This window comes from Actinacidiphila acididurans (assembly GCF_016918855.1).
Classification (GTDB): Bacteria; Actinomycetota; Actinomycetes; order Streptomycetales; family Streptomycetaceae; genus Actinacidiphila; species Actinacidiphila acididurans.
The window spans coordinates 394496-451588 of sequence record NZ_JADKYB010000004.1; the positions used below are offsets into that span (position 1 = coordinate 394496).

A 57093-nucleotide genomic window follows, 5' to 3' on the forward strand; every position below is an offset into this window, starting at 1 on the left:
GTGGATACGGTCGACACATCCGCGTTACCCCGGCACCCGGCTGGTGTTCGCGCCCGCGCCGGCCGACCCGACAGCCACCGCCAAGTCCCGCACCCGGCCCCGTACGACCGCGCCCGCTCCCCGTACCGCCTTCGAGGTGCTCGGCACCCGGGCCATGCGGCACACCGAGACCGCCAAGGGGTTGTGGGGGCCGCCGGAGGACCTGGGCGGCGGGCCGCTGGCGCCCGTGCTCTCCTGCGAGCGGGCCGCCGACGGCACCATCCTGCTGTTCGCGCTGCGGTTCGCCTCGCTCGACGGACAGGGCGGGCGCAACGCGCGGGACATCGTGGTGTGGCGGGAGAACGGGGGCTGGCAGTCGCTGGGCAACCCCGAGCCGGACGACGACCGCGGGCGGCGTATCGGCTCCCCGGTCACCGTCCGCACCCCGGACGGCCGCGTCCATCTCTTCGTACGGAACGCCGCGCGAGGCGTTTCCACCCGGGTGCTCGGTGCCGGCGGCGCCTGGAGCGCGTGGCAGGACCTCGGCGGCGGTGAGGTTCAGGAGGGGCTTGCCGTCGCCACGGACAAGGCCGGCCTCATCCATGTCTTCGGGTCCGGCCATGCGAGCCTTCACCACTGGGTTCAGCGCGGAAGTGGTGGGGCTGTCGCCCCACGCCCCGTGAAAGGGCTCCCTCTTCCGGGGGACTTTCCCTCGGCGAGGCGTACGAAGGAGGGTGCGGTGGAGGTGGCGTACCCCTTGCCCGCGAGTGCCCGTACTTTCCGGACGACGGTTCGCTGAAAGGGGCCGCACAGCACAAAGGAGCCCCGCGTCCAATCGGACGCGGGGCTCCTTTTCGGCTGAAGGCCGAGCGCTAGCTGAAGGTCACTTGTTGATCTTGGTGACCTGGCCGGCGCCGACGGTCCGGCCACCCTCGCGGATGGCGAACTTCAGGCCCTCTTCCATGGCGATCGGCTGGATCAGCTGAACGGACATGGAGGTGTTGTCGCCCGGCATGACCATCTCGGTGCCCTCGGGGAGGGTCACCACGCCGGTCACGTCCGTGGTACGGAAGTAGAACTGCGGGCGGTAGTTGTTGAAGAACGGCGTGTGACGGCCACCCTCGTCCTTGGACAGGATGTACGCCTGCGCCTCGAACTCGGTGTGCGGGGTGACCGAGCCGGGCTTGATGATGACCTGGCCGCGCTCGACGTCCTCGCGCTTGATACCGCGGAGCAGCAGACCGACGTTCTCACCGGCCTGGCCCTCGTCGAGCAGCTTGCGGAACATCTCGATGCCGGTGACGGTCGTCGACGTCTTGTCCTGCTTGATGCCGATGATGTCGACCTGCTCGTTGACCTTCAGGATACCGCGCTCGATACGGCCGGTGACGACCGTACCACGACCGGTGATCGTGAAGACGTCCTCGATCGGCATCAGGAACGGCTTGTCGACGTCGCGCTCGGGGGTGGGGATCGACTCGTCCACGGCCGCCATGAGGCCGAGGAGCTTCTCCGCCCACTCCGGGTCGCCCTCGAGGGCCTTGAGCGCGGACACACGCACGACCGGCAGGTCGTCGCCCGGGAACTCGTACTCGGAGAGCAGCTCGCGGACCTCGAGCTCGACGAGCTCCAGGATCTCCTCGTCGTCCACCATGTCCGCCTTGTTCAGGGCGACCACGATGTACGGCACGCCGACCTGGCGGGCCAGGAGCACGTGCTCCTTGGTCTGCGGCATCGGGCCGTCGGTGGCGGCGACCACCAGGATCGCGCCGTCCATCTGCGCGGCACCGGTGATCATGTTCTTGATGTAGTCCGCGTGACCGGGGCAGTCGACGTGCGCGTAGTGGCGCGACTCGGTCTGGTACTCGACGTGCGCGATGGAGATGGTGATACCGCGCTGACGCTCCTCAGGAGCCTTGTCGATCTGGTCGAAGGCCGACGCCTCGTTCAGCTCCGGGTACTTGTCGTGCAGCACCTTGGTGATCGCCGCGGTAAGAGTGGTCTTACCGTGGTCGATGTGACCGATGGTGCCGATGTTGACGTGCGGCTTAGTCCGCTCGAACTTCGCCTTCGCCACTGGGGTCCTCCTGGGAGTGGATCTGTACGCCTTGCTTCATCGGCGCCAGGGTGATCTTTGCTGTGAATTCAAGCCTACGGCGGAGTTACTCGCCCTTGGCCTTCGCGATGATCTCCTCGGCGACGTTCCGCGGAACCTCGGCGTAGGAGTCGAACTGCATGGAGTAGCTGGCCCGGCCCGAGGTCTTCGACCGCAGGTCACCGACGTAGCCGAACATCTCCGAAAGCGGGACCAGGCCCTTGACGACCCGGGCGCCGCTACGCTCCTCCATGGCCTGGATCTGGCCACGGCGGGAGTTCAGGTCACCGATGACGTCGCCCATGTAGTCCTCGGGGGTGGTGACCTCAACGGCCATCATCGGCTCGAGGAGCACGGGGCTCGCCTTGCGGGCCGCCTCCTTGAACGCCTGCGAACCGGCGATCTTGAAGGCGAGTTCGGAGGAGTCGACCTCGTGGTAGGCACCGTCGAGCAGGATGACGCGCACGCCCACCATCTCGTAGCCGGCCAGGATGCCGAACTTCATGGCTTCCTGGGCGCCCGCGTCCACCGACGGGATGTACTCGCGGGGGATGCGGCCACCGGTGACCTGGTTGACGAACTCGTACGCCGCGTCCCCGCCCTCGAGAGGCTCGACGGAGATCTGGACGCGGGCGAACTGGCCCGTACCACCGGTCTGCTTCTTGTGGGTGTACTCGACCTTGTCGACGGTCTTGCGGATCGTCTCGCGGTACGCGACCTGCGGCTTGCCGACGTTGGCCTCGACCTTGAATTCCCGGCGCATGCGGTCGACCAGCACCTCGAGGTGCAGTTCGCCCATGCCGCCGATGATGGTCTGGCCGGTCTCCTCGTCGGAGTGGACCTGGAAGGACGGGTCCTCCTCCGCGAGGCGCTGGATCGCCACGCCGAGCTTCTCCTGGTCGCCCTTGGACTTGGGCTCGATGGCGACCTGGATGACCGGGGCCGGGAAGTCCATGGACTCCAGGATCACCGGGTTCTTGTCGTCCGACAGCGTCTCGCCGGTGGTGGTCTGCTTCAGACCCATCACCGCCACGATGTCGCCGGCGCCCACCGACTCGATCTCCTCACGCTTGTTGGCGTGCATGCGGTAGATCTTGCCGATGCGCTCCTTCTTGCCCTTCACCGAGTTCAGCACGGCCGAACCGGATTCCAGGCGACCGGAGTAGATCCGGACGAAGGTGAGCTTGCCCAGGTGGGGGTCGCTCATGATCTTGAACGCAAGGGCCGACAGCGGCTCGTCGTCGGACGGCTTGCGCTTGATGATCTCCTCGGGGTTGCCGACCGCGTGGCCTTCGATGGCCTCGATGTCGACCGGGGAGGGCAGGTAGCGCACGACCGCGTCGAGCAGCGGCTGGACACCCTTGTTCTTGAAGGCGCTGCCGCAGAACACGGGGGTGACGGTGACGCCGCCGCCCTTGCCGGAGTTGATCGTGATCCGGCGGATCGCGGCGTAGAGCTGCTCCTCGGTGGGCTCGGTGCCCTCCAGGTACAGCTCCATCATCTCGTCGTCGTTCTCGGCGACGCCTTCCAGCAGCTTGCCGCGCCACTCGTCGGCGGCCTCGGTGTGGGTGGCCGGGATGTCGACGACGTCGTACATCTCGCCCTTGGTCGCCTCCGGCGACCAGACCAGGGCCTTCATCCGGACGAGGTCCACCACGCCCTTGAAGTCGGCCTCGGCACCGATCGGGAGCTGCATCACCAGCGGGGTCGCGCCCAGGCGGTCGACGATCATGTCGACGCAGCGGTGGAACTCCGCGCCCGTGCGGTCCAGCTTGTTGACGAAGCAGATGCGGGGCACGCCGTAACGGTCGGCCTGCCGCCACACGGTCTCGGACTGCGGCTCCACACCGGCGACACCGTCGAACACGGTCACGGCACCGTCCAGGACGCGCAGCGAGCGCTCCACCTCGACGGTGAAGTCGACGTGCCCGGGGGTGTCGATGATGTTGATCGTGTTGTCCACGTTGTCCAGCGGCCAGTGACAGGTCGTCGCGGCGGACGTGATCGTGATGCCGCGCTCCTGCTCCTGCTCCATCCAGTCCATCGTGGCAGCGCCGTCGTGGACCTCACCGATCTTGTAGGAAACACCGGTGTAGAACAGGATCCGCTCGGTGGTCGTCGTCTTGCCCGCGTCGATGTGGGCCATGATCCCGATGTTGCGGACCGTGGCCAGGTCAAGCGAAGTGGTGGCCATGTGGCTCAGTCTTCTCTCGGTTCTCGATGGGGTTGCTGACTACCAGCGGTAGTGCGCGAACGCCTTGTTGGACTCGGCCATCTTGTGGGTGTCCTCGCGACGCTTCACGGAGGCGCCCAGACCATTGCTGGCGTCCAGGATCTCGTTCATCAGGCGCTCGGTCATGGTCTTCTCGCGGCGGGCGCGGGAGTAGCCGACCAGCCAGCGCAGCGCCAGGGTGTTCTGGCGGCCCGGGCGGACCTCGACGGGGACCTGGTAGGTCGCGCCACCGACGCGGCGGGACTTGACCTCCAGGGTCGGCTTGATGTTCTCCAGCGCGCGCTTGAGCGTGATGACCGGGTCGGTGCCGGACTTGTCCCGCAGACCCTCCATGGCGCCGTACACGATGCGCTCGGCGGTGGAGCGCTTGCCGTGCAGGAGGATCTTGTTGACCAGGGAGGTCACCAAGGGGGAGCCGTAAACCGGGTCGATGATGACCGGGCGCTTCGGGGCGGGGCCCTTACGAGGCATTCTTACTTCTCCTTCTTGGCGCCGTAGCGGCTGCGGGCCTGCTTGCGGTTCTTCACGCCCTGCGTGTCGAGCGAACCGCGGATGATCTTGTAGCGAACACCCGGCAGGTCCTTCACACGGCCGCCACGCACGAGCACGATGGAGTGCTCCTGCAGGTTGTGCCCCTCGCCCGGGATGTAAGCGGTCACCTCGATCCCGCTGGTCAGACGCACACGCGCGACCTTACGGAGCGCCGAGTTCGGCTTCTTCGGGGTGGTCGTGTACACACGCGTGCACACGCCGCGACGCTGCGGGGACCCCTTCAGCGCGGGCGTCTTGTTCTTCTCGACCTTGTCCTGCCGGCCCTTGCGGACCAGCTGCTGGATCGTAGGCACCGTTTCTCCGGTTTCTTTGTGCCGACTCGATACTTCTAACCTGGGTCCGACCCACGCGGTCGGGTGTGTCGCGGACCCCGCACCGTCTCCGCGTACGGAAAAGTGCGTGTGGCGGGTGCCGCTGGCCTCGGTGTTCCCGCACGGTCGTATGGCACGCGCAAGAACCCGGGCACACCCCAGGCACAAGATGAGAGGGTACCTACCGCATTGGTCGCGGTCAAAACAGATGCGTACGGGGGCGACACGCCCGCGTCCCTCTCCGCGGACGCCAGGCGCTGCGCGGAGGTCTCGCTCGGCGGCACGGCCGAGGACGGTCACCGGTGACGGCACAGGGACCCGGCGACATGGTACCCAAGATCGTACTCACCACCGGCCCATTCCGCGGACCGGGGGCCGAGGCCGCGGCGGGACGTGTGCGTCCCGTCCGCCTGGAGGCCCTCCTCACGGCCGAACGCGCCGCCCGCCGCCCGGCACCTCCCCGCGCCGGGTTCGGGCCCCTGGCCGCCCTGTGCGGGCCGGTGACGGCCCGCACAGGGCGTGCGGGCCGGCGACCGCACAAAAGGGGGCGGCGCCCCGGGGTTCGAAACCCCGGGGCGCCGCTCTCTTTCTGCGTGTTCCGACCTCAGCCGTTGTACGGGCCGTAGTCGTAGTCCTCCAGCGGGACCGCCTGGCCGGAGCCGGTGCCGAAGGGGCTGTAGTCGATGTCGTCGTAGCCGACGGCCGAGTACATCGCGGCCTTGGCCTCCTCGGTGGGCTCCACCCGGATGTTGCGGTAGCGGGACAGGCCCGTACCGGCCGGGATCAGCTTGCCGATGATGACGTTCTCCTTCAGACCCAGCAGCGAGTCCGACTTGGCGTGGATGGCCGCGTCCGTGAGCACCCGGGTCGTCTCCTGGAAGGAGGCGGCCGACAGCCAGGACTCGGTGGCCAGCGACGCCTTGGTGATGCCCATGAGCTGCGGACGACCCGAAGCCGGGTGACCGCCCTCGGACACCACGCGGCGGTTCTCCTGCTCGAACCGGCCGCGCTCGACCAGCTCGCCGGGCAGCAGCTCCGCGTCACCGGACTCGATGATCGTCACACGGCGCAGCATCTGCCGGATGATGATCTCGATGTGCTTGTCGTGGATCGACACACCCTGCGAGTTGTAGACCTTCTGGACCTCCTGCACCAGGTGGATCTGCACCTGGCGCTGGCCGAGGATGCGCAGCACGTCGTGCGGGTTGGTGGCACCCACGGTCAGCTTCTCGCCGACCTCGACGTGGTCGCCCTCGCCCACCAGCATGCGCACCCGCTTGGAGATCGGGTAGGCGATCTCGTCCGCCCCGTCGTCCGGGGTGACCACGATCTTCTTGGTCTTCTCGGTCTCCTCCACGCGCACCCGGCCGGCCGCCTCGGAGATCGGGGCGACGCCCTTGGGCACACGGGCCTCGAACAGCTCGACCACACGCGGCAGACCCTGCGTGATGTCCTCACCGGCGACACCACCGGTGTGGAACGTACGCATGGTGAGCTGGGTGCCGGGCTCGCCGATCGACTGGGCCGCGATGATGCCGACGGCCTCGCCGATGTCCACCAGCTTGCCGGTGGCCAGCGAGCGGCCGTAGCAGTACGCGCAGGTCCCGACGGCCGACTCGCAGGTCAGGATCGAGCGGACCTTGACCTCCTCGACGCCGCGCGCGACCAGCTGGTCGATCAGCACGTCACCGAGGTCGACGTTGGCGGGCGCGACGACCTTGCCGTCCACCACCACGTCCTCGGCGAGCATCCGCGCGTACACGCTGGTCTCGACGTCCTCCGCCTTGAGCAGCGTCCCGTCGGCCGCCCGGTCGGCGATCTTCAGTTTCAGACCGCGCTCGGTGCCGCAGTCCTCCTCGCGGATGATGACGTCCTGCGAGACGTCCACCAGACGCCGGGTGAGGTACCCGGAGTCGGCGGTACGCAGGGCGGTGTCGGCCAGACCCTTACGGGCACCGTGCGTGGAGATGAAGTACTCCAGCACGGACAGGCCCTCGCGGAAGGACGCCTTGATCGGCCGCGGGATGGTCTCGTTCTTGGCGTTCGAGACCAGGCCGCGCATACCCGCGATCTGACGCATCTGCATCATGTTTCCGCGGGCACCGGAGTCGACCATCATGAAGATCGGGTTGGTCTTCGGGAAGTTGGCGTTCATCGCCGCGGCAACCTCGTTGGTCGCCTTGGTCCAGATGCCGATCAGCTCGTCCGACCGCTCCTGCTTGGTGATCAGGCCGCGCTCGTACTGCTTCTGCACCTTCTCGTCCATCGCCTCGTACGTGGCGATGATGCCCTTCTTGGCCTCGGGCACCACGACGTCCGAGATGGCGACGGTCACGCCGGAGCGGGTCGCCCAGTGGAAGCCGGCCGCCTTCAGGTTGTCGAGCGTCGCCGCCACGATCACCTTCGGGTAGCGCTCGGCGAGGTCGTTGACGATCTCGGAGAGCTGCTTCTTGCCCACCGGGTAGTCCACGAACGGGTAGTCCTCGGGCAGCAGCTCGTTGAACAGCGCCCGACCCAGCGTGGTGCGCAGCCGGAAGCTGTCACCGAGCTGGTACGGCTCCTCGCCCTCGGCCGGCTCCGGCGGCGTCCAGGTGCGCGGCGGGACGGTGCCCACCGGGAACCGGATGTCGACCGGCGCCTGCATCGACAGCTCGCGGCTGTCGAACGCCATGATCGCCTCGGCGGTCGAGCCGAAGGCCCGGCCCTCGCCGGTGATCTCCCGCTCCTCCGAGTTGGTGGTCAGGAAGAACAGGCCGAGCACCATGTCCTGGGTGGGCATGGTCACCGGGCGGCCGTCGGCCGGCTTGAGGATGTTGTTCGAGGACAGCATCAGGATGCGGGCCTCGGCCTGCGCCTCCGCGGACAGCGGCAGGTGCACGGCCATCTGGTCGCCGTCGAAGTCCGCGTTGAAGGCGGTGCAGACCAGCGGGTGGATCTGGATGGCCTTGCCCTCGACGAGCTGCGGCTCGAACGCCTGGATGCCGAGCCGGTGCAGGGTCGGGGCGCGGTTGAGCAGCACCGGGTGCTCGGCGATGACCTCTTCGAGGACGTCGTACACCACGGTGCGGCCGCGCTCGACCATGCGCTTGGCCGACTTGATGTTCTGCGCGTGGTTCAGGTCGACCAGGCGCTTCATCACGAACGGCTTGAACAGCTCCAGCGCCATGGCCTTGGGCAGGCCGCACTGGTGCAGCTTGAGCTGCGGGCCGACGACGATCACCGAACGGGCGGAGTAGTCGACGCGCTTGCCGAGCAGGTTCTGGCGGAACCGGCCCTGCTTGCCCTTGAGCATGTCGGACAGCGACTTCAGCGGACGGTTGCCGGGCCCGGTCACCGGGCGGCCGCGGCGGCCGTTGTCGAAGAGCGCGTCGACGGCCTCCTGGAGCATGCGCTTCTCGTTGTTCACGATGATCTCGGGCGCGCCGAGGTCCAGCAGCCGCTTCAGGCGGTTGTTGCGGTTGATCACGCGGCGGTACAGGTCGTTCAGGTCGGAGGTGGCGAACCGGCCACCGTCGAGCTGCACCATCGGCCGCAGGTCCGGCGGGATCACCGGGACGCAGTCCAGCACCATGCCCTGCGGCTTGTTGCTGGTCTGGAGGAACGCCGAGACGACCTTGAGCCGCTTCAGGGCTCGGGTCTTCTTCTGGCCCTTGCCGGTGCGGATGATCTCCCGGAGCTTGGCGGCCTCCTCGTCCAGGTCGAAGGACTCCAGGCGCTTCTGCAGCGCCGCGGCACCCATCGAGCCCTGGAAGTACGTGCCGAAGCGGTCGCGCAGCTCGCGGTAGAGCAGCTCGTCGCCCTCCAGGTCCTGCACCTTGAGGTTCTTGAAGCGGGCCCAGACCTCGTCCAGCCGGTCCAGCTCGCGCTGGGAGCGGTCGCGCAGCTGCTTCATCTCGCGCTCGGCGCCTTCGCGCACCTTGCGGCGCACGTCGGCCTTGGCGCCCTCGTTCTCCAGCTCGCCGAGGTCGGCCTCCAGCTTCTTCTGCCGGGCCTCGACGTCGGCGTCACGGCGCTGCTCGACCTGCTGCCGCTCCACCGAGACCTGGGCCTCCAGCGAGGGCAGGTCGCGGGTGCGGCGCTCCTCGTCCACCCAGGTGATCATGTAGGCCGCGAAGTAGATGACCTTCTCCAGGTCCTTCGGGGCCAGGTCGAGCAGGTAGCCCAGGCGCGAGGGCACGCCCTTGAAGTACCAGATGTGCGTGACGGGCGCGGCCAGCTCGATGTGGCCCATCCGCTCACGGCGCACCTTGGCACGCGTCACCTCGACGCCGCACCGCTCGCAGATGATGCCCTTGAAGCGGACACGCTTGTACTTACCGCAGTAGCACTCCCAGTCCCGGGTGGGGCCGAAGATCTTCTCGCAGAAGAGCCCGTCCTTTTCCGGCTTCAGAGTGCGGTAGTTGATGGTCTCCGGCTTCTTGACCTCACCGTGCGACCAGGTCCGGATGTCGTCCGCGGTGGCCAGGCCGATCCGCAGCTCGTCGAAGAAGTTGACGTCGAGCACTGTGTCGTCAATCCCTCTCAGGGTTGTGCCCCTCGCGTCAGCGAGATATCAGGCTGTTGTGGTCTGTACGGGGCCGTGGGGGTCCCCCGGCGCCATGGATCGGCGCCGGGGAGCACCCGTCAGACCTCTTCGACGCTGCTCGGCTCGCGCCGGGACAGGTCGATACCGAGCTCCTCCGCCGCACGGAACACGTCCTCGTCGGTGTCCCGCATCTCGATGGACATGCCGTCCGAGGACAGCACCTCCACGTTGAGGCAGAGCGACTGCATCTCCTTGATGAGGACCTTGAAGGACTCCGGAATGCCGGGCTCGGGGATGTTCTCGCCCTTGACGATGGCCTCGTAGACCTTCACGCGGCCCAGAACGTCGTCGGACTTGATGGTCAGCAGCTCCTGGAGCGCGTACGCGGCGCCGTACGCTTCCAGCGCCCACACCTCCATCTCGCCGAAGCGCTGCCCGCCGAACTGCGCCTTACCGCCCAGCGGCTGCTGGGTGATCATCGAGTACGGGCCGGTCGAGCGGGCGTGCAGCTTGTCGTCCACCAGGTGGTGCAGCTTGAGGATGTACATGTAGCCGATCGAGATCGGGTCCGGGAACGGCTCACCGGAGCGGCCGTCGAACAGCCGGGCCTTGCCGGAGGGCAGCACCATGCGGTCGCCGTCCCGGTTGGGCACCGTGGCCTGGAACAGGCCGGTGATCTCGTCCTCGCGGGCACCGTCGAAGACCGGGGTGGCCACGTTGGTGTCCGGGTCCACCTGGCCGGCGCCGATGCCGTCGAGCCGGCGGGCCCACTCCTCGGCGATGCCGCTGACGTCCCAGCCCTGCTTGGCCAGCCACCCGAGGTGGATCTCCAGCACCTGGCCGGGGTTCATCCGGGAGGGGACGCCCAGCGGGTTGAGGATGATGTCCACCGGGGTGCCGTCCTCCAGGAACGGCATGTCCTCGACGGGCAGGATCTTGGAGATGACGCCCTTGTTGCCGTGCCGGCCGGCCAGCTTGTCACCGTCGGTGATCTTGCGCTTCTGGGCCACGTAGACCCGCACCAGCTGGTTGACGCCGGGCGGCAGCTCGTCGCCCTCCTCGCGGTCGAAGACGCGCACGCCGATGACCTTGCCGGTCTCGCCGTGCGGCACCTTCAGCGAGGTGTCGCGGACCTCACGGGCCTTCTCGCCGAAGATCGCGCGCAGCAGCCGCTCCTCCGGGGTCAGCTCGGTCTCGCCCTTCGGGGTGACCTTGCCGACCAGGATGTCGCCGGCCACCACGTCGGCGCCGATCCGGATGATGCCGCGCTCGTCGAGGTCGGCCAGCACCTCCTCGGAGACGTTCGGGATGTCCCGGGTGATCTCCTCGGGGCCCAGCTTGGTGTCACGGGCGTCGACCTCGTGCTCCTCGATGTGGATCGAGGACAGGACGTCGTCCTGCACCAGCCGCTGGGAGAGGATGATCGCGTCCTCGTAGTTGTGGCCCTCCCACGGCATGAACGCGACCAGCAGGTTCTTGCCGAGCGCCATCTCGCCCTCGTCCGTGGACGGGCCGTCGGCGAGCACCTGGCCGGCCACCACGCGGGCGCCCTCGTCCACGACCACCTTCTGGTTGAAGGAGGTGCCCTGGTTCGAGCGGCTGAACTTGGCGACCCGGTAGGTGGTGTACGTGCCGTCGTCGTTGGTGATCGTGACGTAGTCGGCGCTGACCTCCTGGACCACGCCGTCCTTCTCGGCCTTGATCACGTCGCCGGCGTCGACCGCGCAGCGGTACTCCATGCCGGTGCCGACCAGCGGCGCCTCCGCCTTGATCAGCGGCACGGCCTGGCGCATCATGTTCGATCCCATGAGCGCGCGGTTGGCGTCGTCGTGCTCCAGGAACGGGATCATGGCGGTCGCGACCGACACCATCTGGCGCGGCGAGACGTCCATGTAGTCCACGTCGTCGCCGGGGATGTAGTCGACCTCGCCGCCACGGCGGCGCACCAGAACGCGGCCCTCGGCGAACCGCAGCTCGTCGGTCAGCGGCGCGTTGGCCTGCGCGATGACGAAGCGGTCCTCCTCGTCGGCGGTCAGGTAGTCCACGTCGTCGGTGACCTGGCCGTCGACCACCTTGCGGTAGGGGGTCTCGACGAAGCCGAACGCGTTGACCCGGCCGTACGACGCCAGCGAGCCGATCAGACCGATGTTCGGGCCTTCGGGGGTCTCGATCGGGCACATCCGGCCGTAGTGGGACGGGTGCACGTCACGGACCTCGAAGCCGGCCCGCTCACGGGACAGACCGCCGGGGCCCAGCGCCGACAGGCGGCGCTTGTGGGTCAGGCCGGACAGCGGGTTCGTCTGGTCCATGAACTGGGAGAGCTGGCTGGTGCCGAAGAACTCCTTGATGGAGGCGACGACCGGCCGGATGTTGATCAGGGTCTGCGGCGTGATCGCCTCGACGTCCTGGGTCGTCATCCGCTCCCGGACCACGCGCTCCATCCGGGCCAGGCCGGTACGGACCTGGTTCTGGATGAGCTCGCCGACGTTGCGCAGGCGGCGGTTGCCGAAGTGGTCGATGTCGTCCACCTCGACCACGATGCTCTGGCCGTTCTCGCCGAGCGTCTCGGTCTCACCGGCGTGCAGCTTCACCAGGTACTTGATCGTGGCGATGATGTCGTCGGTGGTGAGCACGCCCGCGTCCAGCGGCGCGTCGCTGCCCAGCTTCTTGTTGACCTTGTAGCGGCCGACCTTGGCAAGGTCGTAGCGCTTCGGGTTGAAGTACAGGTTCTCCAGCAGGGTCTGGGCGGCCTCCTTGGTCGGCGGCTCGCCCGGACGCAGCTTGCGGTAGATGTCCAGCAGCGCGTCGTCCTGGCCCTGGGTGTGGTCCTTCTCCAGGGTGGCGCGCATCGACTCGTAGTCGCCGAACTCGTCCAGGATCTGCTCGGTGCTCCAGCCGAGCGCCTTGAGCAGCACGGTGACCGACTGCTTGCGCTTGCGGTCGATGCGCACACCGACCATGTCGCGCTTGTCGATCTCCATCTCCAGCCAGGCACCCCGGGACGGGATGATCTTGGCGGAGAAGATGTCCTTGTCCGACGTCTTGTCGATCTGGCTGTCGAAGTAGACACCCGGCGAGCGCACGAGCTGCGAGACGACGACACGCTCGGTGCCGTTGATGCAGAAGGTGCCCTTGCTGGTCATCAGGGGGAAGTCGCCCATGAAGACCGTCTGGGACTTGATCTCGCCGGTCTCGTTGTTGGTGAACTCGGCGGTGACGAAGAGCGGGGCGCCGTAGGTGAAGTCGCGCTCCTTGCACTCGTCCAGCGAGTTCTTCGGCGGCTCGAAGCGGTGGTCGCGGAAAGTGAGCGACATCGACCCGCTGAAGTCCTCGATCGGGGAGATCTCCTCGAAGATCTCCTCCAGACCGGACTTCCGGGGGACGTCCTGCCCACTGTCCAGGGCCGCCTCGACCCGGGCCTTCCACGCGGCGTTGCCGAGCAGCCAGTCAAAGCTCTCGGTCTGGAGCGCGAGGAGGTTCGGAACTTCGAGCGGTTCACGGATCTTCGCAAAGGAGATGCGCAGCGGTGCGGTGCTTGCGCCGTTGTTCGAATTGGCAGTCGAGGCGTTGCGCGAGGCGGCCAAGAGGGGGTCCTTCCGAGGGCTCGGACTCACTACGCGCGTACCGGTCGGTCCGCCCCTGAGCGGAAGGAGAAACGCCCTGGTGAAAGGGCTGCTCCCGGGTGCTCAGACGTGGGCATGCCGCTGGTGACGGGCCAGGCGACAGCTAACAGGCAGCGCAAAGGGTCAGTGTAGCCACTTGGCCCACTGATGTCCAGAGCTGTGATTCGGAGTACCGAATCGTCGCCCCCTCGCTCTGTCTCGCGGACCTCCGGCCACCCTCGGAGCTGGAACCGGATCCGCACCCGTCACGCTGCATCGTCATGCATTCCCGCATCGGAACCGATCCATGCATCGGACCCGCATCCAACCCGGGACGCTGTGTCGAACCGTCCTGAGAATTGCGCGCTGCGTGCCATCCGTCAAGGCCCCGGCCTTGTGGAGATCCAAAACGAGCAGGGGCGGCCACCCGTTCGGGTGGCCGCCCCGCGGCAGGGCGGGGAGCCGATGACCCCCTGATGCCCTGCTGATGGTGCCTGGGTGGTGCGAGGTGTTACTTGACCTCGACCGAGGCGCCGGCGGCCTCGAGGGCCTCCTTGCCCTTGTCCGCGGCCTCCTTGTTGACCTTCTCCAGGACGGGCTTCGGGGCGCCGTCCACGAGGTCCTTGGCCTCCTTCAGGCCGAGCGAGGTCAGCTCGCGCACGACCTTGATGACCTGGATCTTCTTCTCGCCCGCGCCGGTGAGGATGACGTCGAACTCGTCCTTCTCCTCCTCGACCGGGGCGGCCGGGCCGCCCACGGCCGCACCGGCGGCGACCGCGACCGGGGCGGCGGCGGTGACGTCGAACTTCTCCTCGAACGCCTTCACGAAGTCGGCGAGCTCGAGAAGGGTCATCTCCTCGAACTGGGCGAGCAGGTCTTCCTTGTTGAGCTTGGTCGCCATGCTGGCGGTCCTTCCACTGATCGGCTGGTGCCGGATGTACAGGTCAGCGGGCGTACACATCGGGCCCGCGGCGACCGCGCCCGGGGTGGGCGACGGTCAATGTGCGCGCCGGGTTACTCGGCACCTTCCTGCTCGGCCAGCTTGGCCCGAAGCGCCTCCGCGGTGCGGACGAACTTCGACGGGAGCGCCTGGAAGAGCGCGGCAGTCTGGGACTGCTTGGCCTTCATGGCGCCGGCCAGCTTGGCCAGCAGGACCTCGCGCGACTCCAGGTCCGCGAGCTGCTTGATCTCGTCGGCGGACATCGCCTTGCCGTCGAGGACACCGCCCTTGATGACCAGCGCGGGGTTGTCCTTGGCGAAGTCACGCAGACCCTTCGCCGCCTCGACCGGGTCACCGGTGACGAAGGCGACGGCCGACGGACCCGCGAACAGGTCGTCGATCGTGTTGATCCCGGCCTCGTTGGCCGCGATCTTGGTCAGCGTGTTCTTCACCACGGCGTACGTGGCGTTCTCACCGAGTGAACGGCGCAGCGTCTTGAGCTGCGCCACGGTGAGACCGCGGTACTCGGTCAGCACGGCGGCGTTCGATGCGCGGAACTTGTCCGTCAACTCGGCCACTGCGCCGGCCTTGTCGGGCCTCGCCATGAGTCTCGGCCTCCTTCCGGGGTGGATTCCGGGTGAATACGGACCGCCCGGTGGGCGAAGGAGGTTCCTCACACGACAAACGCCCCGGCGCAGGCGCACGGGGCGTGACTCGACGGAAGCACGACGTGCCTCCGGAGTTCTTCCACGGTCACCTGCGCAGGCCGTCCGCACTCGGCGGATCCTTCGGCCGTCCCACCCCCTGACGAAGGCACGACGACAACCAGCGGTCTCTGGCTACCGGAGCAGAGTACGGGACCCGGTCCCCGCGGGGCAAATCGCCCCCTGGGGCCGGGGCCGGCGGGCGTACGACACCGCCCCGCACCCGGCGGACCGGGAGCGGGGCGGCTGGTCGTGCGCAGTGCAGTGCTGCGCGAGGGTACGAGGCCGCGCGGGGCGGCCGGGCCCGGGGCTCAGACGGCCGCCGGGTCCTCCTCGACCATCAGGTTGCGGGTGCGGTTGGGGTCGACCGGGATGCCGGGGCCCATGGTGGTGGACAGGGCGGCCTTCTTCAGGTACCGGCCCTTGGCGGCGGACGGCTTCAGCCGCAGGATCTCCTCGAGCGCCGCCGAGTAGTTCTCCACGAGCTGGGCGTCGTCGAAGGACACCTTGCCGATGATGAAGTGCAGGTTCGAGTGCTTGTCGACGCGGAACTCGATCTTGCCGCCCTTGATCTCGGTGACCGCCTTGGCCACGTCGGGCGTCACGGTGCCGGTCTTCGGGTTCGGCATCAGGCCGCGCGGGCCGAGCACCCGGCCCAGCCGGCCGACCTTGCCCATCAGGTCCGGCGTGGCGACGACGGCGTCGAAGTCCAGCCGGCCCTTGGCCACCTCGTCGATGAGCTCGTCGGAGCCGACGATGTCGGCTCCGGCGGCCTCCGCTGCCGCGGCACGGTCACCAGTGGCGAAGACCAGGACCCGGGCGGTCTTGCCGGTGCCGTGCGGAAGGTTCACGGTGCCGCGGACCATCTGGTCGGCCTTGCGCGGGTCGACACCCAGGCGGAAGGCGACCTCGACGGTCGAGTCGAACTTGGTGGTCGCGGTGTTCTTGGCGAGGCGGACGGCCTCCAGGGGCGCGTACAGACGCTCCCGGTCGACCTGGTTGTCCGCAGCGCGGAGAGACTTGCTGCGCTTGCTCACGTGCTGCTCCTGATCATGTGATCGTCGGTGTGGAGTCGTGGTGCGGGCCGAGCCAGCCCTGCCACGTGCGCCGTACGGCAGCTGCCGCCGTCGGGCGCGGAATGCGTACGGGTGTCAGCCCTCGACCGTGATGCCCATGGAGCGGGCGGTGCCGGCGATGATCTTCTCGGCGGCGTCCAGGTCGTTGGCGTTCAGGTCGGGGAGCTTGGTGGTGGCGATCTCGCGGACCTGGTCGCGGGTGAGCTTGGCGACCTTGGTCTTGTGCGGCTCGCCGGAGCCCTTGTCCACGCCCGCGGCCTTCAGGATCAGCTTGGCGGCCGGCGGAGTCTTGGTGATGAAGGTGAAGGTGCGGTCCTCGTAGACCGTGATCTCCACCGGGATCACCATGCCGCGCTGCGACTCGGTGGCCGCGTTGTACGCCTTGCAGAATTCCATGATGTTCACGCCGTGCTGACCCAGCGCGGGGCCGACCGGCGGGGCCGGGTTGGCCGCACCGGCGTTGATCTGGAGCTTGATCAGCCCCGTGACCTTCTTCTTCTTGGGAGGCATGTGCTCTCTCCGGGTCCTTGGTGATTTGTCCATGCCTGCGCGCAGGCATACCCGGCAACTTTAATGGGTACCCACCCGAAACTTAAATCGGGTTCCCACGGGCACGGCCCCGTACGGTCAGTGCGCGATGCCGTCGATCAGCTCGCGCGCGCCCTGCCGCAGCAGCGCCACCGCGACCGAGGTGCCCAGCGTCGCCGGGTCGAGCCGGCCGGCCCACTCGTGGGCGTTGAGCACGGTCTTGCCGTCGGGAGTGAACACCGAGGCACGCAGCGAGAGCTCGCCGTTGCCCTCGGCGCGGGCGTAGCCGGCGATCGGCGAGTTGCAGTGGCCCTGCAGGACGTGCAGGAACATCCGCTCGGCGGTCGCCTCGCGGTGGGTGTCCGGGTCGCCGAGGCCGGAGACCGCCGCGATGAGGTCGTCATCCCCTTCGCGGCACTGGAGGGCGAGGATGCCGGCCCCGATCGGCGGCATCATCGTCTCGGGCGGGAGCACCTCGGTGATCGCGTCGGTACGGCCGATCCGCTCCAGCCCGGAGACCGCGAGCAGCAGTGCGTCGGCGTCGCCGGCCGCGAGCTTTTCCAGCCGGCGGTTGGCGTTGCCGCGCATCGGCACGCACTCCAGGTGCGGGTAGGACGCGGCGAGTTGCGCCTTGCGGCGCACCGAGGAGGTGCCGATCCGGGTGCCGGCCGGGAGCCGGTCCAGGCGCAGGCCGCCGGGGTGGACCAGGGCGTCGCGGATGTCGTCGCGCTTGAGGAAGGCGGCGAACATGGTGCCGGCCGGCAGCGGGCGGTCGGCGGGCACGTCCTTGACGCAGTGCACGGCGAGGTCGGCGTGGCCGGCCAGCAGCGCGGCGTCCACTTCCTTGGTGAACGCGCCCTTGCCCTCGACCTTGGACAGGTCGCCCATCCACTTGTCGCCGGTGGTCTTCACCGGTACGACCTCGGTGCGGACACCCGGGTGCAGCGCGCCCAGTTCGGCCCGCACCCGCTCGACCTGAGCCAGGGCCATGGGCGAGTCGCGGGAGACGATACGGATCAGTTCGGGCACCGACATGCCCACCACGATAGCCGGTGCCGCTCGACGCTCCGCAGGGTGCCCCCCGGGCCCCGGTCGCGTAAAGCCCGGGTCTACGCGGGAAGAATTCTTGGCATGAACACTTCCCCTAGGGCCGGATCGCTTGCTACCAAGTGGTAGCCAGCTTTCCGCCCAGGGAGGTTCCGTGAGACTGACCAAGTCGTTATCAGCCCTCGCCACGCTGGTCTTCGCGATGGTGATCAGCCTGGTCCTGACCGGTCCGGCGCATGCGGCCGGGACCGCGTACGTCGCGCTCGGGGACTCGTACGCGGCCGGCAACGGCGCGGGGAACTACGACAGCGCCAGCGGCGACTGCCACCGCAGCTTCAGCGCGTACCCCTACCTGTGGAAGAACGCCCACTCGCCGTCCTCGTTCGCCGACACCGCGTGCTCCGGCGCGGTGACCACGGACGTGACCAACAGCCAGCTCGGCCCGCTCAGCGCGTCCACCGGCCTGGTCTCGGTCACGATCGGCGGCAACGACGCGGGCTTCTCCGACGTCATCACCACCTGCGTGACCGGCTCCGACACCACCTGCGTGAACCGGGTCGACCAGGCCGAGAGCTACGCCCAGAACACCCTCCCGGGCCGGCTGGACGCCACGTACAACGCGATCCGGGCCAAGGCGCCCAACGCCAAGGTGGTCGTCCTGGGCTACCCGCGGCTCTACACCCTGAACGTCTTCTGCATCGGCCTCAGCGACACCAAGCACCGCAAGATCGACGAGGCCGCCGACGTCCTGGACAACGTGATCGCCACCCGCGCCGCCGCCCACGGCTTCACCTTCGGCGACGTGCGCAACACCTTCAACGGCCACGAGCTCTGCTCGGGCGACGACTGGCTGCACTCCCTGGTCATCTCCCCGACCTGGGAGTCCTACCACCCCACCGCCACCGGCCACGCCAGCGGCTACTACCCCGTCCTCAACGCCAACAGCTGAGCGCGTCCCGAACGGAACCAGCACGAAAAGGGCCCCCGACCGACGGATGTCCGTCGGCCGGGGGCCCTTTCGACGACCGGAAAGGCCGGAAAACCTGGTTCTTCCGGAGAAGCCTAGTTCTTCTGGATCTGGTCGAAGCTCAGCTCGACCGGGGTCTCGCGGCCGAAGATCTCGACCAGGCCCTTGACCTTCTTCGAGTCCGGGTTGATCTCGTTGATCGTGGCCTGGAGGGTGGCGAAGGGACCGTCGGTGACGGTGACCGAGTCGCCCACCTCGAAGTCCAGCACCTGGACCTCGACCTTGCGGGGGACCGCGGTGCCCTCGGCGATCGCGGCGGCCTCGGCAGCGGCCTCGACCTCGGGAGCGAGCATCTTGACGATCTCGTCCAGGGTCAGCGGGTACGGGTCGTACGCGTTGCCGACGAAGCCGGTGACGCCCGGCGTGTTGCGGACCACGCCCCACGACTCGTTGGTCAGGTCCATGCGCACCAGGACGTATCCGGGCAGCTTGTTCTGCCGGATCGTCTTGCGGTCGCCGTTCTTGATCTGGACGACCTCTTCCTGGGGCACCTCGGCCTGGTAGATGTACTCCTCGACGTTCAGCGAGACGGCCCGCTGCTCCAGGTTGGACTTCACCCGGTTCTCGTAGCCGGCGTACGTGTGGATCACGTACCACTCGCCGGGCAGAGACCGCAGCTCGTCGCGGAAAGCAGCCACCGGGTCCACGGCCTCGGCCGCGACGGCGCCTTCCTGCTCCCCCTCGTCGCCCTCGTCGTCCCCCTGCGCGACGTCGTCGTCGTCGGCGTGCACCGCCGCGCTCTCGGCCGGCTCACCGGCCGCGAGGTCGGCAGCCTCGGCCTCGTCGACGTCGCCGTCGGCCGCATCCACGATGTCGAGCGCGGTGTCGTCGTCGTGTTCGTCCCGCGCGTCACGCACGGACTCGTCGGCGGCATCGGCGTCGTACACGTTCGGGTCAGACACGGTGCTGCTTCTTCCTGACTTCAGAGGTGGAACAAACGGTGGCGCCGCCTTCGGCGCCGCTCACCGCGGATCAGCCGAAGACGGAGGAAACAAGCCTTGAGAATCCCCAGTCAACCAGACTCACGAACGCAATGACCGCCACCACGAACACGATCACCACAGTGGTGTAGGTAATGAGGTCGTTCCGGCTCGGCCAGACAACCTTGCGCAGCTCCGCGACAATCTGGCGGTAGAAAAGGGCAAGACGCCCGAGCGGGCCCTTCTTGCCGCGCTTGCCACCTCGGCGGGGCTTCTTCTCGGTCTCCGGGTCCTGAGTCGTTCCCGGCTCAGGGACGTCGATGGAGTCCGTGATCTCAGTCACTCGTCCTCACCTGACTCCGGTCGTGGCCATGCCGCGCCCGTCGCGCGGTACGGCGAGTGCTTACCTACCCACATCCACCATTGGACGTGTGGAGCAGGGCCGGAGGGACTTGAACCCCCAACCACTGGTTTTGGAGACCAGTGCTCTACCAATTGAGCTACGACCCTATGCCGACTCCCCCAACGTACAGCAGGAGCTGCGGTTGGGAGGGCCACCGACCGATGAGTGTACGTGAGCAACGGCCCCCCGTCGAACGCCTTGCGCCGCCAATTGCCGCGACCTCTGCCACGACCTCTGCCACGACCTCCGGCCGAGGACCGTCCGCGGCGGTTCCGGAAACCGCGGTGCCGGGGGTCCGCGAGGTCTGGGAGCATGCAGTCATGAGCGCAGCAACCCCCTCCGTCACGTCACCGACCCAGCGGCGGGTGTCCGCCCGCGTCGGGTCGATCTCCGAGTCGGCCACCCTGGCCGTCGACGCCAAGGCCAAGGCCCTCAAGGCCGCCGGGCGCCCGGTCATCGGCTTCGGCGCCGGCGAGCCCGACTTCCCCACGCCCGACTACATCGTCGAGGCCGCGGTCGAGGCGTGCCGCACGACCCGGTTCCACCGCTACACCCCGGCCGGCGGCCTCCCCGAGCTGAAGGCCGCCATCGCCGCCAAGACCCTGCGCGACTCCGGCTACGAGGTGGACGCCTCGCAGGTGCTGGTCACCAACGGCGGCAAGCAGGCCATCTACGAGGCGTTCGCCGCCATCCTGGACCCGGGTGACGAGGTCATCGTGCCCGCGCCGTACTGGACCACGTACCCCGAGTCGATCCGGCTCGCCGGCGGCGTCCCGGTGGAGGTCGTCGCGGACGAGACGACCGGCTACCGGGTCTCCGTGGAGCAGTTGGAGGCGGCCCGCACCGAGCGCACCAAGGTGCTGCTGTTCGTCTCGCCGTCCAACCCGACCGGCGCGGTCTACAGCGAGGCCGAGTCCGAGGCGATCGGCCGCTGGGCCGTCGAGCACGGCCTGTGGGTGCTCACCGACGAGATCTACGAGCACCTGGTGTACGGCGACGCCGCCTTCACCTCGCTGCCGGCGATCGTCCCCGAGCTGCGCGACAAGTGCGTCGTCGTCAACGGCGTGGCCAAGACGTACGCCATGACCGGCTGGCGGGTCGGGTGGATCGTCGGCCCCCAGGACGTGGTCAAGGCCGCCACCAACCTCCAGTCGCACGCCACCTCCAATGTGGCGAACGTCTCGCAGGCCGCCGCCCTCGCCGCGGTCTCCGGCAGCCTGGAGGCGGTCGCGGCGATGCGTACCGCCTTCGACCGGCGCCGCCGCACCATCGTGCGGATGCTCAACGAGATCGACGGTGTGCTGTGCCCCACTCCCGAGGGCGCCTTTTACGCCTACCCGTCGGTCAAGGCGCTGCTCGGCAAGGAGATCCGCGGCAAGCGCCCGCAGACCTCCATGGAACTGGCCGCCCTGATCCTGGACGAGGCCGAGGTCGCGGTGGTCCCCGGTGAGGCCTTCGGCACCCCCGGCTACCTGCGGCTTTCCTACGCGCTGGGCGACGAGGACCTGGCCGAGGGCGTCTCCCGGCTGCAGAAGCTGCTGGGTGAGGCATCCCACTGACGTCTGCCTGACCGGGGCCGTACGGCGGGCGCCCGGCGCCCGTACCCTCGACCTGTACATCCCACCCACAGCAGTTCGGTCAAGCCCCCGTTCGGTGAAAGCGCTACCGGGCGGGGGCCGTCGTACAGCAGGATCAGTAAATGGCACGCGAGGCACCCCCGCGGGCCCGGGACATCCGGCGCCTGCCCAAGGCACATCTGCATCTGCACTTCACCGGGTCGATGCGGCCCGCCACCCTGCTGGAACTGGCCGACCGGCACGGGGTCCACCTGCCCGAGGCGCTGACCTCGGGCCGGCCGCCGAGCCTGCGCGCCACCGACGAGCGCGGCTGGTTCCGCTTCCAGCGGCTGTACGACATCGCCCGCTCGTGCCTGCGCACCCCGGAGGACATCCAGCGGCTGGTCCGCGAGGCCGCCGAGGAGGATGCCCAGGACGGCTCCGGCTGGCTGGAGATCCAGGTCGACCCCACCTCGTACGCGCCCCGGCTGGGCGGGCTGATCCCCACCATGGAGATCATCCTCGATGCTGTGCGGACCGCCTCCCGCGACACCGGGGTGGGCATGGCGGTGATCGTGGCCGCCAACCGCATGAAGCACCCCCTGGACGCCCGTACCCTGGCCCGACTCGCGGTCCGCTACCAGGACCAAGGGGTCGTCGGCTTCGGGCTGTCCAACGACGAACGCCGCGGTCTGGCCCGCGACTTCGACCGGGCCTTCGCCATCGCCCGTGAAGGGGGCCTGCTGGCCGCCCCGCACGGCGGCGAACTCTCCGGCCCGGCCAGCGTCCGCGACTGCCTGGACGACCTGCACGCGCAGCGGATCGGCCACGGAGTGCGGGCCGCCGAGGACCCCCGGCTCCTGCGCCGGCTCGCCGACAAGGGCGTCACCTGCGAGGTCTGCCCCGCCTCCAACGTCGCCCTCGGCGTCTACGACAAGCCCGAGGAGGTCCCCCTGCGCACCCTCTTCGACGCCGGCGTCCCCCTCGCCCTCGGCGCGGACGACCCCCTCCTCTTCGGCTCCCGCCTGGCGGCGCAGTACGGGATCGCTCGGGACACCCATTGCTTCACCGACGAGGAACTCGCCGAACTCGCCCGGCAGTCGGTGCGGGGCTCCCGCGCCCCGGCCGCGGTACGGGATCGCCTGCTGGCGGGCATCGACGAGTGGGTGGCCTGAACGGTCGGGGGTTCGCCCGGAGTACCTAAAGGGGCGCTCCCGGCGAACCCTTCGCCCTAGAGGCTGACCCCCACCATCACCGGCTCGTTGACCAGGGTCACCCCGAACGCCTCGCGGACCCCGTCCCGTACTTCCCGGGCGAGCGCCAGCAGGTCGGAGGTGGTGGCCGTACCCCGATTGGTCAGGGCGAGGGTGTGCTTGGTGGAGATGCGGGCCGGCCCGGAGCCGTACCCCTTGGTGAAGCCGGCCTTGTCGATGAGCCAGGCGGCAGACGTCTTCGTGCGGTTCTCGCCGTCCGGGTAGGCGGGGGGCGCCACGTCCGGGCCGAGCCGCTCGCGCGCCCGGGCGAGGAAGGCGGCGTACGCGGCAGCGTCCAGCACCGGGTTGGTGAAGAAGGAGCCGGCCGACCAGGTGTCGTGGTCGGCAGGGTCGAGCACCATGCCCTTGCCGGCTCGCAGCGCCAGTACGGTCTCGCGGGCCTTGGCGAGCGGTACGCGGTCGCCGGGCTCGACGCCCAGCGCGCGGGCGGTCTCGGCGTATTTCACGGGCCCGGACAGCCCGCCGGCGTCCTCCAGCCCGAACCGCACCCGCAGCACGACGTAGCGCGCCGGGTCCGCCTTGAAGCGGCTGCCGCGGTAGGTGAAGGCGCAGGCGGCGTTGTCCAGCGTCACCACCTCGCCGGCCCGCCGGTCGTAGGCGACGACCTCGGTGATCGTGCCGGCCACTTCCTGGCCGTACGCCCCGACGTTCTGGATGGGTGTGGCGCCGGCCGAGCCGGGGATGCCGGCCAGGCACTCGACGCCGGCCAGGCCGGCCCGTACGGTCTCGGCGACGGCGTCCGTCCACACCTCGCCCGCGGCCAGTTCCAGCCGGGTGCCGCGCAGGTCCACCCCGCGGGTGGCGATCCGTACCGCGGTGCCGGCGAAGCCCTCGTCGCCGATCACCAGGTTGCTGCCGCCGCCGACGAGCAGCACCGGCTCGCCGCGGTGGTCGGCGTCACGGACCGTCGCGACGAGTTCCTCGTCGGTGGTCACCGTCACCAGACGGTCGGCGGGTCCGCCGAGCCGGAAGGTGGTCAGGGGGGCCAGCGGTCCGTTCGTCGTCACGTGCACGCAGTCACCTTAACTTCCGGGCGCGCGACGACCCCGGCGGGCTACTTCGGGCGGGCGCCCTCGTAGATGCCCTGCCACAGCCGGTGGCCGGCCGGGAAGCCCAGCGAGACGAGGGTGTTGATCAGCATCCCGTACGCGAGGAACTCCGTGGCCTCGCCGTCGTCACCGCCGAGCTCCAGCAGGACGGTGTCCCACAGCTCCTCCCAGCCCTTGCGGATCGCCGTGCCGAACTCGTGGTCCCCCGTCGCCTCCGCGGCGGCCACGGCGGCGTACATCTGCATCTGCATCAGCAGCGGCTCGCGGTCCTCGTGCAGCATCCTCTGGTACGCCCGGGCCATCGCCGTCAGCTTCTCCTCCGGCGGCAGTCCGGCGGTGGCGTCCTCGAACACCTGCCGGGTCTGCTCCAGACATCGTTCCGCGGCGGCCAGGAAGATGGCCTGCTTGTTGGGGAACAGCCGGAACAGGTACGGCTGCGACACCCCCACCCGGCGCGCGATCGACTCGGTGGTCGTCCCGCTGTACCCCCCGTGGGCGAACTCGCTCAGCGCGGCGCGGATGGCACTCTCCCGCCGCTCGTCTGCGCTCATCCTGACCATGACACGCAAGTTATTGACTCATCACTATGCATGTCAAGGTCACTCCGGGACCAGGCCAGGAACGGAGAAACCCGCACCCCGGGATGCGTCCGGGGTGCGGGCGGGAGGTGCTGAAGCGCCGGGGCGTCGGGCCGCCGGGCCGCCGCGCCGTCGGGTCGGCCTCAGGGCAGGCGGACCACCGCGCGGGCCATGCCGAGGATCTTCTGGCCGGCGGAGGTGGCCATCAGGTCGACGCGGACCAGGTTGTCGTCGAGCTTGGCCGCGACCTTGGCGCCGACCTCGATCACGGCGCCCTGGCCGTCGTCGGGGACGACCACGGGCTTGGTGAACCGCACCCCGTACTCGACCACGGCACCCGGGTCACCGGCCCAGTCGGTGACGACGCGGATCGCGGAGGCCATGGTGAACATGCCGTGCGCGATCACGTCGGGCAGGCCGACCTCGCGGGCGAATCGCTCGTTCCAGTGAATCGGGTTGAAGTCGCCGGACGCGCCGGCGTACCGCACCAGGGTCGCCCGCTCCACCGGGAAGACCTGCGCGGGCAGTTCGGTGCCGACCTCGACGTCCTCGTACGCGATGCTCGCCGCCATTACGCCTCGCCTCCGGTGGCCTGAACCTTCTCCGGCTTCTCCGCCTTCTCCGCCTGGTCGGCCTCCTCGGACTCCTTGGGGTCCGCCGCGCGGGCGACCAGCTTGGTGAGGGCGGTGACCACGTGCTCGCCGGTCTCGTCGTACACCTCGCCCCGGATGTCCAGCACCTCGTTGCCGGCCAGCGACTTGATCGCCTCGATGGTGGAGGTGACGGTGAGCCGGTCGCCGGCCCGCAGCGGCCGGGAGTAGGTGAAGCGCTGGTCGCCGTGCACCACCCGGCTGTAGTCGAGCCCGAGTTCGGGGTCGGTGATCACGACTTCCGCCGCCTTGTACGTGATGGCGAAGGCGAAGGTGGGCGGCGCGATCACGTCCGGGTGCCCCAGTGCCTTGGCCGCGTCCGGGTCGGTGTACGCCGGATTCCGGTCCCCGACCGCCTCGGCGAATTCGCGGATCTTCTCCCGGCCCACCTCATAGGGCGTGGTGGGCGGATAACTGCGCCCGACGAGGGACTGGTCAAGGGCCATCGGCACCTCCGGTGCGGTTGTCCGGTCTCCGGTACGGTCCGCCACGGTTCCGCGCCGACGCGTACACGTCGTGTACGCCGGACGACCGGGGTACGTGCTGCGCGGGACGAAGCGGTAGGGAGAAGCAGGAGGAAGCTGGGTGCGGCCGGGCGCGGCGGGGCCGCCTACCGGACCGCGGGCGGTGATACGCCGCAAGGCCGTCCCCGGCGCATGTCGGGAACGGCCTCGCGGTGAAACGGATGCGGTCGTGGCCTGCGGCCCGCTGCGAGCGGGGCGGCCGCGACGACGCGGACCGCGGACGGGCAGAGCCTCGTCAGCGGGTTTCGCGGTGCGCGGTGTGCCGGTTGCAGCGCGGGCAGTGCTTCTTCAGCTCAAGACGATCCGGGTCGTTGCGCCGGTTCTTCTTGGTGATGTAGTTCCGCTCCTTGCACTCCACGCAGGCCAGCGTGATCTTCGGGCGGACGTCGGTGGCGGCCACGTGAGTGCTCCTTGACGAACGGGTGTACGGGCGTAATAAACACAGGAATAGTAGCCGACCGAGGGAGCGAACCCGCAATCGGCTACGGAGTGTAGCGGCGACCGGACTTGAACCGGTGACACAGCGATTATGAGCCGCTTGCTCTACCGACTGAGCTACGCCGCTTCGATGAACAGGCCCCCGCCCACCGCTGTGATGGCGGGGGGCCGATCCATCCGAGCCCCAATACGGAATCGAACCGTAGACCTTCTCCTTACCATGGAGACGCTCTACCGACTGAGCTATTGGGGCGAGCGAGGAAGACATTACACGGTCCGCAGCGATACGTGAAATCCGTATCCCCCGGGCAGATCGGACCTCCCGCCGCCCCGCGGGCGCCGGTCCCGCGGGGCCCGGCCGGTGGGTGTGCACGGAGCGTGGTCGAGCCCGCGCCGACGCCCTGCCCCGGCCCCCTCGTTCGGTGTCGGTGCCGGTGTCGGGCCCGGCGTCAGGACCCGGCATCAGGACCCGCATCAGGACCCGCGTCGGGACCGAAAGACGGGAAAACGCACCGGTCATACAAACCGTTGCTCCGCGGCGGGGGCGGCGCCGGCCCGTACGCTCGGTTCGCGTGAGCCCGCACGAGATCCCGAGTCGCACCGCGCCTCCGGACAGCGGCACCCTGCTGCTCAGCGGTGCCCGCCTGACCGACGGCCGCACGGTGGACGTACGCCTGAGCGGCCCCCGAATCGAGGCGGTCGGCACCGCGGGCAGTCTCGCCGTGGAGTCCGGCCGTCCGGCCGACCGTACCCGGATCGACCTGAACGGCTATCTGCTGCTGCCGGCCCCCGCCGAACCGCACGCCCACCTGGACCTGGCGCTGACCGCGGACGGCCCGCCGCCCGCCGGCGCCCGGGAGATCCAGCGCCGCGCCACCGAGGCGGCCCTGCTCCAGCTCGGCCACGGCGCCACCGCCCTGCGGACCCACGTACGGATCGGCGACGTCCAGGGCCTGCGCGCGCTGGAGGCGGTGCTCCAGGCCCGGAACGCGCTGCGCGGCCTGGTCGACGTCCAGGCGGTGGCGGTCCCGCGGCTGCTCACGGGCGTGGCCGGCGCCGAGGGGCTGGCGATGGCCCGTGACGCGCTCAAGATGGGCGCGTCGGTGGCCGGCGGCTGCCCGGACCTGGACCCCGATCCGAGCGGGTACGCGGAGGCCGTGCTGTCCCTGGCCGCGGAGTTCGGCGCGCCGGTGGACCTGCACACCGCCGCGTCGGACCCGGCCCGGCTGGCCCGGCTGGCCGCGATGGCGGGTGGGCTGCGCCCGGGCGTCACCCTCGGTCCGTGTCACGGCCTGGGCGCGCTGTCCGCGCACGAGGCGGCGCGTACGGCGGAACGGCTGGCCGCTGCCGGGGTGTCGGTGGCGGCGCTGCCGCAGGGCGGTTGCGCGGTGCTGGAACGCGGGGGCGTGGCTCCCGTACGGCTGCTGCGCACGGCGGGCGTGCGGGTGACCGCGGGCAGCGGCGCGCTCGGTGACCTGGCCAATCCGGTGGGCCGGGGCGATCCGCTGGAGGCGGCTTTCCTGCTGGCCACGCACGGCGAGTGCGACGCCACGCGGTCGTACGAGACGGTCAGCACACAGGCGCGGGCCGTTCTCGGGCTGCCGGAGGTGCGGGTCGAGGCCGGTTTCCCGGCGGAACTGCTGGCGGTGCGCGGGGAGACGGTGGCGGGGGTGCTGTCGCTGGGGTACAGCAGGATCGTCATCCATCGCGGCAGGGTGGTGTCGCGGACCAGCGCGGTACGGGAGTTCAGCGACGGTCACGGTTCCTACGGGCCCGGGGCCTACGGACCGACGTCGTACGGAACAGCGTCCGATGCCGGGGACGCCGCGGGCGACACCGGTCCCGGCCTCCCGCGGCAGGCGCACCGGGAGGCGTAACGTCGCCCCATGCGAACGGTGATCGCGGGTGGACACGGACAGATCGCGCTGCGGCTGCAACGGCAGCTCGCGGAACGCGGGGACAGCGCGGTGGGCCTGATCCGGGACCCGTCCCAGGCCGACGACCTGCGGGCGGTGGGCGGCGAACCGGCCGTCCTGGACCTGGAGTCGGCGAGCGTGGAGGACGTGGCGGCGGTGCTGACGGGCGCGGACGCGGCCGTGTTCGCGGCGGGCGCGGGCCCGGGCAGCGGGGCGGCGCGCAAACAGACCGTGGACTACGCAGCGGCCGTCCTCCTGGCGGACGCGGCCGAACGCGCCGGCGTACGCCGCTTCCTCGTTGTCTCGTCCATGGGCGCGGACGCGCGGGCCACCGGCCCGGACCCGGTCTTCACCGCCTACCTGCGCGCCAAGGGCCAGGCCGACGACGACATCCGCGCTCGCCCTTCCCTCGATTGGACGATCCTGCGCCCCGGCGCCTTGACGAACGACCCGGGCACCGGCTCGGTCACCCTCTCCCCCACCTCCACGGGCCGCGGCTCCGTCCCCCGCGAGGACGTGGCCACCGTCCTCGCCGCCCTCCTCTCCACCCCCGCCACCGCCGGCCTCACCCTCGAACTCATCTCCGGCCCGACCGCGGTGCCGGACGCGGTGCGCAAGGTGGCGGGTTCGTAATCCCCACAGCCCCACAGCGGTTGTCCACAGCCTGTGGACAACGAGGGTGGCCGATGCCGCTGCCCGGGCGGAGGGGTGGGGGGGCGCCAAAGGGCCGCACCGCGTTCTCGGCCTGCCGTCCGACCGTATCGGGCGCCGTCGTGGCCTCCACGACAGCCGGGACCCGGCAGGGCTGATCCCGGACGCTTCGGGCCGAAAGGGCGGCCGACCGCGTCACCGTCCTCGGCCAGTCCTTCGCTCGGACGGCTGACGCTCAACGGCGGGGACACCCGCATCCCCATCCGCACCGACACCGCCGAGCGCCACGACGTACTCGTGTCGGTCCAGCGGGAACTTTCTCCGGGCCCCTAACGCGGTCGCGTCCCCATCGCGTGTGAATGGGTGACAGTCGGCCTCGGAAAGGGATCGCCCATGCGGGAACCACCAGCGGACTACGTGGAGTTCGCCACGGCGCGCAGCCGCCCTCTGTTCCGGACCGCATGCCTGCTGACCGGGGACTGGCACCTGGCCGAGGACCTGGTGCAGGAGACGCTCGCCAAGGTGTACCGGTCCTGGTGGCGGATCAACCGCACCGAAGCACCGGTGGCGTACGCGAACACGGTGCTGGTCCGCACGTTCCTCTCGCGGCGTCGGCGGCGCAGCTCGGACGAGTACCCGACCGACCGGCTGCCGGAAGCGGCCGGGCCGGCGGAGGACACCGCGTTACGGCTGACGCTCCTGGAGGCGCTGGCCCGGATGTCGGCCAAGGACCGGGCGGAGCTGGTGCTCCGCTACTGGGAGGACCGCTCGGTCGAGGAGACCGCGCAGATCATGCACCTCTCGCCGGAGGCGGTACGCGGCCAGTGCATGCGGGCGCTGCAGCGGCTGCGCGGGCTGCTCGGCGAGCAGTTCACCGATCTTTCGCGGTAGGGCCGCGGAGCCGCGCCGTACCGCCAGGACCCGGTGCGGCGATCCGGCAGTCCTTCGCCACCACCCCCTACGAATGGAGCTCAGCCATGTCCACAGACCAGCAGTTCGAAGACCGCTTGCCGGACGCCCTGCGCCTGGCCGCCGACGAGTTTCCGCCGCCCGCCGCGGACCTGGTGCGCAGCGCCACCGCACGCGGCAGCGGCGGGCCCGTACCGCGCAGGCCGGCGCCGCTGCGGCGCTGACCCTTCTCGCGGTCGGTACGTCGCTGGTCGCAGGCGGCGCACTCGACGGGCACGACGGGAAGACCCGGGTGGCCGCCTCCGGCCCGCCGGGCGCCCCGCACGAACTGATCGAGACGTTGAAGGGCCTGCTGCCGCCCGGCCGGATCAGCGGCGAACCCGCGCCGGACATGCCGGGCTACCGTACGGCGGAGATCACGTACACCGACAGCCGCGGCACTTCCGGCATCCGGCTCTGGCTGCGTCGGCTGACCCCCGGCATTCCGAGAGACCAGCAGGCCCGGGGGCAGTGCCTGCCGATCGAGGATCGTCCCTACGACGTATGCCGGACCACGACGCTGCCCGGCGGTTCGACGCTGACCACCATCCAGTCGCGCGTCCGCCCGACCGTGAATACCGGACAACGGGTGTGGTCCGCGATCCTCGACACCAAGGACGGCGCGGAACTGATCATCGAGGAGTACGGCGGCGGCCCCGAGGACAGGTCGCCGAACAACGAGGCGATCCCGGTCGTGCCCATCGACCAGTTGGCGTCGATCGCCACGAGCCCGGCGTGGCGTAGGGCGCTGGGCTCGATCCCCACCCCCGCCCCTGAGACCAGGCACCCCGTATCCCCCGTGGCCGGCCCGCCCGCAAATCGAATGCGCTCCGCCCTGCTCGCACTTCTGCCGAAGAGCGGCACCCTGTCCGACCTCAACGCCGGCACCAGCTCGGCGGAGGTGGTCTACGACGACGGCCACGGCAAGAACGAGGTCGCCGTGACCGCCCAGTACAACATGGGCGCCATGCTGCACAACGACATGACCTGCGCCGCCCGCCACACCACGTCCTGCACGGCCCACCAACTCCCCGATGGCACCGAGGTCCTGGCCTACAAAACCCGCTCCGACTCGGGCACCTCGGTCTGGACAGTGGACACCCTCCACCCCGACGGCCGCCGGGTCAGCGTCACCGAAGCCAACTCCTACTCCCCGGACGGCCCCATCACCCGCCCTCACCCGGCCCTGCCCCTCCCCCAACTCACCTCCATCGCCCTCAGCCCCCAATGGGCTCCTCACCCCTGACGACCGTCCCCATACCCGTGCCCGTCCTGTGCCCATCAGCGGGCACGGGACATCCAACGAGCCCCTTCCGCGCCGGCTGTCCGGCCAGGATGACAGCTCAGCGCTTCAACCCCCGGTACCGCTTCATGAGGATGGCGATCCTGCCGGAGTCGGCGCTGCCGTTCAGCTCGGTCAGGAGGTCGTCGGGGCAGAGTTCGTACAGATCGCCCCACCAGCGCCGAACCTTGTTGTCCCAGATGCGGTACCCGCCGACCACGCCTCGCGCGACGTACCGTCTTCTGCTCATACGACGCCCCCCATACGCCAGCAAAACCAGAAGGGCCCCTCACCCGCATACGCGCAGGTCAGGGGCCCTTCTAGGGATGTGGCGGCACGTGGATTCGAACCACGGTAGGCAAAGCCGACGGATTTACAGTGAACCAGTTTCACGCGCCCTGACCAGGCGATATCTGTCAGAGATGCCCGCTTGGGGGACAAAGGGGGGATGATCATGAAAGCTGTCAGGCATCCCTGCGGACCAGCAGCCCGGGCCCGCCGCCATAGGGCCGTCCTCGGGATTTGAGTGCGGGACCCACGCATTACGAGTTGTCCAATCTTGGTCCGCTCCTGCCCATCGACGTCCATTTAGCCAGTTCAACCCCCTGAGTGGACATGCTTAGACGACCCCGGACCAAGGCGGATCATCGCGCGACCGAGACCACGACTGAGACCAAGCGGGCATCAGTGCAGTCCGCAAGCCCGGTGCCAGGCACACGGCGTCGGCGCCAGCGGTTGCCTCCAAGTTTGACCAAACTGGCACCTATCTCGGTCCAAACCACCATACTTGCTCCACAAGTTCCGCTAGCGAGGAGTGATCGTCTTGAGCAGCGAGGGCCCTGCCAACCACGCGATGGTGTTTGACGCCGGCACCATTTACTTCATCTACTCGTTCAGCGCAACTCGACCATTGGATGTAAATAGAGTCGCAGATCGCTTGCTTTCATCTGAAATCGCTGAAACATCTGCATCTCCCGTCAACGAAGAGGTGCGGGTGGCTCAAAGATTCCGCTCATTGGAACAGTTGCTGAAACTTAACTACGCCCTTACGGGGGCTAACGAAGCCATACTGCGCGGCAGGCTGCTTTCTTGGATACTTCGTCATCCCACTCAGTCAACGAGGTTGGCCTGGAAATTCGGCCGACGTTCGGCAGGAGGATCCCTTCCTCGATCAAGTAGAAGGCGAACGATCCGAAGGATCCTTCACGAGAATGCAGATTTCATAGAGCGATCGGTCGCCGAGGCCCAGATGCCGAATGCAATTCAGATGGAGATAGAGAGAGATCTCCTTCGTCCTTCTTACTTGGACTCGGAACCCTACTTGCGACTAAGTCTAAAGGGTTCCCATATTTGGTTGAATATCATGAATGGAGGATCGACCAGGGGCCCAGAGGACGAGTCGGAGTCCAGATTCGTTAACGTTCTGTTGCTGCTGCACGCGTCGGGTGTGATGCAACTTGTTTTCGTCCTTCCACTGCCGGAGCATCTCACCGTGGAAGCCTACCGGGATCTCTGCTTCGGCGTCTCACCTGACATATCGGCAGTGAAGGTTGCGGAGCCCGTGCTGTCTGGTGTTCCTCATAATTGGAGGCGCCGACTGGCTGGATCGTGGGATGGGGAGATGGAAGCCGGTACGCGCTGGCGGAAGATTGACTTCCCTGAGCCGGATAGCATTACTGGACTTTTCGACGTATATCGATCGGCAATTGCCAAAGCCGGAAGATTTGAAGAGGTTGGCGAATTCATCTGCTATCCTGCGACATTCATCGACGAGCTATCATGCTGTTCATCCAAAGATGAGTTCATGACTCGCCATCGCCAGGATCTAAATAGAGTTCTGGCGAGGTCGCTCGACATACGTCGAGCCCGGGAGAATGCAGTTTCCGCCATAGTCCCTGAAGATACATCCCTCATGAGGGATACTTCATTCTTTGCCAACATGGCATCGGCACTGGAGATTCGGTGGCCCGGTGCACCGCCGGGAGAATTCGCAAAGCATCTACAGCGCCTCATAGTACTTGAGGCGGCACTTCTCCAATACTGGCAAATACGCACCCTCGCACAAAGAATCAATGGCGCACTCATCAAAAGTCGGGACATCCGATCAATCCAACGGGAGGCTATATTTGGATTGCAAGAGTACCGATACTCTTCGGTGACGTACGGGACCGCAATAGACATGATCGACGCACTGCTTAGCGAATGGAAGGTCGACAAGTACTACAACCACGCCCTCGAAAGCTTGGATCAGCTTCAGCAGCTTGCCGCGTCCGACGAATCCAACAGGTCTTCACGGAGGGCCAATTTCCTTGCAACCCTCGCCTTGATCGCCACAATTTTCATGGGGCTACCGGCTGTAAAAGATACGCTCGATATTGCGAAAGAAGTTCCGCAGCAAGGTGCAAGCGGTGCTCTGGCTAGACCGTTTCGATATCTAGCCGAAAGAGGGGATCAAGGAACTTGGATAGGGTATGTGATCCTCCTTCTTGCTGTCATCGTAGCAATCTCTATCTTCGGGCTATCGAATCATCTCCCACACATTCGCTGGAGAAGGAAACCCCCCGGTCGCTCTTGGCCGCTAGGAACTGTAAGGATTACTCGCATCCCCGATGATTTGATTGGTACCGAGGAGTCTGCACCACCGCAAACAGTCTCCGCAGAGGAGGGGGAGCCTCCTTCAGTTCTCGGCTAAGACGACACCGGCCCCTCACTCGGGAGCGAGGGGCCGACACTGGTGCCTCCAAAAGCTCAGCCAGACCCGTGGGCAGGGGCAGAATCCGGCACGAGACGGCTGGTGAAGCCATCAGCACGAAGGCGTTCGTACGCTGCTCGGACATCGTCCGGCACGTCCTGATGGATGGTGAGGCCCTGGTCCGGATAGATCAGGAGCCGCTGCATCGCTCCCACCATCATGTCGATGACGCGCCGCTCATCGCCAATGGACGCCACGTACGCGGGGAAGTCCGCCGGCGAAGACGCACAAACGACTTCGACGGATGGCCACACCTTGCGCGCGGTGGCGAAGGCCCGCCGTTCCTCGTATGGCTTGCTGACCAGCAGCACCGAGGACACAGGGATCCGCGCACCTTCCAGCACGGACCGGCTGAGGCTGATGTTCTCCCCGGTGTTTCGGGCCTTCGGCTCGACCAGGATCACCGAATCCGGAACGCCGAGCTGAAGCGCCCGCTCGCGGTAGTGAACGGCTTCCCCGCGAGGCATGTCGGCACGGGATGTTGGGCTGGTTGCCCCGGTGAAGAGCACCCAGGGACCCATGCCGCGCAGGTAGAGATCAGCCGCGGTGTCCGCCACTCCGAGGTCATGACTGCCGAGTCCCATGATGACGGAGCACGGCCGCGGGTCGTGGTTCATGCGCAGGTAGGTCCACAGGTGGTGGGCATCCGTTCGTACCCGAGCCGAAGTCACCTCTGGTCGTCTCCCTCCCGGGCCGAGTCGGGCACCTGGAAGTCGTATTCCCAGGCGAACCGCGATGCGGCGTGCACACCGATGGCGAACTCAACCACCGTCCCGTCCGCGGTGTACGTCGTGCGGTGCAACTCAACCACAGGCTCCCCTGGAGGCAGCTTGAGCTTGTCGGCCTCCTCTGGAGTGGGCATGCGGGCGCTGATCTCCTCCTTCATGTGGTCGATCTCGTAGCCCGCGTCATAGAGCACGCGGAAGCCGCCGCCGCGGCCGGCGGGCCCTGGTGTGGGATCGACAATCCGTGTCCCCTCCACATGCTCGGGCCGGTAGTAGCTGGTCAGCGTGTGCGTGGGCTGCGGCCCTTCCCGGACGAGTCGCGCCCGCGCATACACCTGGGCCCCGTCCGGCAGACCGAGAGCCCTGGTGACCAGGGGTTCGCCCTCGATGAGGCTCACGGTCTGCGTCTGCTCGCCGCGCTCGTACGGGCGCCCCGAAGCCACGCGGTCCGCGATGAACGCGACCTCATCGCCGTCGCGCCACTTCGCCTTGTCGTACCGCGCGATACCGAGGCGCTTCAACGGGGTGCGCTCACGAACGACGGTTCCGTGCCCGCGAGACGACGTGACCAGCCCTTCCGTTTCCAGCGCCTTGTAGGCCATGTGAACGGTTGACTTCGACCCTTCCCCCTGTTCCACAAGCGTCCGGATGTGCGGCAACGGCTCCCCGGGCTTGTACCTACCGCGCTCGATGTCCTTCGCCAGCCGATCCGCAAGTTCCCGCCACTTCGGGGTCACGGGGGCCTCCTCTCAACAGGACAAGTCAAGCACAGTCCCAGGACTGTTGACAGTCCTGGGACTGCGATGCATTCTCTTCTCAAGCGCTTCACAGTCCTAGGACTGAGGAGACAGTGGCTCTTCTTTGGGCTGCTCAAAGTGCGCCTGAACGTCCCGTCGAGGGGCCGGAGGGGAGCGCCGGTTGCTTGAGAACTGAACAGGGTGCCGCTCCAGCCACCTGCACTCGGGTGGTCGATGGAGCCGCCTCCAGCCCAGCAGTACCGGGCTCGGGAGGCCGCCCGGGGTAACGCCCTGGGCCGCACGCCGCCGGTCGTGGATAACCGGCCCCGGGCCACCGACCTCCCGGGGGCAAGAAAAGGGGCGCTGTCCACCGAGTCATCCGGGGGTGGGCAGGGGTCGCACGACTCTGTGCGGCCAACGATCACGCCGGTCCCAGACAGCGAACCAGCCGAGAGGAAACCCGGAATGGGTCGCCGAAGTACCTAGGGCACCGCCGACTTGACCAGCCGGACGGATATGCCCTCCGCGTCATTGCGTGGTGCCCACGTAGGCGAGTTAGCCGCTGGCACCGCGAGTGCGTGACGAGCGCGCACGGTCCCGCGCCGCCCCGTCCTGTCTGGGGCGGCGCCTGGCCGTGGCTGCTCGAACCGACCAGCCGAATCCCGCTTACAACGGCACGCGCCCCCGGAGCGGCAACTCCGGGGGCGCAGTTCGGGCCGTTCCACCGTGAAAGGACACGACGACCCATGAACGACGTTACCCCTGCCCGTGAGCTGCGGCTCGCGCCGCTTTTCGAGATGCACCACGAGCGCCTGGTCCGCGCGTTGCGGGCCCGTCTCGGGCGCTACGACTGGGACTTGGCCGAGGTCATCGCCGCCGACACCTGGCAGCTCGCGGCTGTCAGGGTCGACGGGTTGACGGCCGCCGAGGCCGAGGTGTTCCCGTGGCTGGCGGAGCTGGCGCGGAGCGCCCAGGTCACGCGCCTCCGGGCCTCCCGCGCGTCGGCGAGGGACGGCTCCAAGGCGCGTGCGTATGTGCTCCCGTCGCTGCCGCCCGTCCTGGCCGCGATCCCGTTGTCTTTCGAGGCGGGCGTGCGGCTGGTCGCCGACGCCGTGCCGGTCACGACGGGGGTCGCGGCGTGAGGACGCTCGCCACGATCGCGCTGTGGCTGCTGACCCTGCTCGGCATGTCGCTGGGCATCGTCGCCGGGGTCGTTGCTCTGGCCAGTCTCCTGACCGAGACCGCCGCCCGCCTGGCCGTCACCGGCACCGACCGGTTCGCCCGCCGGCACCGCCTGGCCCCGTTCACCTCCGGCCTGCCCGACGAGCTGGCCGCCGTCCTCTCCACGCACCGCGATGGCAAGGGAGACCCGCGATGAGTCTCGCGCAGCAGATGCGAATCAGGCAGGCGGTAGCCGAGCCCAACGTCCTCGACAGTCATGGCGCCCTGTACCAGCAGCTCAAGCACGCCTTGAAGGACCTGGCCCAGGCCCGTGAGATGGCCGCGGTCGGTGAGGACGCCGTACGCGCCGTGGAGCTGCTGCGCGGCCTGGTCCGCTTGGTCAAGCAGTCCTCCAACGGCATGGCCGACCCGCACTGGCAGATGGCCGAGCTGATTCTCGACTCCGTTCCCTCCGCCGACACCCACACTCCCGCCTCGACTCGGGGAGGGACCCGATGAGCACGTATCAGGAAGAGCGTCGTAAGGACCGGTCCGCCGAGGCCGAGGAGCGGCGCCGGGACGCGGCGGCCGCCGAGGAGCGGCGCGCCACCCGGCGGCGTGAGGCCGATGAGCGTCAGGCCCGGCTCGCCAAGCAGGCCCGCACCGACAAGCAGGCCGACCGCAAGGCCCGCCAGCAGGCCCGCGCGGAGCGGAAGTCCGCACGGGCGGCCGCGCTGACCCCCGGCAAGGTCTACCGGACCGGGACGCTCGCGCTGGTCATCGCCTCTGCCCTCGGCTCGCTGCCCGCCCAGGTCATGCACTTCGTGGGCATCTCGCCGATGCTGCTGCCTCTGCCGCTGGCGATCGAGGGCGCGGCCTGGACGATGGCGGCCGGTGTCGCGCACGCGGACGAGCGCAAGCTGCCGGGGTGGGTGCGGTGGCTGCTGCGCGGCCTGGTCGTGCTCGCCGCAGGGTTTGCCGCGTCGATCAACTACCAGTACGGGCTGACCCTGGCGAACAGCCCGGCCGCCTCCCACACCGCCGCGCTCGGTCTGGCGGCCGTGTCGCTTCTCGGGCCGCTGCTCTTCGAGATCCGGCAGTGGGTGGGGTCGCTGACGGAGAAGACCGGCACGGCCGAAGACAAGGCCCGCCGGGCGGAGGACAAGGCGCGGCGCGAGCACCTGGCGCGGCGCCGGGACCACCACAAGGACATCGCGCGGGAGGCCGACCGGCTGCTGTCCGCAGTGCCCTACGGGTCGATCACCGAGGAGGAGGCGTTCGCCTCCGCCTGGCGCATCCACCGCGGTGCCGAGCCGGGGATGTCGGCGGAGCTGTACGCGGCCGCCACGAACTCCCGGGTGCAGCTCGGTGCGGCGTTCGAACTCGGGGAGCACGTGCGGCCGGAGCTGCTGCGCGCGGGCCTGCTCGCGTCGGCTCTGGACCCCCTGCCGCAGCGTCTGCGGACCCTCGGGCCGGTCACTCCGCTGGACGCCCTCAAGGGCCCGGAGAAGCCCGGAGAGGGGCCGGAAAAGCCGCAGGTCGTGAACCAAATGCCCCCCGTCGAAAAGGCGTCCGAGAAGGGGCCGAATGTGCGGCCGTTGCCGCCGCGCCGGGTGAAGGGTGACACGCCCCGCTACAGCACCGCAGCGAAGGTTGCGGCCGCTGAGACCGCCCGCCGTTCCGCGTCCGCCCGCGTGAGCTGAAGGGAGGTGCCCGGGATGACTCGCTGGATCCTCCGCCTGTGGAAGTGCGGCATCTGCGGTGCCGAGGTCGGCCCGTATCAGCAGCACTGCGGCTGCCAGAGCGGCCGGTGAACGCCGACACCGCGTGCGACTGGTGCGGCCAGCCGCACGACGACGACTGAACAGCGCCACCAGCCCCGGCGACCAGCCGTGAGGGCGCCCGACCGAATCGGGCCCGGGGCACTCCGCACTGACCAGACACGACAGAGAGGACCCGCTGTGGCCTACACCAACCCCGACACCGGCAGCGAGATCGAAGAAGAGGACGACGGCGACTACACCGTCACGTTCTCGATGACCCTCCCCGTCGAGCCCTCCAGCAGCAACGACGACTGATCAGCGCGACCAGCCCCGGCAGTCAGCCGTGAAGGGCGCCGGATCGACTCCGGCCCGGGGCACTCCGGACCGACCGGGAGCACCACCGAGACGAGAGGCCGCCGATGCAGCTCACCGATGAGGAGCTGGACGCCTACGAGCGCGGCCGCGCCGCCGAGATGGCCGTGGCCGATGGCACGGGCGACGAAGACGCCGCCGATCACTGGATGGGTGTGGCCGATCAGGCCGCCCGCTGACCCCCGAGGAGACACGACATGACCAGCCCCGCCGCCCGCTTCGCTGCCGTGTACGCGGCGCTGACCGCCTCGCACGAGGTGGCCGACTACTGGGTGCAGAACGACGCGCAGGCCACCGCGAAGGGCCAGGCCGGCCGCGATGGCGTGACCGCGTGCGTGAAGCACGTCGTCACCTACACCGCCGTCCAGGCGCTCGCGCTCACCGTGACCAGCCGGACCCTGAACCTGCGGCTGACCCCCGGCCGCGCCGCCCTGGCCCTGACCGTCTCCGCCGTCACGCACTACGTGGCGGACCGGCAGAGCGGGCACTGGGGTGACGAGCAGCCGCGCGGGATCGTGCGCCTGGCCGCCATCCCGGCCAAGGAGTGGCTGCGGCGGGACCCGGGCGCCGGGCCGCTGCTCGACCAGTCCTGGCACAAGGGCTGGATCGCCGGCGCCGCGCTGCTCGCCGCCGGGGGTGCCCGATGATGCCGCCGCTCCCGGCCGGGACCGTCGCCGCCTTCGAGACCCTGTGCGGCTCGATCGTCGCGCTCACCAAGGACGACGAGACGTTCCGCACCACCACCGCGGCGTTCGCCTGGCAGTGCCTCGGATGCGGCTCCCGCCAGCACGACAAGCACACCCACAGCTACACCCGCGACGGCGCCAACGGCCACGCCGCCCAGTGCCGCTCGATGCCCCTGCCCGCCTGAATCCGCCCCGGGGCGGCCGTCCAGCCGCCAAGCACGCGGCCGCCCCGGGCCCCTGATCCCTCACGAAGAGAGACGGAGCCACCAGCATGACCGAGCAGACCACCGGCAGCGAACTGGGCCACCTGGCCACGGTCACCGTGCTGCCCACCGCCCGCGCCGCCGACCCGGACGCCGACACCGAGACCCTGGTGCTCGACTCCGCACGCCAGGTCCTCGCCGACGTCCACCCGGGCGAGCCGGCGGCCGCCACGGTGGTGGAGAAGGTCGACCTGGACGAGTGGGACGACCGGCCGCTGATCCCCGCGTGGATGCGCACGCCCGAGGGGTGGGCGGCATGGTCCGGCCGGATCTATCGGGCCCGTAAGCGCGCCGCCCGCCGCTGGGTTCGCCGGCAGCGCACCGACCGCGGGCACGTCGCGCAGTTCCGGCGCGGTGCGCGGCGCCTGCACGACTGGGTGGTGGGCCTGGAGGGCGTTCAGGTCCAGTCGTTGCACCACGCCGCGCAGATCGCCGCCCGCGAGGCCCGCGCCGCCAACCGCACCGCCCGCTTCACCCCGCGCGTGATGCCGGTGAAGCACAAGGCCGCGGCGAAGAACGCGCTCGTCGCAACGCAGCTCGCCGAGGCCGCAACGAGCGCGTATCGCAAGGCCCGCATGGAGCGGCGCCGGGCCCGGCAGATGCGGGCCGCGGTCGTCTACGGTCCGCCGGCCGCCGCCGTCACCGCCGGATACGCCACCTCCGGGCCGCTCGGGGCGGCCGCCGGGGTGCTGGCCACGTTCGCGGGCGGGGCGTTCGCCGGCCGCCACCCGATCAGCGAGGAGCAGGACTGGTCGGCCGACTGGCGCTCCCTCGGGGACGGGGACGCCATGTCCGCCCCCATGCTCGACTCGGTGTTCCGGGCCGCGAAGGTGATTGGTCAGGAAGAGACGCTGCGCATTGTGCAGATGCCCATGCTCGACGCGCGCGGGGCGTGGTCGGCCGTGGTCGACCTGCCCCCGGGCATCCCGGCGAAGAAGGCGATGACGAGCGTCGACCAGCTCGCCTCCGCGTTCGGCGTGGAGTCCGCTCAGGTGTCGGTCACCAAGCGGGGCCGCTCCGGGCGGATCGAGCTGTACGTGACCCGCGACCTGCCGTTCACCGAGCTGCCCGGCCCGGGGCCGCTGCTCGCCCTGGACGGGCCCACGAACTTCTGGGGCCGGATCAGCATCGGGCCGGACGTGCGCGGTGTGCACGTGTCCATCTCGGTGGTGGAGCGCTCCGGCCTGATCGGCGGGGAGCCCGGAGCGGGCAAGTCCGCGTCCGGCAACACGATCCTGCTCGCGGCCGCGCTGGACCCGCGGGTGATCCTGCACCTGGCGGACGGCAAGGGCGGTGGTGACCTGGAGCCGTTCGAGCCGCTGTGCGAGGCGTTCGAGGGGCTGGCCGATCCCGAGGCGTTCGACGCGATGCTCGACGCGGAGATCACCGACATGCAGCGCCGGTACGCGCTGCTGAAGAAGCTCGGCAAGCGCAAGGTCACCGAGGCCCTGGCCGCCCAGTACCCGGAGCTGCGGCAAAAGCTGCTGTGGGTGGACGAGCTGATGCTCTACACCACCGACGACGACCACGGGAGGAAGATCACCCGCAAGCTCCGCAACCTGGTGAGCAGGGGGCGGGCGGCCGGGATCATCACGTTCTGCGCCACGCAGAAGCCCGGCTCCGATGTGGTGGACACCAGCCTCCGCGACCTGCTCTCGATCCGGTGGGCGCTGCGCTGCACCACCCCCGAGGCGTCGGACACGATCCTCGGGCGGGGCGCGGCGGCCGCCGGGTACTCCGCGAAGTCGATCGAGGCCGAGATGCGCGGCGCCGGATTCCTGTGGTCCGAGGGACAGACCCCGGTCCTGGTCCGCGCGGACTACTACGACGACGACCAGGTCAACGAACTCACCGCCCGCGCCTACAAGCTGCGCGCGGCCGCCGGCACTCTGCCCGCCGGACCGCGCACGCTGGCCGACCAGCTCCGCGACCTGGAGGACGACGACGCGCGCGTCCTGGCCGTCGTGCTCGACGCCTTCGAGACCGAGGGCAGCAACGGCGACCCGGCCGACTGGCTGCCCGGCGCCGTGCTCCTGGACGCGCTCGCGGCCGCCGGCCTGACCGTCACCGCGGAGAAGCTGGGCGCGCTGATCCCGCGCCCGGACGACGAGCGCAAGGCCCGCCGCGCTTGGCGCGACGGCAGCCGCGCCTCGGGCTACCTGCACGTGCGCGTGGTCCAGGCGGCCGCCGACCGCTACGGCCTGAGCGCCTGATTCGTCCCGTACATCCCCCGTGCGGCCGCCCTGGATTGGGTGGGTTTGCCCCCGTGCAGGGCGGCCGTCAACCCGTGCCCGGACACCCCCGACCCGTACACCGCCGCACGGGTCCGCCCCCTTCGCGCACGGGATGCCCGAGCATCTGACCTGCGATGACGTCGGCCCGCGCGGGCCGCGTCCGGGTCGCCACACTCCCCCAAACCGGTACATAGCAACCCGCTGAGGAGTCTCCAGCGATGACCACCGCCACCCTTCCCCGCACCACCCCCGCCCCGCCCGCGGCCCCCGATGCGGAGCTGGACGCGGCCGCCCTGGTGCGCGAGATCGAGCAGTACCTCGCCGCCCGCGGCCGCGCCACCGCCCACCCCCTCGTCACCGCAACCACCGAAGAACTCGTCCGCCAGGCGCTCGCCGAACTCGACGCACCCGCGCCCGAGTCGACCGGCACCGGCCCCGCCCTGCCCGGCGGCATGTGGCGCATGCTGCCCGACCGGCTTCTCTCCCTCCACCCCGCCCGCCGCGCAACGGGGGTCGAGCGCGCCCGGATCTCCGTCGCCGAACACCTGGAGCTGACCGCGCTCGTCCTTCAGCGCTGGGGCTGGGCCCAGACCGGCGGCCGCATCCGAACCATGGGCGGCCGCCGATGCATCCTCGGCGCACAGCGCGTCCTCTACGCCCTCGGCTACGGCACCGAGGACACGGCCATTGCGGCCGGCGCCCACCTGAACGCCGCACTCCGCGCCCGAGGCGTCCGCCAGTCCTACCCCGTGTGGAACGAACACAGCGACGTCGACCGGGAGCAGGTCCTCGCCCTGGTCCGCGACGCCGCCGCTGCTGCCCGCCGCTGACCAGGGAGTACACCACGCATGGACCACCCCACCACAACCACCGCCGCCCTGGTGCTGGCCGCCCAAGGTGAACTCGACTACCGCACGTTCATCATGGCCAACGTCGGCGACGACTCCGAGAACCCCGCCACCCTCACCTACCTCAACCGCTACGCCATCCCCTACGCACAGGCGCACGGCCTGGAACTGGTCGTGCTGGACCGCATCATGAAGCGCACCAAGGAAAAGCGCACGCTCTTCCAGGACCTGACCCGCCCCGGATCACGCTCGCTGAAGATCCCCGTGCGGATGTCCAACGGGGCCCCCGGCACCCGCTCGTGCACCGCCCAGTTCAAAATCAAGGTCGTCGGCGACGAACTCCGGCGCCGCGGCGCCGCTGCCGACCACCCGGCGACGGTCGGGATCGGCATCAGCCTGGACGAGATCGGCCGGGCCAACAACCGGCGCTGCGAACCCCATGAGCGCATCGAGTACCCGCTACTGGAACGCGGGATCCGCCGGATCGACTGCGCCCGCATCATCCGCTCCGCCGGCCTCCCGATCCCGCCGAAGTCCTCGTGCTGGTTCTGCCCGTTCCACCGGCCCGAGACCTGGCACGAGATGCGCCGCACCGAACCCGACCTGTTCGAGCGCGCCTGCCAGCTCGAAGACCTCCTCAACACCCGCCGCGACGAACTGGGCAAGGACCACGTCTACCTGACGCGCTTCAACCGGCCGTTGCGCGAGGCCATCCCGGATGGCGTGGACGTCCTGTTCGACACGGACGACATCGACACCGGCTGCGACTCCGGCTGGTGCATGACCTGACTCCGCCCGGGGCGACCGCACCTCTCGCCAAAGACACACGGTCGCCCCGGCAACCAGCCCCCATCAACGGAACTGGAGACTCCAGCATGACCCATCCCGACCGAGGCATGAGCGGGCATCTGCATGCTGCCTTGCGTCTTGCGGCCGGTGCCCTGCCCGTTCTGCCCCTGCGCAAGGGCAAGGTGCCCTTCGGGAACTGCCCTGACTGCGCGCACAACGCGTGCGGTGGCCGGCCGAACATGAAGACTCCCGGGCCCTGCGCCTGCCCGCGCCCGTGCCACGGCTGGGCCGCAGCCACCACCGATCCCCACGTCATCGACTCACCCGCGTGGGCGCCGATGTGGCGGCAAGCCGTGACTGTCGCCTACCACCCCGGCGGCGCAGGGCTGACCGTCGTGGACCTCGACAACGCCGACGCCATCGCGTGGGCCCGTGCGACCCTGCCCGCCACCCGCACCGTGGAGACGACGCGGGGTGAGCACTGGATCTACCGGGGGGTGATGCAGTCCGCCAACGCGGTACGGCCCGGTGTGGACATCAAGTCGACCATGGCCTACGCGCGGTGGCTGGGCCCTGGCACCGGAACCGTGACGGCCCTGCCGGGTGCCGTGCGGGCGCTGGCCGTGAAGGAACCCACCGTGGTCCGGCCGGTGGGCGTGCGCGTGCCCGCGCCGGCCGGGGACGGTCCGTGTCGTCACCGCACGCCCGCCTATCTGGAGCGGGGCATCACGATGGCCGAGCAGCGCATCACGGCTGCGTCCAGTGGGGTGCACGCCACCGTCTACGCGACCTTCCTGGCGGTGCTGTCCGCGCACGGCCGGTGCGGCTGCCTCACCGACGCCCATGTCTCGCGGCTGTTCGCCGCCGCGCAGGCCAAGGGCGAGACCGCCCGGCACTGCACCGACGCATGGACCAACGCCCGCACCCGGTTGGGACTGTGACCGTGTCCGACGACGAGAAGAATCCCGCCCGCGAGGTCATCGCCGACTACGCGCAAGCGCACTTCCGGTACTTCCGCACCGCTGATGGGACCGTGTACGCGCAGAAGAACGGGCACCCCGTGGCCCGGCCGATCCGGTCGCAGGGCACCACGGGCAGTCACCGGCAGGAACTCATGGTCGGCCTCTTCCGCGACGGGTACGGCGTCTTCAACGGCACCGCGCTCAAGGAAGCGCTGGACCTGATCGAAGCCCTCGCGCTGTCCGAGGACGTGCAGCCCGTCCACATCCGCGTCGCGCCCGGATTCGATGGGGCGACCTGGCTGGACCTGGGCCGCAACGACGGCTTGTCCGTCCGTATCCACCCCGAAGGGTGGGACATCGCCACCCCCGACCCGGCCGAGGTGTGCTGGCGCCGCACGCAGCTCACCGGCGAACTGCCGTTGCCCGCCAAGGACACCGGCGGCAAGGGCATCGATCTGCTGCTGAGGCTGTGCAACTTCGCCAACGCCGCGACCGAATGCCTGGCCATCGCCTGGCTGATCGGCTGCCTCGAACCCTCCGTCCCCGTACCCGCGCCGTTCCTCACCGGACCGCAAGGCGCGGGCAAGTCCACCGGCGGGCGGATGCTCATCCGGATCATCGAGGGCATGAGCGGGGACCTGCGCCGCGCCCCCAAGGACGAGGAGAACCTGATCGCCGCCGTTGCCGCCGGATGGGTCACCGCCCTGGACAACCTCTCCCACATGACCCCCGACCTGTCCGACGCGATGTGCTGCATCGTCACCGGTGCGGAGAACGTCAAGCGGGCCCTGTTCACCGACGGGGACGTCTTCCGCGCCCGCTACCGCCGGCCGCTGCTCTTGACCGGGATCGACGTGGGTGTCATCCGCCCGGACCTGGCCGAACGGCTCCTGCCCCTGCGGCTGGAGCGGCCCCGCGTCCGCCGCACCGAGGCCGAACTGTGGGCGGAGTACGCGGAGGTTCTGCCAGTCGTCCTCGGCTCCCTCCTCGACCTCACCGTGCAAGTCCGCGCGGTCGAGGCGGAGACCCCCACCGATCTGCGGATGGCGGACTTCGCCCACCTGTGCGCCCAGCTCGACGCCGCAACCGGCCTCGGAGCCCTGGGCGCCTACCGGGCCAGCCTGGACGACCTCAACGACGACGTGATCGAAGGAGACCTCCTCGCCCAGACCGTCCTGCGGCACGCCGAGACCATCACCCCTGGCAGCGAGCAGCGGATGACCTCCACCGAATGGCTGCAAGCCCTCAGCCGCCTCTACGCCGGCGACGAACTGCGCTCCCTGCCCAAAGGCTGGCCCACCACCGGCAAAGTCCTCTCCGACCGCCTCAAACGCCTCCAGCCCACCCTCGCCGCCCGCGGAGTCCTCATCGACTCCGGCCGCACCCGAGAAGGCCGCTACCTCGAAATGGGCCGACCCGCCGGACCGCCCCCGCCCGAGCAGCAGCAGGCGTTCTGACCGCGCCACCGGTCAGGGCGACAAGCAAGAAGAGCACCGGGCGCGCCGCGGAGGTGGTGCTCCTCTTGCTGTTCGGCGCAGCGCGCCGCTCAAAGGTCGCGCCGCGCAGCGGCTCCTTCTTCACGCTGTAAGCCGCACCCAACGACAACAGACACCCCTCTTTTGTCCTAAGAGGGAAGACGCTGCGTCACCTGCGTCACGCGCGCCGAAAAACGGCCTCCGACCTGCGGTTAAGACCGTGACGCAGACGACAGAGTCTGCGTCATCCTGCGTCACCTGCGTCACGCGATCACGCAGCCCGTGACGCAGGAGTGACGCACACCCTCACCGCCGCGTCACGTAAACCCGCAGGTCAACAGCCTGAATGACGCACGTGACGCTGTGACGCAGAAATCCGCACCTCGGACAGACCCCGAGCCTGGAAGCCGTGCCAATGCACGGCTCAGCGCAAGCTCTCCCCAACCCGCTCCCCCCTGCCGGACAGCCCCGCCAAGGAGTGCCATGCCTCGCCCCCAGATGCTCAAGCTCCCCGAACTGCTGGCCGAACTCGACATGAGCCGCCCCGCCTTCTACCGCATGCGGGCCCGTGGCAAAGGCCCCAAGCTCATCAAGCTGCCGAACGGGCAGATCCGCATCCGCCGTTCCGACCTGGACGCCTGGCTCGCCCAGTGCGAGCAGCAGCCCACCGCCTGACCCATTACCCGACACGACCGAGGGGCCCGCCGTCACGGCGGGCCCCTTTCTCATGGGAGAGACGTGCTCACGTACGACGTACGCATTTACTCGATCGAGACGCGCCGCGACCGGCCGAAGCCCTACCGGCTGCGGTGGCTGGTCGGCACCCGGAAGCATTCCAAGAGCTACACGATCAAGGCGCAGGCCGATGGGCGCCGATCGGAGCTGATGACGGCCCTGCGCAATCAGGAGCAGTTCGACGTTGAGACGGGCCTGCCCGTCTCGGAGCTCCGCGCGCGGCGCAGCTCCGTCTCCTGGTACGAGCACGCCCGCGCATACATCGACCGCAAGTGGGACGCCGCCCCCGCCAAGAGCCGCAAGAGCTACGCCGACGCGCTGGCCACCATCACGCCGGCACTGGTGACGGACGCCCCGGGCGCGCCGGCCCCGGAATTGCTGCGGCGGGCGCTCTACGGCTGGGCGTTCAACCGCAACCGCTGGACCGAGCAGCCGCCCACGGAAGTAGCGGCTGCCCTGCGCTGGATCGAGAAGAACTCACTGCCGATCTCCGCGCTGGAGAACGTGGCAACGCTGCGTCTGGCGCTGGACGCGCTCGGCAGGAAGACGGACGGCACCCCGGCCGCCGCGAGCACCGCGCGCCGAAAGAAGGCGTGCCTGAGTGACGTGCTCGGCATGGCTGCCGAGGCCCAATACTTCAGCACGCCGCTCAGCCCGCTCAGCACAGTGAAATGGCGCGCGCCGAAGACCGCCGAAGCGGTGGACCCCGAAGCCGTGCCGCACCCGGGGCAGGTGGACCTCCTGCTGCGCGCGGTCCGCCAGCAGGGCCCCCGGGGGGAGAAGCTGGAGGCGTTCTTCGGCTGCCTGTACTTCGCCGCTATGCGGCCCGCTGAGGCTGGCGCGCTGCGTGCGGAGCAGTGCCACCTTCCGGCAAGCGGCTGGGGCTCTCTCATGCTCCGTGGCGGCATCGTGCGCGTGGGCCGGAGCTGGACCGACGACGGCAGTGCGCACGAGCGGCGCCACCTCAAGGCGCGCGCCGTACAGGATTCCCGCCCGGTGCCGATCCCGCCCCCGTTCGTCCGGCTGCTGCGGCACCACATCGAGACGTACGGCACCGCACCCGATGGCCGGCTGTTCCGTACCGAGCGCGGTGGGTTGTTGCAGGAGTCGGGGTACGGCGAGGTGTGGGCGCGGGCGCGCCGTGCGGCGCTCGGGACGGACGCGGCGGGAACCTCGCGGCTGGCGCGACGGCCGTACGACCTGCGGCACGCCGGCGTCTCCCTGTGGCTCAGCTCAGGAGTGGAACCGATCGAGTGCGCCCGCAGGGCTGGGCACTCCGTGGCCGTCCTGTTCCGGGTGTACGCCAAGGTGCTGGCCCAGTCGCAGGACCGGGCGAACCAGAAGATCGACGCGGCCCTGCACGACTGGCGCGGGATCGAGTCGTCCCCCGGGGGACACCTGGGGGACACGCGCTGATCAGGGGGCGAGAAACCCTGAAACAGGGTGAGACAAACCCCTAGTTTTCGATCATCGTTCGAGAGTGTGATCAAGGCACGAAAAAACCCTCTCCGATCCAACGTTTTCGCTGGTCGGAGAGGGTTTCCCACTGGCGTGGCGGCACGTGGATTCGAACCACGGTAGGCAAAGCCGACGGATTTACAGTCCGCTCCCATTGGCCACTCGGGCATACCGCCATGGGATGACGCCGGAGAGGGGCCCGGGTGGGGCCTGCTCTGTGGCGACGACGTAAACGATACCCGATGCGTGGGGGTGGTTCGCCACTGGATTGATCAGGGGGGAGGGGGTGTCAGGGCCTAGGCTGGCGGGGTGGCCCGCCGCCGGGGTGCGGGGGTCGCGGAGATTTGACGGAAGCCATGGAACACAGCCAAGGAGCCCACTGAAGATGGCCGACTCCAGTTTCGACATCGTCTCGAAGGTCGAGCGGCAGGAGGTCGACAACGCCCTCAACCAGACGGCCAAGGAGATCTCGCAGCGGTACGACTTCAAGAACGTCGGGGCATCGATCTCCTGGTCCGGGGAGAAGATCCTCATGGAGGCCAACTCCGAGGAGCGGGTCAAGGCCATCCTGGACGTCTTCGAGACCAAGCTGGTCAAGCGGGGGATCTCGCTGAAGGCCCTGGACGCCGGCGAGCCGCAGCTCTCCGGCAAGGAGTACAAGATCTTCGCCTCCATCGAGGAGGGCATCTCCCAGGACAACGCCAAGAAGGTCGCCAAGATCATCCGGGATGAGGGTCCCAAGGGGGTCAAGGCCCAGGTCCAGGGCGACGAACTGCGCGTCACCTCCAAGAGCCGCGACGACCTCCAGGCCGTCCAGGCGCTGCTGCGCGGCAAGGACCTGGACTTCGCCCTCCAGTTCGTCAACTACCGCTGACGCGCAGGCCGGGGGCAGCCCTTCTCGCTCAGCCCCCGGCCCGGTCCCAGCCCTGTTCCCAGCCCTGTTCCCAGCCCCGTTCCGGCCTCATCGGCCTCATTCCGGGCCCGGGTCCGGGCCCGGGTCCGATCCAACCGCGCCCGGCCGTCCCCGTACGGTCGCATCCGCCCGGCCGTGTCCGCCCGGGCCACGACCTCCCCGGTCCGCCGCCGAAGGCCCTTACCCCCGCGCCCACGGATTGCGGCGCTCGTACTCCCCCTTCCACGCCGACCGGTACTGCGCCAGCACCGGCGGCGGGAAATTGCCGGCCAGCTCCGTGACCCGCTCCGGCGGGCAGCCGTCGAGCAGCCAGGCCACGTAACTGGGAGCCAGCCGGGACTGGGCGACCTGGTCCCGCTGGGCGTCGGCGAACTTCACCCAGTCGGCCTGCGGCAGCACCGCCCCGATCAGCGGAAGTGCTTCCTTCTCCTCGTGCACCAGGTGCGCAGTCAGCTCCGTGACCAGGGCATCCGCGAGGTCGCCGAGGCGCGCGTGGCACTCCCCGGCGTCTGCCAGTGCCGCGTCGATCGCCGCGACCAGGGGGTCGATACGGGTGTGCTCGTCCTCCAGGGCCGCCAGCAACTCCAGGTCGTCCGGGCGGTCGTCGACCAGCGCGGTGAGGGCCGGCCACAGGACGTCGTCCTCGGCCGTGTGATGGATGACCAGGAACTGTTTGAACAGGGTCCACCCGAAGTGCGTGGCGGTGAGCCGGGCCGGGTCGTCGCCGGCGGCCGCGGCGGACGACGCGATCAGTACCGCGTCACGCCGCAGGCCGTCGTGGAAGGCGTACATCATGGTCGTGTCCACGACGTCGCCCTGTCGTCGTACGGGGGCCGAGGGACCCGGTACGGAGGCGTTCGCCGGGATGTTCGGGCTGGCCGGAGTCGTCATCGCTGTCTCCCAGGAGCCTGGAGCCGAGTGAGGCCGGGTACGGCGGAGCACGGCACGGAACCCATGGGACAGACCAATGGGACAGAAGGTGCGCCGCCGCACCCGAGGCTATAGTCAGCTCCTGGAATCGTCAAACAACATATCCATCTACTGCTTTAACCATCGGCGGCCCGTCAGTGATCTTCGGCGATCTTCAGTGACCTTCAGTGATCGTCGGCGGCCAGCTCCTTGACGATCTTCAGCGCCTCGTCGATGTGGCCGCCGATGTTGGTCATGGACGAGAAGGTGTGGCGGATCGTGCCGTCCTTGTCGATCACGAAGGTGATCCGGCCGGGGATCACGCCGAGCGTCGAGGCGCCGTACTGCTTGCGGACGGCCCGGTCCCGGTCCGACAGGAGGACGAACGGCAGGTCGTGCCGCCCCGCGAACTTCTCGTGCGACTCCACCGAGTCCGAGCTGACGCCGATCACCTCGGCGCCGGCGTCGGTGAAGCTCTCGTAGCTGTCCCGGAAGCTGCACGCCTCAGCGGTGCAGCCGCTGGTGTTGTCCTTGGGGTAGAAGTACAGGACCACGACCTTCCGGCCCACGTAGTCGCCGAGCCGGACCGGGTTGCCGGCCTGGTCCGGAAGAGTGAAATCGGGTGCCTTCACGCCGGCTTGCAGGCTCATCGCCGTCTCCTTGAGTGATCCGGGCCCCGCCGGGCCCGGTGCCTGTGTCTGTCGTGCCTGTGTGCGGAACGGGTACGTCCGGGATACGTGTGCGGGCCGCGCGCGACTCAGCGCCGGGCCCGCCCGCTCAGGCCTCCGCGCTCAGCAGCTTGGTCAGCAGAGCGCGCAGCTCGGCCCGCCCCCGCGCGCCGAGGGTGCGGCCGAAGTCCGTCTCGGTGGCCTCCACCACCCCGCCCGTGCGGCGCAGACGGTCCTGCCCCGCCTCGGACAGCCGCAGCGCGTACCGGCGGCGGTCCTGCGGGTCGCGGTCGCGTACGACCAGGCCGGCGGCGGCGAGGTCGTCCACGATCTGGAGCACCGCCTGCTCGCTCACCGTGAGGCGGCGGGCGAGCTGCTGCTGCGAGCAGGGGCCGGTGGCCAGCGCGTTGAGGGCGCCGAAGTGCCTGACCTGGAGGCCCGCGTCGGCGAGGGCGTCCTCGATGCGGTGCCGTACGAGGTGGTGCGCCTGGGTGATCAGCGATCCGGTACGGAGCTGCTCGTCGCTCGCGCGCAGGGCATCCGGGCGGCCCAGGAGATCGGCGAGCAGGGTGTCGAGGCGGGCGCGCTCGGCCGGGGCGAGGGCGGTGGTCAGCAGGTCGTCGCGCTCGGCCAGGGCCGGGCCCATGGCCCGCAGGGCGTCCTGGCCCTCGTCGGTGAGGGTGAGCAGGTACGAGCGGCGGTCGCCGGGGTTACGGGTGCGGGCGACCTGGCCGGCCGCCTCCAGCCGGTCGATGAGCTTGACCATGGTGGTGCGGTTCAGGCCCAGCACCTCGCCGAGGTCCTGCTGGGAGTACGTGGCAGCGGCGGGGTCGCTCAGCGCGTCCAGCACCTGGAAGTCACGGGCGCTGCCGGTGCCGCCGCCGACCGGCTGGAGTTCGGGGGCCAGGCGGTTGGTCCGCAGGTACGCGCGGCGCAGCAGGTGGCCGGTGTACGACGGCGGCGCAGTCGGCGGTGGTACGTCAGCCGTCCGCGCCGCGCCGTGCGTATCGTCCGCCACCACCCCGCACCTCCGCCGGCCAGACTAGCGGGTGGCGAAGGGCGCGTCGGAGGGGACGATCTCCCTGCCCAGCGGCATCAGGGACAGCGGGATCAGCTTGAAGTTGGGGATGGCCAGCGGGATGCCGATGATCGTGACGGCCAGCAGCACTCCGGTGACGATGTGACCGAGCGCCAGCCACCAGCCGGCCAGGATCAGCCACAGTACGTTGCCGATGAGCGAGCCGGCGCCGGCGTCACGCCGCTCGACGGTGGTGTAGCCGAACGGCCACAGGGCGTACACCCCGATCCGGAAAGCCGCTATGCCGAACGGGATTCCGATGATCGTGATGCACAGGATGAGCCCGGCCAAGAAATAGCCCAGGCACATCCACAGACCGCACAGCACCAGCCAGATGACGTTCAGGATCGTTCTCATCTGCGACCTGCCATCTCTTCGAGGCGGGCGATGCGCTGCGCCATCGGCGGGTGGGTCGAGAAGAACCTGGACGCATCACCCGGGCGGAAGGGGCTCGCGATCATCATATGACTGGCGGTCTCCAACTGCGGGGTCGGAGCGAGCGGGCGCTGCCGCACTCCGGCGTCGAGCTTGCGCAGCGCGGACGCCAGCGCGAGCGGGTCGCCGGTGAGCCGGGCACCGGAGGCGTCCGCCTCGTACTCCCGGGAGCGGGAGACCGCGAGCTGGATCAGGCTGGCGGCCAGCGGGCCGAGGATCATCATCAGCAGGAAGCCGAGGATGCCGGGGCCCTCGTCGTCGTCCGACCGGCCGATCGGGATCAGCCAGGCGAAGTTGACCAGGAACATCACCACCGAGGCGAGGGCGCCCGCCACGGAGGAGATGAGGATGTCCCGGTTGTAGACGTGGCTCAGCTCGTGGCCGAGCACGCCGCGCAGTTCACGCTCGTCGAGGATCTGCAGGATGCCGTCGGTGCAGCACACCGCCGCGTTGCGCGGGTTGCGGCCGGTGGCGAACGCGTTCGGCGCCTCGGTCGGCGATATGTACAGCCGCGGCATCGGCTGGCGGGCGCTCGTCGAGAGCTCGCGCACGATCTGGTACAGCCACGGAGCCTCGAACTCGCTCACCGGGCGTGCCCGCATCGCGCGCAGCGCCAGCTTGTCGCTGTTCCAGTACGCGTACGCGTTGGTGCCCAGCGCGACGAGGACCGCGACGATGAGCCCGGTCCGGCCGAAGAAACTGCCGATCACCAGGATGACGGCGGACAGCGCGCCGAGCAGTACCGCTGTCTTCAGTCCGTTGTGGCGCCGGTGCACCTGTGCCCTCCAATGTCTCGCGTCAGGGGGGACTTCCCCCTCGGGAGAACCTCCTAACCAGGTCAACGCCGGCCGGGCGCCGCTGGTTCCCTCGTGCCTACTCTGTGCGACCGACCGGGCCGCGGCCGGGGGCCCACGGGGTCAGAGCAGGGAGCCCTGGGCGTACCGCAGTACGAGCTGCGGCGCCCCGGACAGCACCAGGCCGGCCACCGCGGTCAGCGCGATCGCGGCGGTCAGGCCGGCGGGCGTACCGGCGAGCGCCGGGGCCGGGCCGGCGCCGGGCACGACGGCGGGTGACAGCTCGCCCGAGGGCTCCCCCGCTTGCTCCGGACGGGTGAACAGCAGCGCGGTCCACCGCAGGTAGTACACCAGGGCGATCACCACGTTGACGGCCATGATCACCGCGAGCCAGCCGTGCCGGGCGCCGACCGCCGAGGAGAAGACGGCGACCTTGGCGAACAGCCCGATGATGCCCGGCGGCAGCCCGGCCAGGCACAGCAGGAAGAAGGCCAGGGCGAGCGCGGCCAGTGGCCGGGAGGCGTACAGGCCGCGGTAGTCGGTGAGGCGACCGGCCGGGGCGGTCCGGGTCACCAGGGCGGCGACCGCGAAGGCCCCGAGGTTCACCACCCCGTACATCAGGGCGTACGCCACGGTGGTGCCGATCTCGTGCGCCGGGCTGTCGGCGGAGGACGCGGCGGCGAGCGGCACCAGCAGGTAACCGGCCTGCCCGATGGAGGACCAGGCCAGCAGCCGTACGGCGCTGCGCTCGACGCCGGGCCGCTGGCGCAGCGCGCCCACGTTGCCGACCGTCATGGTGAGCACGGCCAGGACGCCCATGGCCGGGCCCCACACGTCCGCGTACGGGCGGAAAGCGACGACCGTGACCAGGATCAGCCCGGAGAAGCCGGCCGCCTTGCCGACCACCGACAGGTACGCGGCCACCGGCAGCGGGGCGCCGGCGTACGTGTCGGGCACCCAGAAGTGGAAGGGCGCGACGGCCAGTTTGAAGGCGAAGCCGACCAGGGTGAGGGCGGCGCCGGTCTTGGCGAGGGTGCCGAGGTGGTCCGGCGGGTGGGTCAGGCCCTGGGCGACGCCGGTCAGGTGGAGCGTGCCGGTGGCCGCGTACACGAAGCTGATGCCCAGCAGCGAGACGGCGGTGGCGGTGACCGAGGACAGGAAGAACTTCAGCGCGGCCTCGCCGGCCAGCCGGTCACCGCGGCGCAGCGCCACCAGCGCGAAGGCCGGCAGGGTGGTGACCTCCAGGGCGACCAGCAGCGTGGCCAGGTCGCGGGAGGCGGGCAGCAGCGCACCGCCCGCGGCCGAGGACAGCAGCAGGAACCAGTACTCGCCGGTGGGCGCGGCGGCCCCCGGGGCGGGCCGGGGGTCGGTGGTGACGGACAGCAGCGCGGTCAGCAGCGCGCCGCCCAGCACCAGCGCCTGCACCACGAGCGCGAAGTGATCGGCGGCGTACGAGCATGATGCACCGCCGGTCTGACAGAAGGTGGTGCGGTGGCCGTCGCGCAGCGGGATCTCGGTGAGCAGCGCGGCGGCCAGGCCCGCGGCGGACAGCCAGCCGAGCAGCGGGGCGTGCCGGCGGGGCAGGAACAGGTCGGCGACCAGCACGGCCAGTGAGAGCGCCGCCGGGATCACCACCGGGGTGAGCGCGGTCCAGTCGACGGACTGCACGAGGGAGGGCATCAGTGACCTCCCAGCAGGGTGCGGACGGCCGGTTCCGTCAGCCCCAGCAGGGTGGCGGGCCACAGGCCGGTGACGACGGTGAGGGTGGCCAGCGGGGTCCACGCGGCGAACTCGTAGCCGCGAACGTCGGCGAGCGCGCCGGGCGCGTGGGCGGTCTCGCGGTCGCCCATGCACACCCTGCGCACCACGACCAGCAGGTACGCGGCGGTCAGCAGGGTGCCGAAGGCGGCGATCCCGGTGAAGGTGAGGTACGCCCCCCGGCTCAGGCCCGCGCCGGGGTGGAAGGAGCCGAACATCGCCAGCATCTCGCCCCAGAACCCGGCCAGGCCCGGCAGGCCGAGGGAGGCGACGGCGGCGAAGGCCAGCAGGCCGCCCAGCCGCGGCGCCCGCCCGTACAGCGCGGCCCCGGTCCGGCCGGCCAGCTGGTCCAGGTCGGTGGAGCCGTACCGGTCCTTGACCGCGCCGACCAGGAAGAAGAGCAGGCCGGTGATGAGGCCGTGGGCGATGTTGGCGAACAGAGCCCCGTTCACGCCGGTGCGGGTCAGGGTGGCGATGCCGAGCAGGACGAAGCCCATGTGGCCGACCGAGGAGTAGGCGATCAGCCGTTTGAGGTCGCCGCCGTTGCCCGGCCGGGCCAGCCACAGGCAGGCCAGCGAGCCGTAGACGATCCCGACCACGGCGAACGCGGCCAGGTACGGGGCGAAGGTGTGCATCCCGCCGGGGGTCATCGGCAGCAGGATCCGGACCATGCCGTAGCTGCCCATCTTCAGCAGTACCCCGGCCAGCAGCACCGATCCGGTGGTCGGGGCGGCGGTGTGGGCGTCCGGCAGCCAGCTGTGCAGCGGCCACATCGGGGCCTTCACGGCCAGGCCGATTCCAATGGCCAGAACCGCGATGAGCTGCGTTGAGTGACTGAGTGATGACCCATTGTCAGTGGCGAGTGCCACCATGTCGAACGTGCCCGCTTTCACGCCGATGAGCAGCAGGCCGAGCAGCATGATCACGGAGCCGAGGAGGGTGTAGACGATGAACCGCAGGGCCGACCGTTCCCGGTCCCCCCCGCCCCAGCGGGCGATGAGGAAGTACATCGGGATGAGGACCATCTCGAAGGCCAGGAAGAACAGCATCAGGTCGAGCACGGCGAAGGTGGCCAGCGTGCCCGATTCCAGCAGGAGGAGCAGGGCGACGTATGCCTTGGGGGACGGGCCCTCGGGCGGCTTGAAGTACGAGTACAGCGCGCACAGGAAGGTGAGCAGCGCGGTGAGCACGAGAAGGGGGAGGGAGATGCCGTCGATGCCGATGTGGAGGTGGATCCGCAGCGCGGGGATCCAGCTCAGGTCGGTGGTGGCCTGCATCTTCGCCGGGTGGTCGTGGTCGAAGCCGGCGGCGAGCACGACCGTGAGGACGAGTACGGCGCCCGTGACGGTGACGCCGTGGCGCAGCACCGCCTGGCCGGGGTCGCGGCCGCGCAGGCCCGGCGGGGGCGGGAGCAGGGCGCCCACCGCGCCGAGCAGCGGCAGCACGAGGGTCGCCGCGAGGACGTACTGGAGAGCGGTGTGGTTCACGGGGTGTCACCCTCCGACGGCGACGAGGACGGCGAGCACGACCGCACCGGCCAGCAGCGCGCTGAGGTAGGTCTGGACATTGCCGGTCTGGGCCCTGCGCACGGCGGCGCCGAGCAGCCGGGGGACGGCGCCCGCGCCCTGGACGTAGGTCTCGACGACGTCCCGGTCCAGGAAACGGACCAGGCTCGCCGCGGCCAGCACCGGGCGGACGAACAGCGCGGTGTAGACCGCGTCGAGGTGGAACCCGTGGGCGGCGGGCCGGTGCAGCGGGCCGAGCAGCAGCCGGCCGGGGTCCCCGGGGTCGTCGGCAGCGCCGATGTCCCCGTAGATCTCCTCGTGCGACTCGATGGCCTCGGCCTCGACCAGTTCGGGCTCCGCGTCGGCCGGTACGGCGACCACCGCGCCGATCGGCACCGAGCGGCGGGCGGCGGCGGTGGCCTGCCAGGCCGCCCAGGCGGCCAGCACCCCGACGAGGGCGAGCCCGGTGGACAGGACGGAGGTGACCAGGGCCGGGCCGAGCGACAGACCGTCGAACCAGTCGGGCAGTGAGCGGTAGGTGAGGCCGCCGAAGGCGATGGTGGGGACGGCCAGCACCCACAGCACGCCGGTCATGAGAGGGGGGACGCCGGTGCGGATGCCGGGGTCCGGGTCCGGGTCGGGGGCGCCCGACGGGTCCGGGCCGGGGGCCGCCGGGGCGGGATCGGCGGGCGGTACGGGGCCCTGCTCGGCGGACGGCTTCGGCTGCGGCGCGGGCGACGGCTCGGCGGCGGCCGGTTCGCCCGGTCCGGCGGCCGGTCCGGCGGCGGGGGCTGCGGCGGGACGGCCGATGAGCGGGGGGACGCCGGCCAGCAGGAAGAGGCGGGCGGCGTAGGTGGCGGTGAGGAAGGCGGTGAGCAGGCCGGCGATCAGGACCGTCCAGCCGACGGCCGAGGGGACATGGGCGGTGTCGCCGTTCGCCGCGTGCTCGGCGGCGCGCAGTACCGATTCCTTGGAGAAGAAACCGGAGAAGGGAGGCAGTGCGGCCAGGGCGGCCAGGCCGATGGCCAGGGTCCAGCGGGCGTCGGGGGCGCGCCGGGCCAGGTCGTCCATGCGGGACATCGCGGCCAGCGAGTTGGTGCCGGCCACCTGGATGAGCGCGCCCGCGGCGAGGAAGAGCAGGGCCTTGAAGGCACCGTGCGAGAGGAGGTGGAAGACGGCGGCGTCGCGGTTGCCGACGGCCAGGGCGCCCGCCATGTAGGCGAGTTGGCCGATGGTGGAGTACGCGAGGACCCGTTTGATGTCGT

54 protein-coding genes and 4 tRNA genes (2 of these 58 only partly in view) are annotated in these 57093 nt (G+C 69.7%); 25 read left to right on the plus strand and 33 right to left on the minus strand.

The window, feature by feature from the left end; all coding sequences use genetic code 11:
• Positions 1-778, plus strand: partial view of a PIG-L family deacetylase gene (locus ITX44_RS09580; RefSeq protein WP_205356635.1) — the final stretch only. The gene continues 1055 nt to the left of window position 1, outside the view; 778 of the gene's 1833 nt are visible here — the last part of the coding sequence; the start codon falls outside the window, past its left edge; it ends in the stop codon at positions 776-778.
• Between the two features lie 84 nt (positions 779-862).
• Here the strand turns inward: ITX44_RS09580 and tuf are convergent, their stop codons facing one another.
• The 11 genes from tuf to hemC all read right to left on the minus strand — a co-directional run bounded on the left by tuf (position 863) and on the right by hemC (position 17580).
• Positions 863-2056, minus strand: a complete 1194-nt coding sequence (gene tuf / locus ITX44_RS09585; protein WP_205356636.1) for an elongation factor Tu — start codon at positions 2054-2056, stop codon at positions 863-865.
• 85 nt (positions 2057-2141) lie between these two features.
• Entirely contained in the window at positions 2142-4268 is a 2127-nt protein-coding gene (fusA, locus tag ITX44_RS09590; RefSeq protein WP_205356637.1) for an elongation factor G, read from the minus strand.
• A 39-nt stretch (positions 4269-4307) separates the two neighbouring features.
• Positions 4308-4778 (minus strand): 30S ribosomal protein S7, encoded by a 471-nt coding sequence (gene rpsG, locus ITX44_RS09595; RefSeq protein ID WP_205356638.1) that lies wholly within the window; start codon positions 4776-4778, stop codon positions 4308-4310.
• 2 nt (positions 4779-4780) lie between these two features.
• A complete protein-coding gene (gene rpsL, locus ITX44_RS09600; protein ID WP_014144289.1) occupies positions 4781-5152 on the minus strand; it encodes a 30S ribosomal protein S12 in 372 nt (123 codons plus the stop codon).
• Between the two features lie 622 nt (positions 5153-5774).
• Positions 5775-9674, minus strand: coding sequence for a DNA-directed RNA polymerase subunit beta' (locus ITX44_RS09605; RefSeq protein ID WP_205356639.1), 3900 nt, complete (start codon positions 9672-9674; stop codon positions 5775-5777).
• Between the two features lie 119 nt (positions 9675-9793).
• A complete protein-coding gene (gene rpoB, locus ITX44_RS09610; protein ID WP_205356640.1) occupies positions 9794-13279 on the minus strand; it encodes a DNA-directed RNA polymerase subunit beta in 3486 nt (1161 codons plus the stop codon).
• A gap of 529 nt (positions 13280-13808) precedes the next feature.
• Positions 13809-14198, minus strand: coding sequence for a 50S ribosomal protein L7/L12 (gene rplL / locus ITX44_RS09615; RefSeq protein ID WP_205356641.1), 390 nt, complete (start codon positions 14196-14198; stop codon positions 13809-13811).
• A 113-nt stretch (positions 14199-14311) separates the two neighbouring features.
• Complete coding sequence (rplJ, locus tag ITX44_RS09620) at positions 14312-14842, minus strand: 50S ribosomal protein L10 (RefSeq protein WP_205356642.1); 531 nt, start codon at positions 14840-14842, stop codon at positions 14312-14314.
• Between the two features lie 410 nt (positions 14843-15252).
• Complete coding sequence (gene rplA / locus ITX44_RS09625; protein ID WP_205356643.1) at positions 15253-15978, minus strand: 50S ribosomal protein L1; 726 nt, start codon at positions 15976-15978, stop codon at positions 15253-15255.
• Between the two features lie 114 nt (positions 15979-16092).
• Entirely contained in the window at positions 16093-16527 is a 435-nt protein-coding gene (rplK, locus tag ITX44_RS09630; protein ID WP_069462611.1) for a 50S ribosomal protein L11, read from the minus strand.
• A gap of 117 nt (positions 16528-16644) precedes the next feature.
• Positions 16645-17580: a hydroxymethylbilane synthase gene (gene hemC, locus ITX44_RS09635; protein WP_205356644.1), complete on the minus strand. Its 936-nt coding sequence runs from the start codon at positions 17578-17580 to the stop codon at positions 16645-16647.
• Positions 17581-17746: 166 nt separating this feature from the next.
• On the opposite strand from hemC, the gene ITX44_RS09640 reads away from it, so the two are divergent.
• On the plus strand, positions 17747-18541 hold the full coding sequence (locus ITX44_RS09640; protein ID WP_372440863.1) for an SGNH/GDSL hydrolase family protein: 795 nt from the start codon (positions 17747-17749) through the stop codon (positions 18539-18541).
• 113 nt (positions 18542-18654) lie between these two features.
• Here the strand turns inward: ITX44_RS09640 and nusG are convergent, their stop codons facing one another.
• The 3 genes from nusG to ITX44_RS09655 form a co-directional block, all read right to left on the minus strand.
• Positions 18655-19521, minus strand: coding sequence for a transcription termination/antitermination protein NusG (nusG, locus tag ITX44_RS09645; RefSeq protein ID WP_205356645.1), 867 nt, complete (start codon positions 19519-19521; stop codon positions 18655-18657).
• Positions 19522-19591: 70 nt separating this feature from the next.
• Positions 19592-19882, minus strand: a complete 291-nt coding sequence (secE, locus tag ITX44_RS09650) for a preprotein translocase subunit SecE (protein WP_205356646.1) — start codon at positions 19880-19882, stop codon at positions 19592-19594.
• Positions 19883-19976: 94 nt separating this feature from the next.
• Positions 19977-20049, minus strand: a tRNA-Trp gene (locus ITX44_RS09655).
• Positions 20050-20262: 213 nt separating this feature from the next.
• Between ITX44_RS09655 and ITX44_RS09660 the strand changes: the two genes are divergently transcribed.
• Together ITX44_RS09660 and ITX44_RS09665 are read left to right on the plus strand one after the other, a co-directional pair.
• Positions 20263-21501, plus strand: a complete 1239-nt coding sequence (locus ITX44_RS09660) for a pyridoxal phosphate-dependent aminotransferase (RefSeq protein ID WP_205356647.1) — start codon at positions 20263-20265, stop codon at positions 21499-21501.
• A 140-nt stretch (positions 21502-21641) separates the two neighbouring features.
• Positions 21642-22673 (plus strand): adenosine deaminase, encoded by a 1032-nt coding sequence (locus ITX44_RS09665; protein ID WP_205356648.1) that lies wholly within the window; start codon positions 21642-21644, stop codon positions 22671-22673.
• Between the two features lie 56 nt (positions 22674-22729).
• On the opposite strand, the gene ITX44_RS09670 is transcribed toward ITX44_RS09665, so the two are convergent.
• The 7 genes from ITX44_RS09670 to ITX44_RS09700 all read right to left on the minus strand — a co-directional run bounded on the left by ITX44_RS09670 (position 22730) and on the right by ITX44_RS09700 (position 26264).
• Positions 22730-23779: a UDP-N-acetylmuramate dehydrogenase gene (locus tag ITX44_RS09670; RefSeq protein WP_372440864.1), complete on the minus strand. Its 1050-nt coding sequence runs from the start codon at positions 23777-23779 to the stop codon at positions 22730-22732.
• 47 nt (positions 23780-23826) lie between these two features.
• Positions 23827-24381, minus strand: coding sequence for a TetR/AcrR family transcriptional regulator (locus ITX44_RS09675; protein ID WP_205356650.1), 555 nt, complete (start codon positions 24379-24381; stop codon positions 23827-23829).
• A gap of 161 nt (positions 24382-24542) precedes the next feature.
• Complete coding sequence (locus ITX44_RS09680; RefSeq protein WP_205356651.1) at positions 24543-24971, minus strand: MaoC family dehydratase; 429 nt, start codon at positions 24969-24971, stop codon at positions 24543-24545.
• Entirely contained in the window at positions 24971-25495 is a 525-nt protein-coding gene (locus ITX44_RS09685) for a MaoC family dehydratase N-terminal domain-containing protein (RefSeq protein WP_205356652.1), read from the minus strand. Before ITX44_RS09685 ends, ITX44_RS09680 begins: the two co-directional genes overlap by 1 nt.
• 313 nt (positions 25496-25808) lie before the next feature.
• On the minus strand, positions 25809-25973 hold the full coding sequence (rpmG, locus tag ITX44_RS09690) for a 50S ribosomal protein L33 (RefSeq protein ID WP_205356653.1): 165 nt from the start codon (positions 25971-25973) through the stop codon (positions 25809-25811).
• A gap of 92 nt (positions 25974-26065) precedes the next feature.
• Positions 26066-26138 (minus strand) — tRNA-Met (locus ITX44_RS09695).
• Between the two features lie 53 nt (positions 26139-26191).
• A tRNA-Thr gene (locus ITX44_RS09700) sits at positions 26192-26264 on the minus strand.
• A 319-nt stretch (positions 26265-26583) separates the two neighbouring features.
• On the opposite strand from ITX44_RS09700, the gene ITX44_RS09705 reads away from it, so the two are divergent.
• The 5 genes from ITX44_RS09705 to ITX44_RS09725 all read left to right on the plus strand — a co-directional run bounded on the left by ITX44_RS09705 (position 26584) and on the right by ITX44_RS09725 (position 30772).
• Positions 26584-27888 (plus strand): amidohydrolase family protein, encoded by a 1305-nt coding sequence (locus ITX44_RS09705; protein WP_307795185.1) that lies wholly within the window; start codon positions 26584-26586, stop codon positions 27886-27888.
• A 9-nt stretch (positions 27889-27897) separates the two neighbouring features.
• Positions 27898-28560, plus strand: coding sequence for an NAD(P)H-binding protein (locus tag ITX44_RS09710; protein ID WP_205356654.1), 663 nt, complete (start codon positions 27898-27900; stop codon positions 28558-28560).
• A gap of 411 nt (positions 28561-28971) precedes the next feature.
• On the plus strand, positions 28972-29469 hold the full coding sequence (locus ITX44_RS09715) for a SigE family RNA polymerase sigma factor (RefSeq protein WP_205356655.1): 498 nt from the start codon (positions 28972-28974) through the stop codon (positions 29467-29469).
• Positions 29470-29555: 86 nt separating this feature from the next.
• Positions 29556-29711: a hypothetical protein gene (locus ITX44_RS09720; protein WP_205356656.1), complete on the plus strand. Its 156-nt coding sequence runs from the start codon at positions 29556-29558 to the stop codon at positions 29709-29711.
• A 68-nt stretch (positions 29712-29779) separates the two neighbouring features.
• The gene (locus tag ITX44_RS09725; protein WP_205356657.1) at positions 29780-30772 is read left to right on the plus strand and encodes a hypothetical protein; all 993 of its coding nucleotides are present in this window, start codon (positions 29780-29782) and stop codon (positions 30770-30772) included.
• Positions 30773-30869: 97 nt separating this feature from the next.
• Here ITX44_RS09725 and ITX44_RS09730 read toward each other — a convergent pair whose 3' ends face one another.
• Positions 30870-31058 carry a hypothetical protein gene (locus ITX44_RS09730; protein ID WP_205356658.1) on the minus strand — a complete coding sequence of 63 codons (189 nt, stop codon included), beginning with the start codon at positions 31056-31058 and terminating at the stop codon, positions 30870-30872.
• A 573-nt stretch (positions 31059-31631) separates the two neighbouring features.
• Between ITX44_RS09730 and ITX44_RS09735 the strand changes: the two genes are divergently transcribed.
• Entirely contained in the window at positions 31632-33500 is a 1869-nt protein-coding gene (locus ITX44_RS09735) for a hypothetical protein (protein WP_205356659.1), read from the plus strand.
• Between the two features lie 56 nt (positions 33501-33556).
• On the opposite strand, the gene ITX44_RS09740 is transcribed toward ITX44_RS09735, so the two are convergent.
• Complete coding sequence (locus ITX44_RS09740; RefSeq protein WP_205356660.1) at positions 33557-34177, minus strand: YdcF family protein; 621 nt, start codon at positions 34175-34177, stop codon at positions 33557-33559.
• 50 nt (positions 34178-34227) lie between these two features.
• On the minus strand, positions 34228-35022 hold the full coding sequence (locus ITX44_RS09745) for a GntR family transcriptional regulator (protein ID WP_205356661.1): 795 nt from the start codon (positions 35020-35022) through the stop codon (positions 34228-34230).
• A gap of 746 nt (positions 35023-35768) precedes the next feature.
• On the opposite strand from ITX44_RS09745, the gene ITX44_RS09750 reads away from it, so the two are divergent.
• From ITX44_RS09750 to ITX44_RS09810, 14 genes are all read left to right on the plus strand, one after another.
• Positions 35769-36164: a hypothetical protein gene (locus ITX44_RS09750; protein ID WP_205356662.1), complete on the plus strand. Its 396-nt coding sequence runs from the start codon at positions 35769-35771 to the stop codon at positions 36162-36164.
• The gene (locus ITX44_RS09755) at positions 36161-36400 is read left to right on the plus strand and encodes a hypothetical protein (protein ID WP_307795186.1); all 240 of its coding nucleotides are present in this window, start codon (positions 36161-36163) and stop codon (positions 36398-36400) included. Before ITX44_RS09750 ends, ITX44_RS09755 begins: the two co-directional genes overlap by 4 nt.
• On the plus strand, positions 36397-36702 hold the full coding sequence (locus ITX44_RS09760) for a hypothetical protein (RefSeq protein ID WP_205356663.1): 306 nt from the start codon (positions 36397-36399) through the stop codon (positions 36700-36702). The genes ITX44_RS09755 and ITX44_RS09760 overlap by 4 nt, the downstream gene beginning before the upstream one ends.
• Complete coding sequence (locus tag ITX44_RS09765) at positions 36699-37886, plus strand: hypothetical protein (RefSeq protein ID WP_205356664.1); 1188 nt, start codon at positions 36699-36701, stop codon at positions 37884-37886. Before ITX44_RS09760 ends, ITX44_RS09765 begins: the two co-directional genes overlap by 4 nt.
• A 479-nt stretch (positions 37887-38365) precedes the next feature.
• Positions 38366-38497, plus strand: a complete 132-nt coding sequence (locus ITX44_RS42130) for a hypothetical protein (RefSeq protein WP_265934196.1) — start codon at positions 38366-38368, stop codon at positions 38495-38497.
• Between the two features lie 18 nt (positions 38498-38515).
• A complete protein-coding gene (locus tag ITX44_RS09770; protein ID WP_205356665.1) occupies positions 38516-38965 on the plus strand; it encodes a hypothetical protein in 450 nt (149 codons plus the stop codon).
• The gene (locus ITX44_RS09775; protein ID WP_205356666.1) at positions 38962-39189 is read left to right on the plus strand and encodes a hypothetical protein; all 228 of its coding nucleotides are present in this window, start codon (positions 38962-38964) and stop codon (positions 39187-39189) included. The genes ITX44_RS09770 and ITX44_RS09775 overlap by 4 nt, the downstream gene beginning before the upstream one ends.
• A gap of 86 nt (positions 39190-39275) precedes the next feature.
• The gene (locus ITX44_RS09780) at positions 39276-41480 is read left to right on the plus strand and encodes an FtsK/SpoIIIE domain-containing protein (RefSeq protein ID WP_205356667.1); all 2205 of its coding nucleotides are present in this window, start codon (positions 39276-39278) and stop codon (positions 41478-41480) included.
• A gap of 239 nt (positions 41481-41719) precedes the next feature.
• Positions 41720-42331 carry a DUF6197 family protein gene (locus ITX44_RS09785; RefSeq protein WP_205356668.1) on the plus strand — a complete coding sequence of 204 codons (612 nt, stop codon included), beginning with the start codon at positions 41720-41722 and terminating at the stop codon, positions 42329-42331.
• 18 nt (positions 42332-42349) lie between these two features.
• A complete protein-coding gene (locus ITX44_RS09790; RefSeq protein ID WP_205356669.1) occupies positions 42350-43138 on the plus strand; it encodes a phosphoadenosine phosphosulfate reductase in 789 nt (262 codons plus the stop codon).
• 107 nt (positions 43139-43245) lie between these two features.
• Positions 43246-44079: a bifunctional DNA primase/polymerase gene (locus tag ITX44_RS09795; RefSeq protein WP_205356794.1), complete on the plus strand. Its 834-nt coding sequence runs from the start codon at positions 43246-43248 to the stop codon at positions 44077-44079.
• A gap of 2 nt (positions 44080-44081) precedes the next feature.
• Entirely contained in the window at positions 44082-45557 is a 1476-nt protein-coding gene (locus ITX44_RS09800; protein ID WP_205356670.1) for an AICE element replication initiation protein, read from the plus strand.
• A gap of 501 nt (positions 45558-46058) precedes the next feature.
• Positions 46059-46250, plus strand: coding sequence for a helix-turn-helix transcriptional regulator (locus ITX44_RS09805; RefSeq protein ID WP_205356671.1), 192 nt, complete (start codon positions 46059-46061; stop codon positions 46248-46250).
• Between the two features lie 63 nt (positions 46251-46313).
• Positions 46314-47726, plus strand: a complete 1413-nt coding sequence (locus tag ITX44_RS09810; protein ID WP_205356672.1) for a tyrosine-type recombinase/integrase — start codon at positions 46314-46316, stop codon at positions 47724-47726.
• A 136-nt stretch (positions 47727-47862) separates the two neighbouring features.
• Here ITX44_RS09810 and ITX44_RS09815 read toward each other — a convergent pair.
• Positions 47863-47944: transfer RNA gene (locus tag ITX44_RS09815), tRNA-Tyr, on the minus strand.
• Positions 47945-48153: 209 nt separating this feature from the next.
• Between ITX44_RS09815 and ITX44_RS09820 the strand changes: the two genes are divergently transcribed.
• Entirely contained in the window at positions 48154-48642 is a 489-nt protein-coding gene (locus ITX44_RS09820; protein WP_205356673.1) for a YajQ family cyclic di-GMP-binding protein, read from the plus strand.
• Between the two features lie 219 nt (positions 48643-48861).
• On the opposite strand, the gene ITX44_RS09825 is transcribed toward ITX44_RS09820, so the two are convergent.
• The 8 genes from ITX44_RS09825 to ITX44_RS09860 all read right to left on the minus strand — a co-directional run.
• Positions 48862-49572, minus strand: a complete 711-nt coding sequence (locus ITX44_RS09825; RefSeq protein ID WP_205356674.1) for a hemerythrin domain-containing protein — start codon at positions 49570-49572, stop codon at positions 48862-48864.
• A gap of 203 nt (positions 49573-49775) precedes the next feature.
• The gene (locus ITX44_RS09830; protein ID WP_205356675.1) at positions 49776-50240 is read right to left on the minus strand and encodes a peroxiredoxin; all 465 of its coding nucleotides are present in this window, start codon (positions 50238-50240) and stop codon (positions 49776-49778) included.
• Between the two features lie 127 nt (positions 50241-50367).
• Positions 50368-51276 carry a MarR family winged helix-turn-helix transcriptional regulator gene (locus ITX44_RS09835; protein ID WP_205356676.1) on the minus strand — a complete coding sequence of 303 codons (909 nt, stop codon included), beginning with the start codon at positions 51274-51276 and terminating at the stop codon, positions 50368-50370.
• Between the two features lie 24 nt (positions 51277-51300).
• Positions 51301-51693, minus strand: coding sequence for a YccF domain-containing protein (locus ITX44_RS09840; protein WP_205356677.1), 393 nt, complete (start codon positions 51691-51693; stop codon positions 51301-51303).
• On the minus strand, positions 51690-52547 hold the full coding sequence (gene htpX, locus ITX44_RS09845) for a zinc metalloprotease HtpX (protein ID WP_205356678.1): 858 nt from the start codon (positions 52545-52547) through the stop codon (positions 51690-51692). Before htpX ends, ITX44_RS09840 begins: the two co-directional genes overlap by 4 nt.
• A gap of 141 nt (positions 52548-52688) precedes the next feature.
• On the minus strand, positions 52689-54245 hold the full coding sequence (locus ITX44_RS09850) for an NADH-quinone oxidoreductase subunit N (RefSeq protein ID WP_205356679.1): 1557 nt from the start codon (positions 54243-54245) through the stop codon (positions 52689-52691).
• Entirely contained in the window at positions 54245-55810 is a 1566-nt protein-coding gene (locus tag ITX44_RS09855; RefSeq protein ID WP_205356680.1) for a complex I subunit 4 family protein, read from the minus strand. The genes ITX44_RS09850 and ITX44_RS09855 overlap by 1 nt, the downstream gene beginning before the upstream one ends.
• A 6-nt stretch (positions 55811-55816) precedes the next feature.
• Positions 55817-57093: the 3' portion of an NADH-quinone oxidoreductase subunit 5 family protein gene (locus ITX44_RS09860; RefSeq protein WP_205356681.1), read on the minus strand. 892 nt of this gene lie beyond the right edge of the window; 1277 of the gene's 2169 nt are visible here — the last part of the coding sequence; its start codon lies off the right edge, out of view — the gene reads right to left on this strand; its stop codon occupies positions 55817-55819.

Bases quoted from the DNA above. Each gene is read 5' to 3' on its own strand.
- ITX44_RS09775 (WP_205356666.1), top strand. From the start codon at position 38,962: ATGATGCCGCCGCTCCCGGCCGGGACCGTCGCCGCCTTCGAGACCCTG.
- ITX44_RS09685 (WP_205356652.1), bottom strand. From the start codon at position 25,495: ATGGCCCTTGACCAGTCCCTCGTCGGGCGCAGTTATCCGCCCACCACG.
- ITX44_RS09710 (WP_205356654.1), top strand. From the start codon at position 27,898: ATGCGAACGGTGATCGCGGGTGGACACGGACAGATCGCGCTGCGGCTG.
- ITX44_RS42130 (WP_265934196.1), top strand. From the start codon at position 38,366: ATGCAGCTCACCGATGAGGAGCTGGACGCCTACGAGCGCGGCCGCGCC.
- ITX44_RS09785 (WP_205356668.1), top strand. From the start codon at position 41,720: ATGACCACCGCCACCCTTCCCCGCACCACCCCCGCCCCGCCCGCGGCC.
- ITX44_RS09715 (WP_205356655.1), top strand. From the start codon at position 28,972: ATGCGGGAACCACCAGCGGACTACGTGGAGTTCGCCACGGCGCGCAGC.
- ITX44_RS09780 (WP_205356667.1), top strand. From the start codon at position 39,276: ATGACCGAGCAGACCACCGGCAGCGAACTGGGCCACCTGGCCACGGTC.
- ITX44_RS09680 (WP_205356651.1), bottom strand. From the start codon at position 24,971: ATGGCGGCGAGCATCGCGTACGAGGACGTCGAGGTCGGCACCGAACTG.
- ITX44_RS09720 (WP_205356656.1), top strand. From the start codon at position 29,556: ATGTCCACAGACCAGCAGTTCGAAGACCGCTTGCCGGACGCCCTGCGC.
- ITX44_RS09795 (WP_205356794.1), top strand. From the start codon at position 43,246: ATGAGCGGGCATCTGCATGCTGCCTTGCGTCTTGCGGCCGGTGCCCTG.
- ITX44_RS09660 (WP_205356647.1), top strand. From the start codon at position 20,263: ATGAGCGCAGCAACCCCCTCCGTCACGTCACCGACCCAGCGGCGGGTG.
- ITX44_RS09730 (WP_205356658.1), bottom strand. From the start codon at position 31,058: ATGAGCAGAAGACGGTACGTCGCGCGAGGCGTGGTCGGCGGGTACCGC.
- ITX44_RS09830 (WP_205356675.1), bottom strand. From the start codon at position 50,240: ATGAGCCTGCAAGCCGGCGTGAAGGCACCCGATTTCACTCTTCCGGAC.
- ITX44_RS09760 (WP_205356663.1), top strand. From the start codon at position 36,397: ATGAGTCTCGCGCAGCAGATGCGAATCAGGCAGGCGGTAGCCGAGCCC.
- ITX44_RS09665 (WP_205356648.1), top strand. From the start codon at position 21,642: ATGGCACGCGAGGCACCCCCGCGGGCCCGGGACATCCGGCGCCTGCCC.
- rplK (WP_069462611.1), bottom strand. From the start codon at position 16,527: ATGCCTCCCAAGAAGAAGAAGGTCACGGGGCTGATCAAGCTCCAGATC.
- ITX44_RS09805 (WP_205356671.1), top strand. From the start codon at position 46,059: ATGCCTCGCCCCCAGATGCTCAAGCTCCCCGAACTGCTGGCCGAACTC.
- ITX44_RS09740 (WP_205356660.1), bottom strand. From the start codon at position 34,177: ATGAACCACGACCCGCGGCCGTGCTCCGTCATCATGGGACTCGGCAGT.
- ITX44_RS09770 (WP_205356665.1), top strand. From the start codon at position 38,516: ATGACCAGCCCCGCCGCCCGCTTCGCTGCCGTGTACGCGGCGCTGACC.
- ITX44_RS09840 (WP_205356677.1), bottom strand. From the start codon at position 51,693: ATGAGAACGATCCTGAACGTCATCTGGCTGGTGCTGTGCGGTCTGTGG.
- fusA (WP_205356637.1), bottom strand. From the start codon at position 4,268: ATGGCCACCACTTCGCTTGACCTGGCCACGGTCCGCAACATCGGGATC.
- ITX44_RS09750 (WP_205356662.1), top strand. From the start codon at position 35,769: ATGAACGACGTTACCCCTGCCCGTGAGCTGCGGCTCGCGCCGCTTTTC.
- ITX44_RS09765 (WP_205356664.1), top strand. From the start codon at position 36,699: ATGAGCACGTATCAGGAAGAGCGTCGTAAGGACCGGTCCGCCGAGGCC.
- rplJ (WP_205356642.1), bottom strand. From the start codon at position 14,842: ATGGCGAGGCCCGACAAGGCCGGCGCAGTGGCCGAGTTGACGGACAAG.
- ITX44_RS09820 (WP_205356673.1), top strand. From the start codon at position 48,154: ATGGCCGACTCCAGTTTCGACATCGTCTCGAAGGTCGAGCGGCAGGAG.
- ITX44_RS09790 (WP_205356669.1), top strand. From the start codon at position 42,350: ATGGACCACCCCACCACAACCACCGCCGCCCTGGTGCTGGCCGCCCAA.
- ITX44_RS09675 (WP_205356650.1), bottom strand. From the start codon at position 24,381: ATGGTCAGGATGAGCGCAGACGAGCGGCGGGAGAGTGCCATCCGCGCC.
- rpsG (WP_205356638.1), bottom strand. From the start codon at position 4,778: ATGCCTCGTAAGGGCCCCGCCCCGAAGCGCCCGGTCATCATCGACCCG.
- hemC (WP_205356644.1), bottom strand. From the start codon at position 17,580: ATGTCGGTGCCCGAACTGATCCGTATCGTCTCCCGCGACTCGCCCATG.
- ITX44_RS09825 (WP_205356674.1), bottom strand. From the start codon at position 49,572: ATGACGACTCCGGCCAGCCCGAACATCCCGGCGAACGCCTCCGTACCG.
- ITX44_RS09850 (WP_205356679.1), bottom strand. From the start codon at position 54,245: ATGCCCTCCCTCGTGCAGTCCGTCGACTGGACCGCGCTCACCCCGGTG.
- rplL (WP_205356641.1), bottom strand. From the start codon at position 14,198: ATGGCGACCAAGCTCAACAAGGAAGACCTGCTCGCCCAGTTCGAGGAG.